Origin of the sequence: Pseudomonas sp. PS01301, assembly GCF_029960215.1 — a bacterium.
Classification (GTDB): Bacteria; Pseudomonadota; Gammaproteobacteria; order Pseudomonadales; family Pseudomonadaceae; genus Aquipseudomonas; species Aquipseudomonas coleopterorum.
Genome location: NZ_JASCPM010000026.1, coordinates 1 through 57,145, shown reverse-complemented (window position 1 = coordinate 57,145; position 57,145 = coordinate 1). Strand labels below are relative to the sequence as shown.

Sequence of the window (57,145 nt, the reverse complement as noted above, 5' to 3'; positions counted from 1 at the left end):
CGGTGACGATGTGCGCAACGTCATGCTCAGCCCCACGGCAGGCATCGACCCTCAACAGGTGGCGGATACACGCCCGTTGGCCGCGAAGATCATCCACAGCTTGGAAACCGAGCCGCGCTTTCATGCGTTGTCGGCCAAGTTCGCCGTGCAACTGCAGGGCGGCGAGCGCCTGGCGATGCTCGATCACCACCATGACCTTTGGCTGTCGGCCTTCGAGCGAGACGGGCAGTGCATGTGGGCGTTCGGACTGGCCGGCTGCCCCGGAAGCGACGCTGCCGTGGGCGCAGTGCCCTTCGACCATGGCCATGCCCTGGTGGTGGCGGTGCTGGAGCAGTTCCTCGAACGGGCGCGCCCAGAGCACACCCGAATGCGTGATCTGCTCGCCGACACGGACGCCCTTTTCGCAGGCAAAGGGCTCAGCCACCAACACAGCGGCAGCAGCGACGCGGAACCTGTGGGAGCGGGGCGGGCGGCTGAGCTCTCTGCCCGCGAAGAGGCCACTACTGACACCACTCAAGCATTCCTCAGCACCCTGGGTCTGCCTGTTTGCCCTGCACCACTGGACAAGCCCATAGCCACCTTCAAACTGGGCATCCAGCCACAGCGCCAACCAGGCCTGAGCTTCATCAGCGCCCTGGCTCCCCTGGGACGGTTGACCCCAGCCATGCTGCGCGGCGCCGCCCAGCTCGCTCGCGACCACGGCAACGGCACCCTGCGCATGACCCCCTGGCAAGGCCTGCTGTTGCCCGATCTACACGATCCCGAGCCGGTGCTGCGAGCCCTGACCGCGTTGGGCTTCATCACCGGTGCGCAGCAGCCACTGGCCGCGATGATCGCCTGCACGGGCGCCAGCGGCTGTGCCAAGGGCCTGGCCGACACCAAGGCTGACGCCGTTCGCCTGGCCGCCCTATTGCCCGGTCAAGCGCCGCTGAGCGTCCATCTGAGTGGCTGTTCTCGCTCATGCGCCGCCGCCCATGTCGCTCCGGCGACCCTGCTGGCCAGCGCCGCCGGCCACTACGACCTGTATCTACGCGCAGCCGGGGTACCCGGATTCGGGACCCTGCTCGCGCGCCATCTTTCACTGGATGCGGCCGCTGCCCTGCTGCGCGACCGCTCACGGAGCGACACCCATGATTGACTACATCCGCGATGGTCAGGAGATCTATCGCAACTCCTTCGCCATCATTCGTGCCGAAGCGAAGCTGGACCAGATCCCCGCCGACCTGGAAAAACTCGCCGTGCGGGTCATTCACGCCTGCGGCATGGTCGATGTCGTCCAGGACCTGCGTTTCTCCCCCGGTGCCGGCAAGGCCGGACGCGATGCTCTGGCAGCCGGTGCACCCATCCTGTGCGACGCGCGCATGGTCGCCGAAGGCATCACCCGCGCCCGCCTGCCCGCCAACAACCCAGTGATCTGCACCCTCAAGGACGACAGCGTGCCCGCCCTGGCCCAGGCCCTGGGCAATACCCGTTCGGCGGCAGCGCTGGAGCTGTGGCGGCCCCATCTGGCCGGCTCGGTGGTGGTCATCGGCAACGCGCCGACCGCGCTGTTCCACCTGCTTGACATGATCGATGCCGGCGCGCCCAAGCCCGCTCTGATCCTGGGCTTTCCGGTCGGCTTCGTCGGCGCTGCCGAGTCCAAGGCTATGCTCGCGGCCGACAGCCGTGGCGTGCCGTTCGTCATCGTCGAAGGTCGCAAGGGCGGTAGCGCCATGGCGGCCGCAGCGGTCAATGCATTGGCCACGGAGGTCGAATGATGCAACCGCGTGGCCGTCTGCTGGGACTGGGCGTGGGCCCGGGCGATCCCGAACTGATCACCGTGAAAGCGCTGCGCCTGTTGCGCGAGGCGCCCGTGGTGGCCTATTTCGTCGCCAAGGGCAAGAAGGGCAACGCCTTCGGCATCATCGAAGGCCATCTGCAGGCGCAGCAGACCTTGCTGCCGCTGGTCTACCCGGTCACCACCGAGGCACTGCCCGCGCCCCTGTCCTATGAACAGGTGATCAGCGATTTTTACGACGCCGCCAGCCTGGACGTCGCCGCGCACCTGGATGCCGGCCGCGACGTGGCGGTGATCTGCGAAGGCGATCCGTTCTTCTACGGCTCCTACATGTACCTGCACGATCGACTCGCCGAGCGCTATGAAGCCCAAGTGATTCCCGGCGTCTGCTCGATGCTCGGCGGCGCCTCGGTGCTGGGTGCGCCGCTGGTGTACCGCAATCAGAGCCTTTCGGTGCTGTCGGGCGTGCTCCCGGCGGATGATCTCAAGCGTCGTCTGGCCGACGCCGACGCCGCAGTCATCATGAAGCTGGGCCGCAACTTTCCCAAGGTTCGCCAGGTGCTGGCCGAACTCGGCTTGGCCGAGCGCGCGCTGTACGTCGAGCGCGCGACCATGGCCAATCAGAAGGTCGTCCCCCTGGCCGAAGTCGATCCGACCTCGTCGCCGTATTTTTCCTTGATCATCGTTCCGGGTGAGAGGTGGCAAGGCTGATGAACGCTCCAGCAATCGTGATTCTCGGCAGTGGCGCACTGGCCACCGCGCGGCGCCTGCAGCAATGCTATCCACAGGCGCTGATCCACGGCCTGGCCGAGCGCGTGACCGATGTCGACCGCAGCTACCAGGACTTCGGTGCCACCTTGCGTCAGCTGTATCAGCAAGACACGCCGATCATCGCCCTGTGCGCGGCAGGTATCGTCATCCGCAGCCTGGCGCCGGTCCTGCTGGAGAAGGGCGCCGAGCCTCCGGTGCTGGCCGTGGCCGAGGACGGCAGCGCCGTCGTGCCGCTGTTAGGAGGCCTGGCCGGGGTCAACGTGCTGGCTCGTGAAATCGCTGCAGGGCTGGGCATCGCCGCCGCGATCACCACCAGCGGCGAATTGCGCTTCGGCACCTGCCTGCTCAATCCGCCCAGTGGCTACGCCCTGGCCGATCTGGAGCTGGGCAAGCGCTTCGTTTCCGACTTGCTGGCCGGTGAAGCCGTGCGTGTCGAAGGCGCAGCGCCGTGGCTGGCCGATGCGCGCCTGCCCGAGGATGCCCAGGCGCGGCTGACCATCCATGTCGGCAGCGAGGCGCGGCAGCCCTCGGCCAACGAGCTGCTCATCCACCCATGCAACGTGCTGGTCGCGGTGAGTGCGGCGCAGCCCGAACTGGCCGAGTCCGTGCGTGACGCGCTGCAGCGCAGCGGCATTGCCCTGCCATCGCTGGCGTGCCTGCTGGCGAACGAGCGCGACATGGCTGATCCGGTACTGCATGAAGCCGCGGCAGCGTTGGCCGTGCCGCTGCGCTTTGCCGCGGCGCAAGGCTCGCTGGCACAACTGGCCCTCCAAGCAGTGCCGCAGTCGTCCCCCATCGCGATCGGCAAGCACGTGGCGATCGCCGTGGCTGATCAGCCGTTGGACATTGCCAGCATCGGCCTGCCGCGCGGACGTCTGGCGGTGATCGGCCTGGGCCCCGGCGCTGCCGACCTCATGGTCCCGGCGGTCAAAGCGGAACTGGCGCGTGCCAACGATGTGCTGGGGTACGAGACCTACGTGCGCATGGCCGGTCCGTTCCGCGCCGATCAGGTGTTGCACTGCACCGACAACCGCGAAGAAATGCAACGTGCCCGCCATGCGTTCGAGTTGGCGGCTCAGGGCCGCTCGGTGGTGGTAGTCTCGTCCGGTGATCCTGGCGTGTTCGCCATGGCGGCCGCCGTGCTGGAGGCGCTGCACGAATCCACCGATCCGCGCTGGCATGCAGTGGAACTGGAGATGCTGCCGGGCGTTTCGGCCTCCCTGGCCACCGCAGCACAGGCCGGCGCGCCGCTGGGCCACGATTTCTGCGTGCTGTCGCTGTCCGACAACCTCAAGCCGTGGGCGATCATCGAGAAGCGTCTGGACCTGGCCTGCGAGGCCGACCTGGCCCTGGCGTTCTACAACCCGATTTCCCGCTCGCGCCCATGGCAATTGGGCAAGGCCCTGGACATCGTTCGCCAGCATCGCGCCCCCACTACCCCCATCGTTCTGGGGCGAGACATCGGCCGGCCCGGCCAGACCCTGCGCGTCATCACCTTGGGCGAGTTGACCCCCGAGCAGGTGGACATGCGCACCATGGTCCTGGTGGGTTCCTCCACCACCTGCACCTTCGCCAAGGCCGCAGGCGGCACCTGGGTCTATACCCCACGCTGGTACGGCAGCAAACCCTGATCTGCAAACGAACATCAACCGCTGCCACACTGCGCATTCCCTGACACACCGCGCACACTGCCGCCGAACGCCCCCCCCCCTGTAGCAGCGGCGCAAGCCGCGTCCGGCCACACCGCGCACTGCCTGACACACCGCGTATACAGCTGACGCGGCTCGCGCCGCTGCTACAGGGGCAGGTGCAGGATCAGAGGGTTTTCAAAGGCGGCACGATGGCCTCGCGCTGGGCCGCCCAATGCTCGACCAATTCGCGCAGCTGCGACATTTCGATCGGCTTGGCCATATGTCCGTCCATGCCGGCCTGGCGCGCCTGATCCTTGTGCTCGCTGAGGATGTGTGCGGTCAGCGCCACCACCGGCGTACGCACGCGCTGGTTGCCCATCTCCCACGCACGCAGCTGACGGGTGGCAGAAAAGCCATCGAGGATCGGCATTTCACAGTCCATCAGCACCAGGTCGTAGCGTTGGGCCTTCATCGCTCGCAAGGCTTCCTCACCATTGCTGGCGGTGTCCGGATGCAGGTTGAGCTTGCCGAGCATGCCGCGGATCACCTTGGTGGAAATGTTGTTGTCCTCGGCCACCAGGATGCGAAAGTCGCTGGGCAGGTCGATCGGCGGCAGGTGGGCAGCGGCAGGTGGCGGTGCCTCGATGTCGCCGCGATGGCTGAGCTCGTCGGCCAGGGTGGTCTTGAGCGTATAGCCGGCCACGGGCTTGGCCAGGATCCGTTTGATCCCGGCATTGCGCGCGACGATCTTGCTCGGCGCGTTGCTGATGCCAGTGAGCATGATCAGCAGAATATCGTGGTTCAGGCTTGGATCTTCCTTGATCTTCGCTGCCAGCTGCATGCCGGTCATGCCGGGCATATTCTGGTCCAGCAGGACCACATCGAAATAGTCACGCAAATGCGCCTTGGTGCGCAGCAGGGCCAAGGCTTCCTTGCCTGACGGCACCGAGCTGACGTTCAGGCCCCAGGCACTGCACTGCTGCACGAGCACCTTGCGGCAGGTTTCGTTGTCGTCGACCACCAGCACCCGTGCGTTCTTGAGCGGCAGATCGAGGTCCGAGCAGGGCTGTTCGAGTCGCTGCGGATCCAGCGGCAGGGTCAGCCACAGGGTACTGCCATGCTCGCTGCCGCTCTTGATGCCGAAATCCCCCTTCATCAACAGCACCAGTTGACGGGCGATCACCAGCCCCAAATGCCCGCTCAGGCGATTGCCGTCGAGCAGGTTGGTGCTGCGCAGCTCGGTGTGCAGCAGCGCTTCGCGTTCGGCGCTCGGCATCGGTTCGCCGCTGTCCTGCACGGCGATGCGCAGGCGCGGTGTGGCACTGCGCTGGTCGAGCGCCACTACCAGCAGGATCTCACCCTGGTCGGTCTTCTTCAGGGCGTTGTCCAACAGGCTCAGCAGCGCTTGGCGCAGGCGTGTAGGGTCACCGCTGATGACCCGCGGCACCTGCGGCTGGGTGAAGCTGATCAGTTCGATGTTCTGCTGCTCAGCCTTGGCGCGGAAGATGTTCAGGCAGTCTTCGATCAACGCGTGCAGGTCGAACTGCACATCGTCGAGCTCGATCTGTCCGGATTCGATCTTGGAAATATCCAGGATCTCGTTGATCAGACCGAGCAGCTCGTTGCCGGCACTGTGGATAGTCTGTACATAGTCGCGTTGCTTGACCGACAGCGGCGTGCCCAGCAACAGCTCGGTCATGCCCAGTACGCCGTTCATGGGTGTACGAATCTCGTGGCTGAGCTTGGCCAGAAATTCTGCCTTGGCGTTGATCTCGGCTGTGCTGGCCGCCAGTTGCCGGCTGGCGCTGTAGCGATCCTCACTGATGCTGCGCAGACGCTGGGTCAGGGCGGCATTGAGGATCACTCCGCCGACCATGGCGAATCCGAGCAAGGTAAAGATCAGCCATTGCGAAGGTGTGCGGGTCAGGCCGAGAAGCGCTGGCAGGACCACCAGGCAGCCCAGGTTGCACACCAGCAGACCCAGGCAGAACGTCCGTGCCGGGCGGTAGCCCTGCAGCCAGTGCCAGGCGCCGATCATCAGCATGGTCAGGCTGGTCAGAGCCAGCAGGCCGTAGGCGAAGAAGTTGAACGGCAGGCCGTCGACGAACAGCAGCAGCAACCCGCACAGGGCAATCAGCGCCACTTCGGCCTTGATGATGGTGTTGGAGCGCTGGTGTTGGCGCACGGCAAAGAAACGCAGGCAGAACAGCAGCCCGGTCACCGATGCCAGCAGCAGCGCACTGTAGGCAGCCGGCGTGCGCGCCCCCGGCCAGAGCGAAACCCAGGGTCCGGTGAAGTTGAACAGGATCAGCGCCGATGCCAGCAGGCATGCCTGGGAGCAGGCCAGCCACAGGCTGCTGCTGGAGCGCCGATGGGCGAAGCACATCAGGTTGTGCAGGATGAGCATGGCGACACAGCCCAACAGCAGACCGAACAGCAATGGCTCACGTTGGTCGGCGGCAGCCGCGGAAGACGATTGCAGCACGATGCTGGGACGAATCTGGTGTTCCGAAGCGATGCGCAGATAGACGTCCAGAGGCTTCTGGCTCACCGGCAGGGTCAGCAGATGATCACTGCTGGCCAGCGGGGCTTCAGTATTGACATCGGTGTCCGAGGAGGCGCGTCTGATGAGCGCGTCGGCATCGAGCACGTAGAAATCCAGCGCCTTGAGATCGGGGCAGAAAATCCGCAGCAACAATTCCTGGTCGCTCGGCGGCAGGCGGTAGTGCAGCCACAGCGCGCCGTTAGGTCCGGCGGCGTTGACCTGGCGCAGTTGCACGGGGGAGAACTGGTTCTGGAAGCGTTCGGAGCGCACGTCGCCCAACTGCAGCCGGCCATCCTCGTCCATCAGCATCGACCAGCCGCCCGCCGACTCTGCGTGAGCACCGAGCATACAGAGCAGGGCCAGCAGGCCCGCGGTGAATCCTATGGCAGTCCTGAGCCAGCGCAAGGCGAAATCCCTTCGTAGATGAATGCCTGATTATAGCCGTGTGCGCTGTGAAACGTGTGTCGAGGGCGTCACGCCCTCGACGTTCACCGTTTACTCGCCGTTTTCGCGAGCAATGGCCCGGTAACCGATGTCACGACGATAGAAGCAGCCAGACCAATCGATCTTGGCTGCCAGCGAATAGGCCTGCCGTTGGGCGGCGCCAACGCTGTCACCCAGTGCCGTGGCGCACAACACGCGGCCACCTGCCGTGACGACTTGGCCATCCTTGAGCGCGGTGCCCGCATGGAACACCTTGCCCGGCTCGTTCGCCGCTGCATCCAGGCCACCGATCACATCGCCTTTGCCGTAGTCGCCTGGGTAGCCACCGGCCGCCAGCACGATGCCGACGCTCGGCCGCGGGTCCCATTGCGCTTCGATCTTGTCCAGCGCCTGAGCGAAGGCCGCTTCGATCAGCAGAATAAGGCTCGACTGCAGGCGCAGCATGACCGGCTGGGTTTCCGGATCACCGAAGCGGCAGTTGAACTCGATGACCTTGGGGTTGCCGGCCTTGTCGATCATCAGACCGGCATACAGGAAGCCGGTGTAGACGTTGCCTTCTTCGGCCATGCCACGCACGGTGGGCCAGATGACTTGATCCATGACCCGCTGGTGAACCTCGGCAGTTACCACCGGGGCAGGGGAGTAGGCACCCATGCCACCGGTGTTCGGGCCGCTGTCGCCGTCGCCGACCCGCTTGTGGTCCTGGCTGGTGGCCATGGGCAGCACGTTCTTGCCGTCGACCATGACGATGAAACTGGCTTCCTCGCCATCGAGAAACTCTTCGATGACCACGCGCGAGCCGGCATCACCGAAGGCATTGCCGGCGAGCATGTCGCGCACGGCGTCTTCGGCTTCTTGCAGGGTCATGGCGACGATCACACCCTTGCCAGCGGCCAGGCCATCGGCCTTGATCACGATCGGCGCGCCTTTTTCACGCAGATAGGCCAGGGCCGGCTCGATCTCGGTGAAGTTCTGGTAGTCGGCGGTGGGAATCTTGTGCCGCGCCAGGAAATCCTTGGTGAACGCCTTCGAGCCTTCGAGCTGGGCTGCGCCTGCGGTCGGACCGAAACAATCCAGGTTGCGCGAGCGGAACAGATCGACGACGCCGGCCACCAGCGGCACTTCCGGGCCGACGATGGTCAGGGACACGTTCTGTTCGGCGAAGTCGGCCAGTTGCTCCAGTGCCAGCATGTCGATAGCGACGTTCTCGCACTTGGCTTCGATAGCGGTACCGGCGTTGCCCGGCGCTACGAAGACTTTCTCGACCCGTGGGTCCTGGGCGACTTTCCAGGCCAGCGCATGTTCGCGCCCGCCGCTGCCAATGATCAATACGTTCATGGTTCAAAACCTCGGTAAAGCGGAATTCTAGGGGTGTTCACGGTATGTCGCGTAACGGCCTGACGCGGCTCGCGCCGCTGCTACAGGGGTGGCGTACCCGTGGAACATCACTGCAGGAGGTCGCAGTGGAGTGGGTAGATGCAAGGCGGAACCGGTGGCGCTGAGCGCAGTTGCCTATTGGCAATGAGCATCAGCGACACCGGTTCCAACGCGGCAGATACCCGCTTCAATGCGGCCGTCGCCAAGTTAGTGGCGGAAGTGGCGCATGCCGGTGAAGACCATCGCGATCCCGGCTTCATCGGCCGCCGCAATCACCTCGGCATCACGCATCGAACCGCCCGGCTGGATCACCGCGGTGATCCCCACCTTGGCCGCGTTGTCCAGGCCATCGCGGAACGGGAAGAACGCGTCCGAGGCCATCACAGAACCCTGTACCTGCAACCCGGCGTGTTCAGCCTTGATCGCCGCGATGCGCGCCGAGTTCACTCGGCTCATCTGACCGGCACCGACACCGATGGTCTGGCGATTCTTGGCGTACACGATCGCGTTGGACTTGACGTACTTGGCCACTTTCCAGGCAAAGATCAGGTCATGGATTTCTTGCTCGCTCGGTGCTCGGCGCGTCACCACCTTCAGATCATCGGCGCTGATCATGCCAATGTCGCGGCTTTGCACCAGCAGGCCGCCGTTCACTCGCTTGTAGTCCCAGGCGTCGGCCCGCTCGGCCGACCACTGTCCACAGGCCAGCAGGCGCACGTTGGCCTTGGCCGCGACGATGACGCGGGCTTCTTCGCTGACGCTCGGGGCAATGATCACTTCGACGAACTGACGCTCGACGATGGCCTTGGCCGTGGCTGCATCCAGTTCACGGTTGAAGGCGATGATGCCGCCGAAGGCCGATTCGGTGTCGGTGGCGTAGGCCAGCTCATAGGCCTGGCGGATACCGCCTTCGGCCTCCGGGCACACGGCCACGCCGCACGGGTTGGCATGCTTGACGATGACGCAGGCCGGCTTGACGAAGCTCTTCACGCATTCCAGCGCGGCGTCGGTATCGGCCACGTTGTTGTAGGACAGTTCCTTGCCTTGCAGCTGGGTCGCGGTGGCGATGCCCACTTCGGCCGGCTGGGCCTCGACGTAGAACGCCGCTTTCTGGTGCGGGTTCTCGCCGTAGCGCATTTCCTGGGCCTTGACGAACTGGCTGTTGAAAGTGCGCGGGAATTCGCCGCGGCCTTCGGTGCTCAGGGTCTCGCTAGCCTGATCGATGGTGCCCATGTAGTTGGCGATCATGCCATCGTACGCGGCGGTATGCTCGAAAGCCTTGAGCATCAGGTCGAAGCGCTGCGCGTAGGTCAGGCCACCGGCTTTCAGGCTTTCCAGCACCTGTGCGTAGTCACTGGCGTTGACCACGATGGCCACGTCCTTGTGGTTTTTCGCGGCCGAACGGACCATGGTCGGTCCGCCGATGTCGATGTTCTCGATGGCGGTGGGCAGGTCGCAGCCGGGCTTGGAAATCGTGGCCTGGAAGGGATAGAGGTTGACCGCGACCAGATCGATCGGCTTGATGCCATGTTCGGCCATGATGGCGTCGTCGGTACCGCGACGGCCGAGGATGCCGCCGTGGATCTTCGGATGCAGGGTTTTCACGCGGCCGTCCATCATCTCGGCGAAGCCGGTGTAGTCGGCCACTTCCACAGCGGCCACGGCGTTGTCGCGCAGCAGCTTGAAGGTACCGCCGGTGGACAGGATCTCGACGCCAAGGGCTTCCAGTTCGCGGGCGAATTCAACGATCCCGGTCTTGTCGGAAACGCTGATCAAGGCGCGGCGGATCGGCAGGCGGGTGGTCTGGTCGGTCATCACGATTTCCATCTTCAAAGCGTAGAAGTCAACAAAAAAGGCGAACCGCTGGGTCGCCTTTTCTGGTTTGAATACTTCGGTTACAGCAGATCGTATTGCTTGAGTTTCTTGCGCAGGGTGCCGCGATTCAGGCCCAGCATCTCACTGGCCTTGGTCTGGTTGCCCTTGACGTGGTTCATGACGCTTTCGAGCAAGGGAGCTTCGACTTCGGACAACACCAGGTTGTACACGTCCGTGACGGAGGCGCCTTCGAGGTGCGCAAAGTAGTTGTGCAACGCCTTCTCGACACTGCCGCGCAGGGTCTGGCCCTCTTCGCTCGGCGTGTTCAGATGCTGCTTCAGGTTTACGTTGTCGCTCACAGGCGTTGTTCCACTCACTAAAGTCTCGCTCATCATCGTCATGCGGCCACCTCTTTCGCGTCCCTTTCACCAAGGCTTCTATGGCGTTCGCCGAAAAACTCGCGAACGTTGGCGCATTGCTCTTGCGTCTCTTGCAGCCCATTGAAATGGCTGCGAAATTCCCGCCCGCCCGGCTGTGTACTCAGGTACCAGCCAACATGCTTGCGTGCGATGCGCACGCCCATGACCTCGCCATAGAAGGCGTGCAGGGCCTGCAAATGTTCCAGCAGAATGCTTTCCACTTCACTCAACTGCGGTGCCGGCAGCAGTTCACCGGTGCGCAGGTAATGCTCGATTTCCCGGAAGATCCACGGCCGACCCTGCGCCGCGCGCCCTATCAGCAGGCCGTCGGCACCGGTCGCCTGCAATACCTGCCGGGCTTTGTGCGGTGAATCGATGTCGCCATTGGCAAAAACCGGGATCGACACCGCCTGCTTGATCGCGGCGATGGTGTCGTATTCGGCTTCGCCGGTGTACAGGTCGGCGCGTGTGCGACCGTGCACCGCCAACGCGGCGATGCCCGATTGCTCGGCAATCTTTGCAACGCTGATGCCATTACGGTTGGAACGGTCCCAACCCGTACGAATCTTCAGGGTGACCGGCACATCCACAGCCCCCACCACCGCCTCCAGAATCTGCGCCACCAGCGCTTCATCCTTGAGCAAGGCAGACCCCGCTGCCTTGTTGCACACCTTTTTCGCCGGACAGCCCATGTTGATGTCGATGATCTGCGCCCCGGCCTCGACGTTGGCCCGTGCCGCCTCGGCCAGCATCTGCGCGTCCCCGCCGGCGATCTGCACCGAGCGCGGCTCGGGATCACCTTCGTGGATCATGCGCAGCCGCGACTTGCGGCTGTTCCACAGGCTCATGTCGCTGGTGACCATCTCCGACACCACCAGGCCTGCGCCCAGGCGCTTGCACAACTGACGAAAGGGCTGATCGGTAACCCCGGCCATGGGGGCCAGGACCAGCGAATTGTTCAAGGTATATGGGCCGATGCGTACCGCCGACATAGGACTTCCCTGTTGTGGGGCCGGATCATGAGAGTTCGAAAAAGGGTTGGCATAATACCCGCTCTCGATGACGGGTTAAAGATCGATTTGGATAAAATCTGAACAGTTATCTGCCCCCGCGGACAGGTTTGGACGGGCGGAGTGCGCCCCTCCACCGAAGCATCCGGCTATTCGGGCGAGCGGAAACTCAGGCTGTAATTGACCGCTGCAGGGCCTGGGTCGAGGATGTCCAGGGCAATGTGGATAGGCGTCTGCGGGGGCATCTCGGCCTTGCCGGCCAACTCGCCGTTGAGGTATTCGCTGGGCTTGAAGCGACGGCTGGCGATCAGTTGGCCGTTGAGGTCGGCGAAGCGCAGTTCAAGCAGGGGAAAGGGCTGCGCAAACGCGGCGCGATTGTAGATGATTGCATCCACCACCAGCGCTCCGGCAAAGTCAGGGTGGCTGCGCACCACCAGGTTGCTGCTTTTTATCAGGGCAATATCGACCTTGGCCGGTACGCTGCAGCCTATTACGGGGCACAGTTCCTGAAACAGGGGGCGATACTGATCCTGTCGAGCCAGCTCGCCGAAGTGGTAGACCACGTATTGCACGCCCAGGCCCAAGGCGGCCACGATCGCCAGGCCCAACCACATCAAGCGTTTGCCCCAGTGCGGGCGAGGCTTCTCCCAGGCCAGTTGCATCGGCTCGTCGAGCAGACCGGCCAGGTCGTCGTCATCACGCACGGCCGGTTCGTTGCGGTCGGCTTGCGCCTTGCGCGGCGAGTTGAAGGCGCTCACGGGTGGCTCGTCCCGGTCGTGTTCGTCCAGCGCCGACAGCCGGCCGTGGCCGTTCAGGGACGGTTCATCGTCGATGTGCGTGTCGTCGAGGTCTGCGCGGCGTGAAAACGACGGTTCGGTGCGGCTCGCAGGCGCTACTGCTTCGTCGTCATCCAGTGCAGGTTGCCGCTCGATGATCGGCGGCAAGGCTGGCGAATCCACCTCGGTATCGTCCCGGCGCGCGCTCAGGCTGTCCACTCGGGGCGCGTCGCCCAGCTCCAGCTGGTCCAGGTCGATGTCACCGTTGCTCCACGGCCGCGGCGCCAGCTCAGGCGGCCTGGGCAGGTTGGCCGGGGTCAGGGTCGCGCTCTGTTCGAGCAACTGCCGGGCGGCGTTGAAGACCTGCAGGCAGGAGCCACAACGAACCACGCCACGTGCCACACTCAGCTGGCTGTGGTTGACGCGGAAGCTGCTCTGGCAATGCGGGCACTGGGTGACGAAACTTTCGCTCATGCGCAGGTCCTGGGAGGGCAGGGGAACATGCTGGTCGGGGCTCAGCGGCGACGGCCGCTGATGCGTACCCAGCCATCACGGTTGGCGATCGGGTCCAGCTCGAAGTCCTGGGCGTAGGCGGCGGCGACTTCCTCACCCTGCTCGGCGAGGATGCCGGACAACGCCAGCAGGCCGCCAGGCCGGACCAGCCCGCTGAGCTGGGGTGCGAGGCTGACCAGCGGCCCGGCAAGGATGTTGGCTACCAGCACGTCCGCCTGCTGCGCAGGCAAGTCGGCAGGCAGATACACCGGGAAGCGGTCGTCGGCAATGCCGTTGCGCTGGGCGTTGTCGCGCGAAGCCTCCAGGGCCTGCACGTCAATGTCGGTGCCGACCGCCTGCTGCGCACCCAGCAGCAGTGCAGCGATCGCCAGGATGCCCGAGCCGCAGCCGAAGTCCAGCACCTGAGTGTCCTGCAATTGCTGACCGTCCAGCCACTCCAGGCACAGGGCCGTGGTGGGGTGGGTGCCGGTGCCGAACGCCAGGCCCGGGTCCAGCAGCAAGTTGACGGCGCCAGGCTCCGGGGCTTCGTGCCAGCTGGGTACGATCCACAAGCGGCGGCCGAAGCGCATGGGCTGGAAATTGTCCATCCAGCTGCGTTCCCAGTCCTGGTCCTCGATCACCTCGGCGTGATGCTCGGGCAGCGTCGTGCCGGTCAGCAACTGCAAGTGGGCAAATACTGCGTCGGCGTCGGTGTCGGCTTCGAACAGCGCCAGCAAGTGGGTGTGCGACCACAGCGGTGTGGTGTTGAGTTCAGGTTCGAAGATCGGCTGGTCTTCGGCGTCCATGAACGTGACGGACACGGCACCGACTTCCAGCAGCGCATCTTCATAGGTTTCGGCTTGTTCTGGGCTGATGGCCAGACGGACTTGCAGCCAAGGCATGGCAGGCACCTTCGATCTAAACGGTGGGCGCAGCAGGGTCGCTGCGACAAGCGCGCCAGTTTACGCGAGGAGGCGCGTCAGGACCAAAAAAAACCCGGCTCGAAAGCCGGGTCCTTTTCACATGACAACGTCACATAGACTACCGAATCACTTCTGGCTGGCCAGTTTGTGTTCCAGGTAGTGAATGTTGATGCCGCCTTTGCAGAAACCTTCATCGCGCACCAGGTCACGGTGCAGTGGGATGTTGGTCTTGATGCCGTCCACGATGATCTCGTCCAGCGCATTGCGCATACGGGCCAGGGCCTCGTCGCGATCCTTGCCCCAGGTGATCAGCTTGCCGATCAGCGAGTCGTAGTTCGGCGGTACCGCATAGCCACTGTACAGGTGCGAGTCGACGCGAACGCCGTTGCCACCCGGCGCGTGGAAATGCTTGACGGTGCCGGGGCTGGGGATGAAGTTCTTCGGGTCTTCGGCGTTGATCCGGCACTCCAGGGAGTGACCGCGAATGACCACGTCATCCTGGGTGAACGACAACTTGTTGCCTGCGGCGATGCTGAGCATCTCCTTGACGATGTCGATACCCGTGACCATCTCCGATACCGGGTGCTCCACCTGAACGCGTGTGTTCATCTCGATGAAATAGAAACGACCGTTCTCGTACAGGAACTCGAAAGTGCCAGCACCGCGGTAGCCGATTTCGATGCACGCCTTGACGCAGCGAGCCAGAACTTCCTCGCGAGCAGCCTCGTCGATGCCCGGTGCCGGTGCTTCTTCCAGTACCTTCTGGTGACGGCGCTGCAGCGAGCAGTCGCGGTCGCCCAGGTGAATTGCCTGGCCCTGGCCGTCGGACAGCACCTGAACTTCCACATGACGTGGATTGGTCAGGAATTTTTCCAGGTACACCATCGGGTTGCCGAACGCGGCACCGGCTTCGGTGCGGGTCAGCTTGGCCGAGGCGATCAGGTCTTCTTCCTTGTGCACCACACGCATGCCGCGACCACCGCCGCCGCCAGCGGCCTTGATGATCACCGGGTAGCCGACTTCACGGCCAATGCGCAGGGCTTCTTCCTCGTCTTCCGGCAGCGGGCCATCGGAGCCGGGTACCGTCGGTACGCCAGCGGCGATCATCGCGTGCTTGGCCGAAACCTTGTCGCCCATCAGGCGGATGGTATCGGCAGTCGGGCCGATGAAGGCAAAACCGGATTTCTCGACTTGCTCGGCAAAGTCCGCGTTCTCGGCGAGAAAGCCATAGCCTGGGTGGATGGCGGTGGCGCCAGTCACTTCGGCAGCGGCGATGATTGCCGGGATGTGCAGATAGGACAGGTTGGCAGGCGCCGGACCGATGCAGACCGACTCGTCAGCCAGGCCGAGGTGCATCAGCTCCTTGTCGGCCTTGGAGTAGACGGCAACGGTCTTGATGCCCAGCTCTTTGCAGGCACGCAGGATCCGCAAGGCGATTTCGCCGCGGTTGGCGATCAGAACTTTTTCCAACATCGCAGGCTCTCCGCTGGTCAAACGATGGTGAACAGCGGCTGGTCGTACTCAACCGGCTGACCGTCTTCTACCAGGATCGATTCGATCACACCGCTGGTTTCAGCTTCGATGTGGTTCATCATTTTCATTGCTTCGACGATGCACAGGGTATCGCCCTTCTTCACGGTCTGGCCCACTTCGACGAATGCCGGCGACGCTGGCGACGCCTTGCGGTAGAAGGTGCCGACCATTGGCGAGCGAGCCACGGTGCCGTTCAACTTGGCAGCAGCGGGTTCGGCGGCTGCGGCAGCAGGTGCGGCGGCCACGGGCGCGGCGGCAGGGGCTGCCATCGGCGCGGGCGCATAGTACTGCTGGGCCGGGGTCTTGCTGTGACGGCTGATCCGTACGGATTCTTCGCCTTCCTTGATTTCCAGCTCGTCGATGCCGGACTCTTCCAGCAGCTCGATCAGTTTCTTGACTTTACGAATATCCATTAATCATCAACTCCCAAGGGTCGGTCAGGGGCGTTCAGTAGGTGTTCTATGCCAAGCGCCTTTCAAAGAAGGCTGCGAACACTCATGTGCCGTTGAAAAGGGCCGAGTGACGGCGAAAATTCTTGAACGTGCCGGTGAAAAATACGCACGTCGAACAGTGGGATGCTCATCGACAGCGGCGCGTCACGTCGGTGGTGACATCCGCCGGCAAAAGCTGTCGGATCATGTCCATTCTCAGTGACCTCTCACCGTCGGGTTCACACGCGGAGCGGGCGAACTATGCCGGAAAGCCCAGGCGTCTGTCCAGTTAAGCGCAATAGCCCGCACGTTGTCCGATGTTTGCGCAAAATTTGTGACTCGCTTGTCGATTTCGGTCACTGCCGACGATCATTCATCGCCTGATGACGGTATTTTCCCGACGAACCCTGCCGCATCGATTTCGCCAACGACCCGCGAGGCGACCTGTTCGATGCCGTTGGCGTCGAAGAACAGCAAGGCCGGTGGCCCGAACAGCTTGAAGCGATCGAGCAGGGCGCGCTGTTCGGCATTGCTCTGGGTGATGTCCAGGCGCACCTTGCGATACCCGGCCAGCCGCACGATGACCTGCGGATCGGTCAGTACTTCATGCTCGATGACCTTGCAGCTGATGCACCAGTCGGCGTACCAGTCCAGTACCAGAGGCTGGCCACTGGCCTTGGCCTGATGCAGGGCCAGTTCGAAACCTTCACGGGTAGTCACCGTCTGCCACGCATCGGCTGCGGCACTCGGCGGGGCAGCACTCGAAGCGCTGACGGTGGGACGTGCCAGCGGCTGGAAAGGATCGGATTGGCCGCTCAGGGCTCCGTGCCAGCAAGCCAGGGCGTAGAACACAAAGCCCAGCCCCAGCACCTGTTGCAAGCGTTGCCGTGCCGGTTTCACCACCCACTCCAGAGCACCCATGAACACACCGACGCCGGCGGCCAGCAGACCGATCAACAGCAGGGTCACACTGCCCGGCAATACCCGGGCGAGCAGGGCGATCGCCAGGCCCAGCAGCAGCACGCCGATGGCATTCTTGACGGTCACCAGCCAAGGGCCGCTCTTGGGCAGCCAGGCCGCGCCGCCGGTGGCGACCAACAGCAGCGGCGCACCCATGCCCAGGCCCAGGGAGAAGAGTTTCAACCCGCCTCCCAAGGCATCGCCGCTGGCGCTGATATAGAGCAGTGCCCCGGCCAGCGGCGCCGATACGCACGGTGACACCAACAGGCTCGACACCACGCCCAGCACCGCGGCGCCCCACAGCGAGCCGCCCTTGGCATTGCCGGCCACGCGATCGAGGCGCTGGCTCACGGCCGCTGGCAGCTTGAGCTCGAACAAACCGAACATGGCCAGGGCGAAAATCACGAAGAACAGGGCGAAGGGCACCAGCACCCAGACCGACTGCAAGCGTGCCTGCAGATTGAGTTCGGCGCCGAACTTGCCCATCAGCGCACCCAGCAAGGCGAAACAGACTGCCATGGGCAGCACATAGGCGAGCGACAGACTGAAGCCGCGCCACCCGCCGACCTGCCCGCGCAGGACCACGCCGGACAGGATCGGCAGCATCGGCAACACGCAGGGTGTGAAGGTCAGGCCGATGCCGGCGAGAAAGAACAACGCCAGTTCATGCCATTGCCAGCCATCCGTGACCGGCGTCTGGCTGACCACCGGCGCAGCCTGACCGATACCCGCCACGGACAGGCGCTGGGTTTCAGGCGGATAGCACAAGCCCTTGTCCGCACAACCCTGGAAGGTCACCGCTAGAGTGAAGGCCCGCTGATCATCGCTGGGGCGAGGAATGTGCACATCGAGAATGCCGTGGTACACCTCGACATCGCCGAAGTACTCGTCATGTTTCGCCTCGCCAGGCGGCAGTTGTACCGTTCCCAACGCGATGTCGGCGGGTTCGGCCTTGAATTCGAAGCGGTGGCGATAGAGGTAGTAGCCTTCGGCGATGATGAAGCGCAGGGTGATGTCTTGCGCCGACGACTGCACTTGTTCGAGCTGGAACGCCTGGCCGACCGGCAGGAAGTCGGCGCTGTTGTTCAGCGATGCGCCTCCCAGGGTGGCGCTGGGCCGTGTGTCGAGCAGGCCGGAAGCCGCGACGGGCAGTGCGAAAACCAACAACAGGAGGCAGAGCAGGCGGCGCATGACGTTTCTCGAACAGCAACTGAGCGCGCATCATACTGGAGCCGTGCGGTACTGCCGAATCGGCAGGGGGCAATTTCATGTAACAGGATGGGTCGCCCGGATAGGGTCGCCTGGACAGGGTCGCCCGCGCTAGACCCTGAACGCCTGCACCGCCGTGCGCAGCTCGCCCCCCAGTTGCAACAGGTGCTCCCCTTGAGCCCGTCCCTGGTCAATGAGTTGCAGGTTGTCTTCACCCAGGCCATGAATGCGCTCGCCGTGCTCGCGAATGTCGCCTACCGCGCCACTTTGCTGTGCAGTCGAGTCGGCGATGCGCACGGCGGTGTCGGAGATGGTCTGGATCGCCGTGACGATCTGCGCCAGCGCGCCGTCCGCCGCCTCGGCCTGACTCGCCGTGGCCTGGGCATGAACCACCTGCGCGCGGATACCCTGCACGGAATCGCGCGCAACCGTCTGCAGGCCGGCAATCAAGGTCTGAATCTGATGGGTCGCCCCGGTGGTGCGCGACGCCAGCGAACGCACCTCTTCGGCCACCACCGCGAAACCGCGACCCATTTCGCCGGCGCGGGCCGCTTCGATCGCGGCATTGAGGGCGAGCAGGTTGGTCTGGTCGGCGATCGAGCGAATCACGGTCAGCACTTCGCCGATGGTGGCCGATTCCTCGGCGAGCTGTTCGATCATCTGCGCGTTGCCCTGCACCTCACCCACCAGCGCATGCAGTCCTCTCAGGCTCTGCCCGATGACCTGCTGACCATGCTCCACCGCATCACCCGCCAGGCGGCTGGCCGCCGCAGCCTGACTGGCGTCACCGGCCACTTGGCCGATGGTCGCTTCCAGCTCGCCCAGTGCATCGCGAATCTGCGCAGTATCGCCAGCCTGGCGCAGCGCCCCTTGATGCAGGCCACCACTGAGCTCGGCCAGTTGATGGCTGCTCCCGGCCACCTGCTCGGCGTTCTGGCGAATGGTGCCGACCAACTCGACCAGATACAGGCGCAGGCGATTGAGGGACGCTTCAATGGCCTGCAATTCATGATTGGTCCGGCCCAGGGCAATGGGCCGGGCAAAGTCACCCTCGGCCCAGGTCGAGAGGGCCGGATCCAGGCGCGTCAGCACGCCGGCGAGGCGCCGCTGCAAGACGTCGATCAGCAGTGCGATCAACAGAATCAGGCCGATCATGGCACCTTGTAGAAGCCGTACTTCGCTCTGGATTCGAGCGTGCTGGCTGCGTACGCCGGGTTCCAGCGCTCCCAGGCCCTGCTGGACCGCGCCGATGCGTTGCTGCGCGGCCTCGGCCAGTTCCGTCCGACGCTGGATCAGTTCACGGGTGCGGCTCAATTCGGCCGGGTACCGCGTCAACAGGCTGGCCAACTCGCGTTTGAGGTCCACGCCGTCGTCCTGAGTAGTCGTGGTGTTCTCATTCTGCAAACCCATCAAAGAAGCGAAATCATCGGCACTCGATGCGCTGGTGCTGGAAACCCCCAGCAGCGGCAAGCCTTGCAAGGTGGTGGCTTGGGTCCTGATGCCGGCCAGTTCGCGCTCCACGTCGGCGGCCAGCTCACTGTGTCCGCTGCTGACCATCTTCTCCCGCGCCAGGGTCAGCTTGGCCAATTGCTGGCTGGCGCTCAGCAGCGCTGCCTGATAAGCGCTGTCACCCTGTGCATACCGGGCCAGCTGTTCCAGCGTGCCGCCCAGTTCGCGTTCGGCCTGCACCAGCAGGGCCTGAGGGTCGCCCGCCAGCTTGCCGGCCGCCAGCAGTTGCTCGGCAGTGAACGTCATCAGCGCATCCACTTCCTGCAGCAGGGGGCCGGTGAGCCCTGCCGGCAGCCCGGTGATGCCCTCGCGCAGCCGGGTCAAGGCTTGGGTGGCTTCGGCATGGCGCAACGCATCGCCGCTGTTCAGGTAATCCTGGACATTGCGCACGACCTCATCCTGAAACTGCCGAGACAGTTGCAGGTAGCGCTCCATTAGCAGGTAAGGCTGTTCCAGCGCCCTTTGCGACCACCACAGGGTCGCCGCCAGTGCAGTGCACACGGCGACCAGCAACAATGTGTTCAGATTGGTGAGCAGTTTCAGGCGCATAGGGCACTACCAACAGCGAAATGGTCAGTGCGTGAAGGTATGGCCGATCTGTTACAGGCTCGTGACGTGGGCGTTAAAAAGATGGCACATGGCTTTCATTGTCGATCGGCACTTGGACCTGGCCTGACACATCCGGATGCCTTTGCCGCGGCTGCAGCCTGCTTGTGCATCCTTTATAGTGCCGTTGCGCTATCTCACCTGGAAAACTTTGCCCGTAGGAGGCACGTTAGGCGGGTGACGAGGTCAGAACCCATGAATTCCGCGATAGAAAGGACATAAGCCATGCTGGACTGGAAGAATCGTGCGGGCACAGGCGATGCGCGCGAGCGTGCCGACACCAGTGGCAGAACACGCAGCTCTGTGAAGAGCCTGTTGCTGAGCAAAGCGCTACTGGGCGCATTGGCTGTCTATCTAGTCGTGACCCTGTTGCTGGGTTGGTACTGGAGTGAAGAGCCCGAACTGTTCCCGGTGCAGCAGAACGCACAGGCCGCAGCGCAGCGTGACGGACGTCAGATAGTAGTGGGCTATACCACGGTGGAAACCCTCAAGACCGTGGCCTCCACATTGCTGAACAAGCCCGGTGGCTACATTTCCAACGACCGTTTTCCACCCGGCCTGTGGATGGACAACATGCCCAGCTGGGAATACGGCGTGCTGGTACAGGTGCGTGACCTGAGCCGCGCCCTGCGCAAGGACTTCGCCCGTTCGCAGTCGCAGTCGGCCGAAGACGGTGATCTGGCGCGTGCCGAGCCACGTTTCAACTTCGACAACAAGAGCTGGGTGCTGCCCTCCAGCGAATCGGAGTTTCAGGAAGGCATCAACCTGCTGACGCGCTACCAGAATCGTCTGTCCGATCCAAGCCAGACCAACGCGCTGTTCTACACCCGCGCCGACAACCTGAACAACTGGCTGGGCGATGTCGGTACCCGTCTGGGTTCGCTGTCGCAACGACTGTCGGCCAGCGTTGGTCGCGTCAAACTGAACACGACCCTCAAGACCGAAAGCGTGATCGCTGGTCAGGCACCGCAGGTGGACGAGGAAATCGTCGAAACCCCGTGGATGCAGATCGATAACGTCTTCTACGAAGCCCGCGGTCAGGCCTGGGCGCTGTCGCACCTGCTGCGCGCCATCGAAGTCGATTTCGCCGACGTGCTGGCCAAGAAGAACGCAACCGTGAGCGTACGCCAGATCATCCGCGAGCTGGAAGCTTCCCAGGCACCGGTCTGGAGCCCGATGATTCTCAACGGCAGCGGTTTCGGCATGTGGGCCAACCACTCGCTGGTCATGGCCAACTACATCTCGCGGGCCAACGCTGCAGTGATCGACCTGCGCCAGCTGCTGTCGCAGGGCTGAGAACATGCCGATCTCGACCCAGGAGGTCGAACATCGCGCAGCGTCCGATGCCGAGTCGATTGCCTGGGTCGATGAGTCCGACCGCCTGTTGGGAACCCTGCCCAGAGCGGAGTTGCGTGACCGTGGGCTGATCGGGCGCGGGACCTATATCCTCTTGTTCAACAGCGAAGGCGAACTCTGTGTTCACCGGCGTACGCTGAGCAAGGCGATCTATCCAGGCTACTGGGACGTGGCTGCCGGTGGCATGGTGCAGGGCGATGAAACCTATGCCGAATCGGCCGCACGCGAGCTCGAAGAGGAACTGGGCGTGAGCGGTGTCGAGTTGACCGCTCACGAGCAGTTTTTCTTCGACCAGCCGGGCAACCGCGTGTGGTGCGCGGTGTTCTCGGCCGTCTGGGATGGACCGCTGGAGCTGCAACCCGAAGAGGTCCTCGAGGCGCGCTTCATGCCTGTGCAGCAGGCCCTCGACGAGAGCGCCACGGAACCGTATTGCCCCGACTCGGTGGCGGCGTTGCTGCGTTACCTGGCTTGCCGCGACAACGCCTGATAGCAGCCGTACCGCACCGAGCCCCGAGCGCGCCTGTTCCACGTAGGAGCGGTCACCGGCCGCGAAAAAACACCGCGCACTCCCTGACACCCCGCACTCTTCCATGAAATCCGCACAACCTCGGCAATTGCTTCCTTCAGGCCCTTAGCACACACCCCGTTTCCCGCTAAACTGCGCGGCCTGATCCACTTCACATGAGGCATGCCGGTGGCCAAGAAAGCCGCATCCTTCGCCGCCCTGGGCGGCCTGGTGTTCTCTACCGACAGCGGTCGGCATTGTCCCGACTGCCGTCAGCCCATCGACGCCTGTACCTGCAAGCAAGCGGCCGTGCCCGAAGGCGACGGCATCGCTCGCGTGCGGCGGGAAAGCAAAGGGCGTGGCGGCAAGACCGTGACCACCATCACCGGCGTGCCGCTGCCAGCCGATGCCCTCAAGGAATTGGCGACCACCCTCAAGCGCCGCTGCGGCACGGGTGGCGCGCTCAAAGAGGGTGTCATCGAGATTCAGGGCGATCACGTCGAGCTGCTGCTTGCCGAGCTGGTCAAGCAGGGCTTCAAGGCCCGCAAATCCGGTGGCTGAGCCACACGCCTTGTAAACTTGAGGTACTCGCCGGGGTCTACCCCTGCAGGCGCAGCAACCGTCATCTTTACCCTCTACACTGCGCAGGGCCTGACGGCCCGTGACAACCGACTTTTTTCATAGGGGACCTCGATGTCCGTACGACGCACACGCAAAGACGATGGCAGCCAATGGACCGTGGCCGACAGCCGCAGCGTTTATGGCATCCGCCACTGGGGCGCGGGCTATTTCGCCATCAACGAGGCCGGCCGTGTCGAGGTTCGTCCCAACGGCCCGGACAGCTCGCCGATCGATCTTTACGAACAGGTCGACCACCTGCGCAAGAGCGGCCTGTCGCTGCCGCTGCTGGTGCGCTTCCCCGACATCCTGCAAGACCGCGTGCGCCAGCTGACTGGGGCCTTCGATGCCAACATCGCCCGCCTGGAATACCAGAATCGCTACACCGCGCTGTATCCGATCAAGGTCAACCAGCAGGAAGCGGTGGTGGAAAACATCATCGCCACCCAGGACGTCTCGATCGGCCTGGAAGCCGGTTCCAAGCCCGAGCTGCTGGCCGTGCTGGCTCTGGCGCCGAAAGGCGGAACCATCGTCTGCAACGGCTACAAGGACCGCGAGTTCATTCGTCTGGCCCTGATCGGCCAGAAGCTGGGCCACAACGTCTTCATCGTCATCGAAAAAGAGTCCGAAGTGGCGCTGGTCATCGAGGAAGCGGCCGACCTCAAGGTCAAGCCACAGATCGGCCTGCGCGTGCGTCTGTCGTCCCTGGCTTCGAGCAAGTGGGCCGATACCGGCGGTGAAAAGTCCAAGTTCGGTCTGTCCGCTGCGCAACTGCTCTCGGTGGTCGAGCGCTTCCGCGAGGCCGGGGTCGATCAAGGCATTCGCCTGCTGCATTTCCACATGGGTTCGCAGATCGCCAACCTGGCGGACTACCAGCATGGCTTCAAGGAAGCGATCCGCTACTACGGCGAGCTGCGCGCGCTCGGCCTGCCGGTCGATCACATCGACGTGGGCGGCGGTCTGGGAGTCGACTACGACGGTACCCATTCGCGCAACGCCAGCTCGATCAACTACGACATGGACGACTACGCCGGTGTCGTGGTGGGCATGCTCAAGGAGTTCTGCGATGCCCAAGGCATGCCGCATCCGCACATCTTCTCGGAAAGCGGCCGCTCACTGACCGCGCACCATGCCATGCTGGTAGTGCAGGTCACCGACGTCGAACGTCACAACGACGAAGTCCCCGAGATCGTCGACAAGCAGAGCCTGCCCGAAACCCTGCAGTGGCTGGTCGACCTGCTCGGCCCGACCGATATCGAGATGGTCACCGAGAACTACTGGCGCGCCACGCACTACATCAGCGACATCGCTGCGCAGTACGCCGACGGCAAGGTGACCCTGGCGCAGAAGGCGCTGGCCGAACAGTGCTACTTCGCCGTGTGCCGTCGCCTCCACAACTCGCTCAAGGCCCGCCAGCGTTCCCATCGCCAGGTACTGGACGAGCTCAACGACAAGCTCGCCGATAAGTACATCTGCAACTTCTCGGTGTTCCAGAGCCTGCCCGATACCTGGGCCATCGGCCAGGTGCTGCCGATCCTGCCGCTGCATCGTCTCGACGAAGAACCGCTGCGTCGCGCCGTGCTGCAGGACCTGACCTGCGACTCCGACGGCAAGATCAAGCAGTACGTGGATGAGCAAAGCATCGAGACCAGCCTGCCGGTACACGCCGTCAACCAGGGTGAGGATTACCTGCTGGGCATCTTCCTGGTCGGCGCATACCAGGAAATCCTTGGCGACATGCACAACCTGTTCGGTGACACCGATTCGGTGAACATCTATCAGCGTCAGGATGGCAGCGTGTACAGCGCCGGTATCGAAACCCATGACACCATCGAAGACATGCTGCGCTATGTGCATCTGTCCCCCGAAGAGCTGATGACCCATTACCGCGACAAGGTCGCCAGTGCCAAGATCACTGCGCGCGAACGCACTCAGTACCTGGACGCCCTGCGCCTGGGCCTGACCCGTTCTTCGTACCTGTCCTCGTAACGCATGGGCCTGGCTGCCCGGTTGCTCGCCCTCGCTGCCCTGCTGGGGCTGCTGGGCGGCTGCTCCGGGTTGCGCAGCCTGGATGTCGTGACGCCGTCCAGTGGCTACCAGCTTACCCAAGGGGTAGCCTACGGCCTCGATCCGCGTCAGAAGCTGGACGTCTATCGTCCCACCCGACCACTGCCGGCTACGCCGGTGGTGGTTTTTTTCTATGGGGGGACCTGGAGCAGCGGCGAGCGAGGCGACTATCGTTTCGTCGCCCAGGCGCTGGCTGCTCGCGGCATTCTGGTGGTGGTCGCCGACTACCGTCTCTACCCGCAGGTGCGCTATCCCAGCTTTATCGAGGACGGCGCCGATGCCGTTGCCTGGACCTATCGAAACATCGATCGGTACGGTGGCGACGTTCGCCGTCTGTTCGTGATGGGCCACAGCTCCGGCGGCTATAACGCGGCCATGCTTGCCCTCGATCCGCAGTGGCTGCGTAAAGCCGGGGTCCCCTCCAATGCGCTGCGCGGCTGGATTGGCCTAGCCGGCCCCTATGATTTCCTGCCGATCGAGAATCCCGAAGCCAGGCCGGTATTCTTCTTCCCCGATTCACCGCCCCAATCGCAACCCATCAACCAGCCTCTGGCAGGCTCGCCTCCGGCGTTGCTCATCGCCGCGACCCATGACTCGACCGTGGACCCGGTACGCAACAGCGAAGGCCTGGCGCACCGACTGCGCGCCGCTGGCGTCCTGGTGCAGGAACGCTATTACCGCCGACTGGACCACCGCACCTTGGTTGCCTCATTCGCCTGGCCCCTGCGCTGGTTGGCACCCGTGCTGGATGACGTTGTGCGGTTCGTCGAGGCCAAGCCTGAAGCAGCGGAAGTCCGTTTGCGCGAATAGATCAATCTTGCCAGTCACCGCAGACACTATTCTTGGATTTTATTTAAGTAGGTGCTGAACGCACTGCGTGCAGAGGTCATCGAAGCAGGTGTTCGACGCGTTTCGGGGTGGGGGTGAAAGTGTACAGTTGCAATAGCTTTGGGAGCAGTATCCAGGCACTCTGCAAGTATCAAGATCCTTGTAGGAAAAAGCCCGCTTAATTGCAGGCCTTTTCTATGAGGTCAAAGGCTCACTGGTATTTATCTTCGATCTTGCGCTTTTCCAGTGTGTAGGTTTTCAAATCGATTTCATTGATGGTGAGTTTGGAATCAAGCTCGTTCATGTCGCGTTTCCTCAAGCTGGCAACATGCTCCTTGCTGGCATGATAGTTCAAAGTTTCGGCAGCGTCGTAGCCGCTGACCGGGTCCCATAGAATGGACGCTGGCCACAGAAGCAGGTTGACGACGCCCCAACCATAGGCGCGGCCATAAAACGACCCGCCGCCAGGCAATAGGCCAAGGCCGGCACCGAGGACGGGTTGTTTGACTTCCACGGCGAGGTTTTTGGCGCGGAGTATGGCAAGTTCGGATTGCTGGGCGGAGTTGAGTCCGCTCGCGCAGCCAGTGGTCAATACAATGAGCGTGGCGGCAAACAAACTGCGAAGTGTAGACATCCCTATTCCTTATTTACGGATTTCCAATCGATAGTGAAGTGGAAGGCGGCGTAGTCTATAGACGGGATATGGATATGTATCGCTTGTTAGCGTGATTTTAACTAATGGTTACATTTGGCTGGAGGCGGAGTCGTGATAGTGCAAAGAAGACCTTGTTACTTCTAGTAATGATCTCGCGAAGTTTTGCTGTGTTCTATACAGGTTGGATGTTGACTCTTCCTGTCACAAGAAAGTGCCCGCGTTAGCTAATAAGGTTTAGCTGATTGATTGTCAGTTTATCGTATTGAAATTCTTGCCGTAGGGATGTATGGGTGCTGTTCGAGGTATAGACGCTGTGAGCGAAGTGTGAAACCTCGTTTACACCCATCCATTACGACACCCACTCATCCCTGCGCTGCAACCGCCATGCAATCCACCCCAGCGTCACCGCCCGCAGCATCATGAACAGCAGGAAACTGATCCACAGGCCATGATTCCCGAACCCGGTGCTCCACCAGCCGATCGGCAACATCACCACCACACTGACCAGCATCGCATTGCGCATCTCCCGCGCCCGCGTTGCACCAATGAACAGGCCGTCCAACAGATAGCTCCCCACCGCAATCAGCGGCAGCACGGCCAGGTAGGGCAGGAACGGATAGGCCGCCTCACGGACAGTGGGAATATCGGTCTGCAAATTGACGAACACATGGCCACCGAGCAGAAACAGCACGGCAAACCCGCTGCTGGCGATCAGCGACCAGCCAAGGGACACCACCAGCGAACGGCGCAGCGTTTGCCGATCACGCGCACCGATGGCGTGCCCGCACAACGCTTCGACCGCATGGGCCAGGCCGTCCAGCGCATAGGCAGTGATGAGCAGGCCGTTGAGCAGCAGCGCATTGGCGGCCACGGTGGCGTCGCCCAAGCGTGCGCCCTGAATGGTGATCAGCAGAAATACCCCGGACAGCGCCAGGCTGCGCAGAAAGATATCGCGGTTGACGCCCAACAGCGGCTGCCAGTTGCGCCACGACTGCAGTGCTGTCCACACCATATGCCCCGGATAGGCGCGCAGGGAGGGACGGGTCAGGGCCAGACCGAGCAGGGCGCCAACCCATTCGGCAATCACTGACGCGCGCGCCGAGCCCAGGACGCCCCAGTCCAGGCCGAGCACGAACCACAGGTTCAGGGCGATGTTGACCACGTTGGTGGTCAACAGCAGTTGCAACGGCGCGCGGGCGTTCTGGGTACCAAGGAACCAGCCGATCAGGGCGTAGCTGGCCAGGGCCGCGGGCAGCCCCAACAGGCGCGTCTGGAAAAAGTCATGGGTGGCTTGCTCCAGTGCCGCGGACGGCGACATGAAGCTCAGGGCGAGGTGGCTGAAGGGCAGGGCCAGCATCGGCAGCAGCAGGGAAAACAGCAGCCCCAAGCTCAGGCCCTGCACGAGGATCTGGCGCAGCGCGTTACCGTCGCGGCGCCCGGCCGCCTGTGCGGCGAAACCGGTGGTGCCCATGCGCACGAAGCTCATCAGTGACACCATGAACGTAAACAGGCTGCCGCCCACGGCCACTGCGCCCAACTGGTGAGCGTGTGGCAGATGGCCGATCACGGCGCTGTCCACCAGCGTCACCAGCGGGACCGACAGGTTGGACAGAATCATCGGTGCAGCCAGGGCCCAGACGTTCTTGTGGGTGAGGCGATGGCGCCAGTCGGTCAGTAGGGTAGACATGCAAGCTCCGCGTTCGGGGCGGGGATTGTAGCCCACACCTGCAACACCACGGCACAGTTGTCTCAACCGGTAACCCTGCCTACGAAAACGTCAATATTGATATATATTCTCAGCCTTGCTTTTCACTGCCCCAGGTACCTCACATTGAACAAAGGACTGTTTCTGGCCTGCGCACTGGCCCTGCTCGGCGGGTGCGATTCATCGACCTCGGAAAAACCCGTCGAACCCGCGCCACCTGTCGCAGCAATGGCTGCGCCCAAACCTGCGGCCAGCGTCGATCTGCCTGCCCTGGCGAAGCGCTACGAAGGCCGTGAGCTGACCGTCGCCGATGCCTCGGAAATTCAGCTTGATGGCGCCAGCACCCTCTCGGTGACCTTCACCGCACCGCTGGATCCCAAGCAGAACTTCGCCGACAAGGTTCACCTGGTCGACAGCACCCGAGGCACACTGGACGGCGCCTGGGAACTGTCCGACAACCTGATGGAGCTGCGCTTCCGCCATCTGGAGCCCAAGCGCAAACTGGCGCTGACGGTCGATGCCGGCCTGCTCTCGGTGAACCAGGGCACCTTGGCCAGTGCGTACAGCAGTCGCCTGGAAACCCGGGACTTGCAGCCCACGGTGGGCTTCGCCAGCCGCGGCTCGCTGTTGCCCGCCCGACTGGCCGAAGGCTTGCCGGTGATTGCGCTGAACGTCGACAAGGTCGATGTCGAATTCTTCCGCATACGGCCCGAGCAACTGCCGGCCTTTCTCAGTCGCTGGGGCCGCTACAGCAGCCTGCAAAGCTATGAATCCCGCGAGCTGTTGCCCATGGCCGAACTGGTCTACGGCGGTCGCTTCAATCTCGATCCGGCGGCCAATACCCGCGAGACCCTGCTGCTGCCCATCGGCGGTATCAAGCCGCTGCAGCAACCAGGCGTCTACCTGGCGGTGATGCGTGCCTCGGGCACCTACGACTATGCCCAGCCGGCGACGCTGTTCACGCTGAGTGACATCGGTCTCTCCGTGCATCGCTACGCCGACCGCCTGGACGTCTTCACCCAAGCCCTGGAAGGCGGTCAGGCGCTGGCCGACGTCAGCCTGCAGTTGCTGGACGCTCAGGGCCGTGTCATCGGCGAGAGCAAGACCGACGCTGCAGGCCATACCGAAATGGCTTCTCCGGTCAAAGCCGAGGTGCTGCTGGCCCATCGCGGCGAGCAGACCAGCCTGCTGCGGCTGAATACTGCTGCCCTGGATCTGGCCGAGTTCGACATCGCCGGTCCCAAGGCACATCCGTTGCAGTTTTTCGTTTTCGGTCCGCGCGACCTGTACCGCCCTGGCGAAACCGTATTGCTCAACGCCTTGCTGCGCGACAACGACGGCCACCTGGTCAAGCCGCAACCGGTGAGCGTCGAGGTCCGCCGCCCGGACGACCAGCTCAGCCGCAAATTCGTCTGGCAACCGGACGATGCGGGCTTCTATCGCTATCAGCTGCCACTGGCGGGCGAAGCCCCAACCGGGCGCTGGCAACTGCTGTTCGACCTGGGCGACGGCAAGCCTCAGGCCTATGAATTCCAGGTGGAAGACTTCCTCCCCGAGCGCCTGGCGCTGGACCTCAAGAGCCAGGACACGCCTATCGCACCTGCCGATACGCTGGATGTCGACGTAACCGGCCGCTATCTGTACGGCGCTCCGGCCTCGGGCAATCGGCTCAGCGGCCAGTTGTACGTGCGTCCGCTGCGCGAGGCGGTGCCTGCGCTGCCGGGTTTCCAGTTCGGCTCTTTGACCGAAGGCGAACTCAGTCAGGATCTGGAGCTTGATGAAACCCCCCTCGATGCGCAGGGCAAGGCCAACCTCGCCATCGACAGCCGCTGGAGTGACGCCAAGTCGCCCCTGCAACTGATGCTGCAAGCCAGCCTGCAGGAGTCCGGTGGTCGTCCCATCACGCGCAGACTGGTGCAGCCGGTCTGGCCCGCTGAACGGCTGCCCGGCGTGCGCGGCATGTTCGACGGCGAGAACGTCGACGGTGACGGGCCGGCCGAGTTCGAGTTGCTGGTCGCCGATGCCCAAGGCCACAAGCTCGCGGCCGATGGGCTCAAGGTACGGCTGGTGCGCGAGCGCCGCGACTATTACTGGAATTACTCCGAGAGCGACGGCTGGAGCTACAACTACAACGAGAAATACCTGAACCTCAGCGAGGAGACTGTCTCGGTCGCCGAAGGCGGTACGACCAAGGTCAGTTTCCCCGTGGAATGGGGGCCCTATCGCGTCGAGGTCGAAGACCCCCAAACCGGCCTGGTCAGCAGCCTGCGTTTCTGGGCTGGCTACAGCTGGCAGGACAATACCGAGGGCGGCGCGGTACGCCCGGATCAGGTCAAGCTGGCGCTGGACAAGCCTCACTACGGCGATGGCGACACCGCCAGGGTGACGGTGACACCACCGGCCGCCGGCAACGGCTATCTGTTGGTGGAATCTGCAGAGGGCCCCTTGTTCTGGCAGGAAATCGACGTGCCCGCCGAGGGCAAGACCTTCGACATCAAGGTCGATCCGAAATGGGCCCGGCATGATCTCTACATCAGCGCGCTGGTGATTCGCCCTGGCGAACGCAAGGCCAACATCACCCCCAAGCGTGCGGTCGGCCTGCTGCACCTGCCGCTCGATCGTGCTGCGCGCAAGTTGGCGCTGACCCTCGACGCGCCCTCGACCATGCGTCCCCAGCAGCCGCTCACGGTCAAGGTGCAGGCACGCAACAGCGACGGCAGTATCCCGCGTCAGGCTCACGTGCTGCTGGCCGCGGTGGACGTGGGTATCCTCAATATCACCCAGTACGCCACGCCGGATCCTTTTGCCGCCTTGTTCGGTCGCAAGGGCTACGGTGCCGACCAGTTGGACGTCTATGGCCAACTGATCGAGGCGGGGCAGGGGCGGCTCGCCAGTCTGGCCTTCGGTGGCGATGCCGCCAACCTGGCCAAGGGCGGCAAGCGTCCACAGACCAGCGTCAACATCGTAGCCCTGCAAAGTGCACCGGTGACGTTGAACGAGCAGGGCGAAGGGCAACTGACCCTCGATATCCCCGACTTCAACGGCGAGCTGCGGGTGATGGCGCAAGCCTGGACCGAAGATCGCTTCGGCATGGCCGAAGCCAAGACCGTTGTCGCCGCGCCCCTGGTCGCAGAACTGTCTGCACCGCGCTTCCTTGCTGGCGGCGACCAGGCGCGCGTTGCACTCGACATCACCAACCTGACCGAACGATCACAGACCCTGACCGTGCAGTTGAACACCGAAGGCCCGTTGACCCTGCTGGACGCCCCCCGCAAGCAGCTGCAGTTGGCCAAGGGCGAGCGGCAGACGCTGTACGTGCCGGTGCAAGCCTCGGGCGGGTTGGGCCAGGGGCACATCAAAGTGCTGATCGAAGGCCTCGACCTGCCCGGTGAAACCTTGCCTCCCATCACTCGGGACTGGACCCTGGGCGTGCGTCCTGCCTATCCCGCCCTGGTCAGGCATCTGCGCAGCGTGCTCAAGGATCAACCCTGGACGCTGCCGGCCGGTGCCCTGTCACCCTTCGAACCCGCAGGACGAGAGGCGCTGCTGACTCTGTCGAGTCGGCCGCCGCTGAACATCGGCGAGCAGATCAAGGCGCTCAGGGCGTATCCCTACGGCTGCCTGGAGCAGACCGTCAGTGGCCTGTATCCGTCGCTGTACTCCGATGCCGCCAGCCTGAAGAAGCTGGGTGTGGAGAGCGATACGGATGCCGAGCGCAAACGCAAGATGGACATCGGCATCGAACGGCTGCTGGGCATGCAGCGCTACAACGGCAGCTTCGGGCTGTGGGGCGCGGATGGCGAGGAGGAGTACTGGCTGACGGCCTATGTGACCGACTTCCTGCTGCGCGCCCGCGATCAAGGCTATGCCGTACCCCCCGAGCCGTTGAAGAAGGCCAATGAGCGACTGCTGCGCTACCTTCAGGAGCGCGACCTGATCGAGGCCGACTACAGCGACAACCTGGAACACACCCGCTTCGCGGTTCAGGCGTATGCCGGTCTGGTGCTCGCGCGCAGCCAACAGGCGCCTTTGGGCGCGCTGCGCAGCCTGTTCGACCGGCGCAGCGATGCACGCTCTGGTTTGCCCCTGGTGCAGTTGGCGATCGCCCTGCAGAAGATGGGCGACCAGCCGCGCGCCGACCAGGCGCTGCAGGCCGGTCTGGCGGCCAGTCGCAGCGATGCTGACTGGCTCGGCGACTACGGTAGCCCGCTGCGCGACCAGGCCCTGGTACTCGCCTTGCTGCAGGAGAATGACCTGAGTAAAGCGACGCTCGAAGAGCGTCTGTTCACTCTTTCTGATCTGCTCGCCAGCAGCAGCTGGCTCTCCACCCAAGAGCGCAACGCCCTGTATCTGGCCGGTCGCACGGCACTGGCTTCGCCTCAGCAACCCTGGGCCGCCCAGCTGCAAAGTGCCGGCACCCGCCACGCGCTGACTGACGCCCAGCCGGCGCTGAAGCTGGCCGACGGCGCGCTGTCCGAGGCGCTCACCGTCACCAGCCAGACGCAACAGCCGCTGTATCAGCAGTTGACCTTGTCGGGCTATCCGGCACAGCCACCGGCGCCCTCTGCAGACAATCTGTCGATCCGTCGCCAATACCTGAGCCTGGACGGCGAGCCGCTCAAGCTCGACGCCCTCAAGAGCGGCGATCTGGTGCTGGTGCATCTGGTCGTGGGCGCCAAGCAGCGTGTAGCGGATGCATTGGTGGTGGATCTGCTGCCTGCCGGCCTGGAAATCGAGAATCAGAATCTGGCGCAAAGTGCCGCCAGCCTGGACGACGCCAGCAGCAACGTCAGGCAGTGGCGCGAATCGATGCAGAACGCCAGCCTGCAGCATCAGGAGTTTCGCGATGACCGCTACGTGGCGGCACTCAAACTCGATGGTTATGGCAGCACGCACCTGCTGTACCTGGCTCGTGCAGTGACCCCCGGTACCTACAAGGTCCCGCCGCCGCAGGTGGAGTCGATGTACCGGCCAGGCTGGCATGCGGTCGGCGCTACGCCAGCGGATCTTACGGTTCGGCCCAAGTAACCATGTGCAAGGGCAGCCGCTGGCTGCCTTTGCCATTCGCCAGAGGGTTTACTGAATGATCCAGCTCAGCAACCAAAGGCCCAGCACGGCCCAGATCACACCCATGATGATCGACGCACGCATGAACGCTCGGACAGCGGAATACAGAAACAGCAGGCCGACGATCAGGGCTGCGATGGTGACGATGTTGGTGTCCATGCCCAAGGTCCGCGACAGGCCGTCGACGAAGTTGCCCCCTGCGTTGCCGAGCAGGCTGAACAGCCAGCTCAGGCTGTCGACCACCCAACGGATGATGGCGCCCAGGGCCTGTCCCAACCACTCGAAAAAGCCTTCTACATGCATAGCTGCGTCCTGATTCGGTTAGTGGCATTCACGCCATTGTGCCCCCTTTGGCCATGCGCCAGCGAACCAAGTTCCCGACAGCGCCAGCAAGGTTGGCGCACTTGATCCGCAGCATTCTCGTTTTTCCAGAGTGGCCTCGACGTAGATTCATTCGCCGTGCGCTGTTGGCGCTTGGTGTGCCGGTAATGCTCCTGTGGCTGGCCGATCGGCTCTGGCCGCTGCCGTTCCCACAGGATGACCTGGCCCGCGTGGTGCTGGCCGAGGACGGTACACCGCTGTGGCGCTTCGCCGATGCCGAGGGCGTGTGGCGCTATCCGACCAGCGTGGAGCAGGTGTCGCCCTATTATCTGGAAGCCTTGCTGACCTACGAAGACCGCTGGTTCTACGAACATCCAGGTATCAATCCGCTGGCGCTGGTTCGCGCGGCCTGGCTCAACCTCAGCGGTGGGCGAGTGCTTTCGGGCGGCAGTACGTTATCGATGCAGGTGGCGCGGCTGCTCGATCCGCATTCGCGGACCTTCTCCGGCAAGCTGCACCAATTATGGCGAACCGCACAATTGGAGTGGCACCTGAGCAAGAGGCAGATCCTGACGCTGTACCTGGATCGCGCACCGTTCGGTGGCACCCTGCAAGGCGTGGCGGCAGCCAGTTGGGCGTATCTGGGCAAGCCGCCCGCGCAGCTCACCCGCAGCGAAGCCGCCTTGCTGGCGGTGCTGCCCCAGGCGCCGAGCCGCCTGCGTCCTGACCGGCATCCGCAGCTGGCGCAGGCCGCTCGCGATAAAGTGCTGCAACGCATGGCCGACCAAGGCGTGTGGCCCGTCGCTCAAGTGCGCGAAGCACAACAGGAGCCCTTGTTGCTGGCCCCTCGGCAGGAGCCGGCATTGGCCCCGTTGCTGGCCCGGCGCCTGAACCGCAGCGACAGCCCGCCGCTCATCCACACCCTGATCGACGCCAGCCTGCAGCGGCGTCTCGAAGACCTGCTGCTGGGCTGGCGTGCGCGCCTGCCGGAGCGTACGTCGGCGGCGATTCTGGTAGTGGATGCCCAGACCATGGCCGTGCGTGCCTACCTGGGCTCGGTGGACCTCGCCGATACCCGGCGCTTTGGCCATGTCGACATGGTCAGCGCCATCCGCTCGCCAGGTTCCACGCTCAAGCCGTTTCTCTATGGCATGGCCCTGGATGCCGGACTGATTCACTCCGAATCGCTGTTGCAGGATGTTCCGCGAAGGTACGGGGACTACCGCCCCGGCAATTTCTCTGCGGGGTTCAGCGGTCCGGTCGCGGCCAGCTCGGCGTTGTCCCTCTCGCTCAACCTGCCCGCCGTGCAATTGCTCGAAGCGTTGGGTCCCAAACGCTTTGCCGCGCAGTTGCGCAACGGTGGCCTGAACCTGAGCTGGCCGCTGGCCGCCGAGCCCAATCTGGCCATGGTCCTGGGCGGCGTGGGCAGTCGGCTCGACGATCTGGTCGCCGCCTACAGTGCCTTCGCGCGTAGCGGCAACAGTGCCGTCCTGCGCTGGCAGCCACAGGATGCATTGCGCGAGCGGCCCATGATGTCGGCAGGTGCCGCCTGGATCGTGCGGCGTATCCTCAGCGGTCAGGCCCGACCGGATCAGGACCGGCACGCCGATCTGGTCCAGCGTCCCGCGCTGGCCTGGAAGACCGGCACCAGCTACGGCTTTCGCGATGCCTGGTCGATCGGCGTCGGGCCGCGCTATCTGATCGGCGTGTGGATCGGTCGGCCCGATGGCACCCCGGTACCCGGTCAGTTCGGTCTGGCCTCGGCCGCGCCATTGATGCTGCAGGTCCACGATGTGCTGAGCAATCGCGATGCACAGCGGGCCATTGCCGCGCCGGTCCAGCCCATGCCCGCCAGCGTCGGCGTCGCCGCGATCTGCTGGCCTCAGGGGCAACCCCTGGATCGAGGCGACCCCAACTGCCGCCGCCAACGCTTTGCCTGGACCCTGAACAACACCGTCCCGCCTACCCTCCAGGCATTGGATCAGCCCCTTGGCACTGGTTTGCTGCAACAGATCTGGCTCTCGCCGCAGGGGCTGCGAACCAGCGCTTCTTGCCCGGATGCCCAGGCGCGATCCATCGCATTGTGGCCTGCAGCTCTCGAACCCTGGTTGCCCAAAGCCGAGCGCCGGGAAATGCGTTTGCCCCAGGAAGACCCGCAATGCCCGGCACCTCCTTTGCCGTCCATGGCATCGCTGTCCATCGTCGGTGCCCGCAACAGCGACCGCCTGCGCCAGCCAACGCCCAGCAGCGGTCCCTTGCGGCTGCAGCTCTCCACGCTCGGCGGGCAGGGGCCGTATTGGTGGTTCATCAATGGCAAGCCCCAAGGGAATGTCGCCGAAGACGGCAGCCTGAACGCCGTGTTCGAGCGGCCGGGTCGGTATCAGGTCAGTGTGCTGGATGAAGCAGGGCAAACGGCCAAGGTCGAACTGACCGTGTCGAACTAACCATATCGGATCAGGGCCTTTGAAAAAGCAATCAGCTCAGCCAGAACAGCGTCATCACGAAACCGGCGAGCAAGAAGGGGGTAAGGGGCAGCACGGTCGCTGCATTGGGGTCCAGATAGACCGCCTTGCGCCGGTAGCGAATGCTCAGGCGCTCCCAGATCAGCGGCGTGACGAACACCCACAGCACCAGGGCCACGATGCCGCCGATGAGGGTTCCGACCAGATGGCTGCTGTCCGAAGCCAGGGCCAGGGCCCAGAGCAGCTTGACCTCACCACAGCTCAGCCGACCGTTGAGGTAGCCGGGCAACGTCAATGCCATGCTCAACACCAGCGCCGCTGCCGCTTCCACCATGCTCGATCCGATCCAGGTGTGCCCGGTGGAAAACAGGCACGCCAGCGCCAGCACCCCCGCACCGACGGTCAACGTATCGGCGATGCGCCTGTGCCGAATATCCTGCTCGGCGCACAGGGTAAACCAGAGGAGAAGAACGAGACTTGGCATGGCAGCACCCGCTTGAGTACGACAGTGGATCACTTCTGAAACAGGCCTTCTGCTTTCAGATTAGACGCCTCGCGCACGACGAAGGGGTGACTGCAGGACTTTTTTTCTCTGGCAGGCTGAGCCGCTCAGCGGGGTGGGTAGGTGGAGAGGATGTCGCTCACCGCTTTCTGAATGACACTGTTGCGTTCACTCGGCGACACCGCACTGTCGTTGACCAGTTGCTCGGTGCTGCCGCGCCACACCAGCTTGCCATCGCGTCCATCGAGCATGTCCAACTGCAAGGTCGCGACCTTGTAATCGATGCTGCGGGTTTCATTCATGGCTGGCGTGGCCCAGTACGGCCCCCAGTAGCCACCGCCCCAGCCACCCCCATAGTTGGTAGTGACCTGCTGCTGACGGTTATCGACGATCAGGTACGCCTGCACGGTCACGTCGGCACGGCCACCGGCGGCGACAGGCCGCAGACCTCGCTGGTCGAGCTGACTGCTGACGGCTTGGCGAATGCGCTGCTCGGTCAGGTCGCTGCGCACCCGCGGATCGTCCGGCCGGTATTGCACGGCCGGCTCTTTCCAGGTCCAGCTGCGGTAGGCCGCAAAGTCGCGGCTGGCATCGAAATCGTGATTGACCCGAGGGGTTTGGCATGCGGCCAGCAACAAGGCCAGGGGTAGAACGGCAAGACGACGCAACATGATGAAATCTCCTGTGGATCAGGAAGGAGGATAAGCCGTGAGCGCCTTTTCTACCGCGTTGCGTAACGCCTCGTTACGATCGCTCAGGCTACCCTGGCTGCTGGTTTCAGCACTCGCGCTCCAGACAGGCTGGCCGCTCTTGCCGTCGAACAGGTCGATGCGCACCACCATGACCTGGATCTGGTAGGTGCGTACCACCGGATAACTGCCGTAACCGCCGAAGCGATCATAGCGATCGTACGGCCCGTAACCACGCCCATACCCGGCGCCGTAGCCAACGTCGTCACGGGTCTGTTGCAGGCGCGTCTCCATGCGCAGGCTGGTGCCGACCCGCAGATCGGCAGTGCCGCCACTGCGTTGCGGGCGCAGGCCGCGCTGGTCGAGCGCATTGCTCACAGCCTCGGCGATCTGCGCCGAATCTGCCCAGCTGGTCCCGGCCGGCAACTGCCCATTGACCCAGGCCCAGTTGCGGTACTGGGCATAGTCGCGCGCAGGCGCGGGATAGGCGCTGGCGTCGAAGGTCTGCGCGGCCTGCGCCGGTGCCGGCGGCAACGGTCTGGAACTGGCCACATAGGGATTGGGGCTCTGGCAGGCCGCCAGGGCCAGGCAAACAGCGCAAAGTGACAGGCGACGCATGGCAGTCTCCGAAATACCGATCAAGCGGGGCGGCAGATCCAGTGCAGGTAACGGCCCAGGCCGGCAAACGCCGGATGCCGCCGATGGGCAAGCTCCATTTCCACCAGTTGTTCCAGGTCACCGCGCTTCTGGAAGTCGATGGGCATGTAGTCGTGAAACACGCGCACACCACTCATGGATTCGACATGCCACGCGCCTCCAAGTTGCGCAGCCAGTTCGCGCGGGTCCAGCGGCTGCTGGGGCGTCAGGCTCTGCTTCTCGCCGGCCATCTCATTGCTGTGCAGCTTGCGGAAATGGCCTTTGAGCAGGTTGCGGTAGACCAGCGCATCGCGGTTGTAGAACGCCAGCGACAGCCAGCCATTAGCGGCTGTCAGAGAATGCAGCACTGGCAGAATGGCGTGCGGCTCGGCCAGCCACTCCAGCACCGCATGGCAGATCACCAGGTCGAAGGCAGGCAGGCCCAGTTCGGACAACTGCTGCCAGGACGCCTGGATGAAGGTGGCGTCCTGGCCTGCCGCAGCGAAGCGCTCGCGGGCGCCATCGAGCATCGGTTCGGCCGGTTCGCTCAGGGTGACCTGGTGACCTTGCTCGGCCAGCCACAACGCCATGTGGCCCAGCCCGCCGCCGACATCCAGCACCCGCAGAGGACGCTGCGGCAAGGCCTCGCGCAGGTCGGCCTGAAGTACGGCGAGTCGGATCGCACCCTTGGCACCGCCATAGATCTTTTCGGCGAAACGGGTCGCCAGTTGATCGAAATGGCGATCGTTCATCGCGCGAACCGCCGCTCGCTGTCGGCCAGCTTGGCGCGCACCACCTGATCCATGTCCAGACCCAGTTCGCTGCACAACAGCAACAGGTACAGCACCACATCGCCGACTTCCTGGCCTGCGTGTTCAAGTTGCTCGGCCGACAGGTGTCGCGACTGGTCTTCGGTCAGCCACTGGAAGATCTCCAGCAGTTCGGACATCTCGACGCTGGCCGCCATGGCCAGGTTTTTCGGGCTGTGAAAACGCCGCCAATCGTTGTTTTCGCGAATCTGGTGCAGGCGTTGGGTAAGTGCGTCTAGGTTCATTGCAAAGCTCCTGAAGGCGCATAGCTTCAAGCCGAACTTTGCCGAACGCAATAGCTACAGGGTCGCCGGGCCCCAGGTTCCGCTCATGTGCAACAGATCGTCGCGACCGTGCAACGCCAGCTCTCCACTCGGGCCCGCCGCGCTGGCACTGAGAATAAGCTCGCTGGGCAGGCGTACCGGCTTGTGAAACGCCACCTCCAGTTGGTAGTTGCTCTGCGGCAAGCGCTCACGCAGCGCGGCCACGCTCTGCGCCAGGCTCCACATGCCATGGGCGATGGCGGTGGGAAAGCCGAACAGGCGTGCGCTCAGCGCACTGAGGTGAATCGGGTTGTAATCCCCCGAGACCCGCGCATAGCGCCGCCCGGTGTCGGCGGCGGCGTACCAGCGATGCACCGCGACCAATGCGGATTGGGGCTCCTGAGCATCCGTCTGCACAGGGTTTGGCAAACCGTCGATCTTTGCCTGGCGACACAGCATCGTGCTGTGTTCCTGCCAGAGCGGGCCCAGGGGGTCATCGACCTGGGTCACCAGATCGAATGTCACGCCTTTCTCGTGGGCCTGCAGATTCTGCGCGTGTACGCTGACCCGCACGCCGGCAACGCCGCCCAGTGGGCGCAACACCTGGATGCGATTGTGCAAATGCACCAGCCCCAGCACTGGAAACGGAAAACGCTTGTCGGTCAGCAGGCGCATCTGCAGGGCGAACGCCAGGACATGCGGGTAAGTGGCGGGGAGCATGCCGCCTTCGCCGAACCCGCACAGCTCGCGATAGGCCGCCAGATGCCTTGGGTCGGCCGATAGATTGCAGCGCAGGCCCAGATCGGGCAGGCGCTCGCCGGTGATCTTGCGATTGAGCGCAGCTTTCAGATAGGCGCGGGGCAGGTCAGCGTTGCGTGGCAAGGTCTGCCAATGGATCGCCATGTCAGGCCCCCAGGATGCTTTGGCCGCATACGCGCAGCACTTGCCCATTCACGGCGCCACTGCCTGGCTGCGCCAGCCAGGCGACGGCTTCGGCGACGTCCTGCGGCTGCCCGCCCTGGCCCAGCGAGCTCATGCGTCGACCCGCCTCGCGCAGGGCGAAGGGCATCTGTGCGGTCATGCCGGTTTCGATGAAGCCGGGCGCCACGGCATTGATGGTCGCACCTCGGGTGGCCAGCTTGGGCGCGAATGCCTCGGCCAGGCCGATCAGCCCGGCCTTGCTTGCCGCGTAGTTGCTTTGCCCGCGGTTGCCGGCAATGCCCGAAGTCGAAGAGAGCAGTATCACTCGACCGTCGTCACGCAACGTGCCGCGATCGAACAGCGCCTGGGTCAGGCGTTGCGGCGCAAGCAGATTGACGGCGAGCACCGAGTCCCAGTACTCGGGCGTCATGTTGACCAAGGTCTTGTCGCGCGTGATGCCCGCGTTATGCACGACGATATCGATCCCTTCCGGCAGCGCCTCGATCAGCCGCTCGGCCGCGTCACTGGCGCAGATGTCCAGATCGATCGTACGGCCTCCCAGTCGCGCCGCCAGCGCTTCCAGATCGGCACGCGCCTGGGGCACGTCGAGCAGGACCACGTCGGCGCCGTCGCGGGCCAGGGTTTCGGCGATCGAAGCACCGATGCCGCGCGCAGCGCCTGTGACCAAGGCCTTGCGGCCTGCCAACGGTCGGGTCCAGTCGCTGACCTGACGCGTGCTGGCCCGCAACGACAGCACCTGGCCCGACACGAACGCACTTTTTGGCGAGAGAAAGAAGCGCAGGGCGCCTTCCAGTTGTTCGTCCGCTTCGGGAGCCACGTGGAGCAACTGCAAGGTGCCGCCGTTGCGCAGTTCCTTGGCCAACGATCGGCTGAAACCTTCCACGGCGCGCTGGGCGATGTGGGCTTCGGGGTCATCCAGATCGCGAGGCTCGCGCCCCAGGATGACGATATGCGCATTGTGGTCCAGGCTCTTGATCAGCGGCTGGAAGAACTCGCGCAAGCGCGCCAGCTGAGTGCTGTCGACGATTCCACTGGCATCGAACACCACCGCTTTGATGCGAGGACCCAACCCTGCAGTCCAGTCCGGCAGGCCGGCGGCACCGAAGGCCGTATCGGTGAGGCGCCGGGCGAAGTCGGCAACCTTGTCGGCCAGCGCCCCGCCGCCCAGCAGCAGGGCGCCTTCCACCGGTCGCAGCCGTCCGCCTTGCCAGCGCTCCAGGCGTGCCGGGGCCGGCAGGCCGACGGCACTCACCAGGCGGCGGCCCAGGTCAGAGTTGACGAAGTCGATATATCGATCGGACATGGAACAGGCTCCGGGTCAAAGAGTTCAAAGTGTGGACCACGGCAAGGCCCGCGTCGTTCGCCTGGGCCCTTTGCAGCACGTTTCTTCCAACCCAGGATGTCCGCCATGAACCTTGACACGAATCCGGTGCGCCGGGTTGCCATCATCGGCAGCAACCGCATTCCTTTCGCGCGAGCCAACGGGCCCTACGCGCGGATCGGCAATCAGGCAATGCTCACGGCTGCGCTCGAAGGCCTGATCGAGCGCTATGCACTGCATGGCCTGCGGCTGGGCGAAGTCGCGGCAGGCGCCGTGCTCAAGCACTCCCGGGATTTCAATCTGGCCCGTGAATGCGTGCTGGGCTCGCGGCTGTCTGCGCAGACTCCGGCCTACGATGTGCAGCAGGCCTGTGGCACAGGCCTTGAGGCTGCGCTGCTGGTGGCCAACAAGATCGCCCTGGGCCAGATCGAATGCGGCATCGCCGGTGGCGTCGACAGTGCTTCCGACGCCCCGATCGCTGTCGATGAAGGGCTGCGTCAGATTCTGTTGCAGACCCACCGCGCCAAATTCCTCGGCGAGCGCGCCAAGGCGTTGCTGCAACTGCGACCTCGGCATTTGAAACCCGAACTGCCGCGCAACGGCGAGCCGAGAACCGGGCTGTCGATGGGGCAGCACTGCGAGCTAATGGCGCAACACTGGAACATTCCCCGCCAGGCGCAGGATGAACTGGCCCTGCGCAGCCATCACAACCTCGCGGCGGCCTATGCCGAGGGATGGCAGGACGATCTCAGCACGCCATTCGGTGGCCTGGTTCGCGACCATAATCTGCGTCCCGACCTGACCCTGGAGAAACTGGCGGCGCTCAAGCCGGTGTTCGAGAAGAGCCCTCAGGGCACGCTGACGGCAGGCAACTCCACGCCGTTGACGGACGGCGCGTCGGTGGTGCTGCTGGCCAGTGAAGCCTGGGCACGGGAGCGCGGACTGCCGGTGCTGGCGTATTGGCGCGACGGCGAGGCGGCAGCGGTCGACTTCGTCGGCGGCCAGGAAGGTCTGTTGATGGCGCCGGTCTACGCCGTGCCGCGCTTGCTCGCCCGCAACGGCCTGAGCCTGCAGGATTTCGACTACTACGAAATCCATGAAGCCTTTGCCGCGCAGGTGCTCTGCACGCTCAAGGCCTGGGAGGAGGCGGACTACTGCCGCACACGTCTGGGCCTGGAGGCGCCGTTGGGGGCGATCGATCGTACTCGCCTCAACGTCAAGGGCAGCTCCCTGGCGGCAGGGCATCCGTTCGCCGCCACCGGTGGCCGCATCCTCGGCAACCTGAGCAAGCTGCTGGACAAGGCCGGCGGCGGCCGCGGGCTGATTTCCATCTGCGCCGCCGGCGGGCAGGGCGTCACCGCAATCATCGAGCGATGACAGGGTCTCCCACGGGTGAGACGGCCGCTTCCAGGCGCAGCTGATTGGCATAGTTTTCCGCCATGATTGAACAGACGATCAACTGCAGCGGGTGGTAGATCATGATCGGCAGCAGGATCAGGCCCAGGCCCGGGTTGCTGCCGAAGATCAACGCGGCCATCGGCGCACCGGCCGCCAGCGATTTCTTGCTGGCGCAGAACACCGCAGCGACCTTGTCGGCGTGGTTGAAGCCCAGCCATTTGGCCGTGCGCGTGGTCAGCAGCAGGATCAGCGCCAGCAGCAGCGCACTGCCGCCCACCGCGATAGCCAGGACCGACGCGCCTTGCTGTTCCCACAGCCCCGACATCATCGAGTTGCAGAAGGCGGCATACACCAGCAGCAGGATGACCGCCTTGTCGATCAGGTTGGTATAGCGCTTGTGCTTCCCGAAGAACTTGCCGAACAGGGGACGCAACAATTGGCCCAGCACCAGCGGCAGCAGCAGCATGGCGCACAGGTCCAGCAGGGTTTCCCCCAGGTCGATGCCGCCCGAACCACCGCCGACCACCAACGCGCAGAGGAACGGCGTGATGAAGATGCCCAGCACACTCGACAGGCTGGCGTTGAGAATTGCCGCCGGCACGTTGCCGCCCGCACTGCCGGTCAAGGCCACCGACGAAGAAATGGTCGACGGCAAAGCGGCCAGGTACAGGAAACCCACCATCAAAGTGCCGGGAATGAACGCACCCAGGGTCTTGTCGCAGGCCAGCCACAGCAGCGGGAACACCACGAAGGTGAAGGCCTGCACCATCACGTGCAGCCGCCAGTTCTTCAAACCGTGGCGGATCTGCTCGCTGGACAGGTTCATGCCATGCAGGAAGAAGACCACAAACACGCCGATATTGGTCACCAGGCCGGCATGCATCGCGCCGCCGGTGGCGCCGAAGCGGGGAAACAGCCAAGCCAGCAGAACGGCCAGCACCATGCCGCAGAGGAACCAGTCGGTTACCACGCGCTTGAGGTGTTTGAAAATGTGCATGAAAGAATCGCCTGTGCGTCGATGGACATTGAGATGAACAGGCTAACTCAGGCACTCTGTTGCCGTCTCGCGATAGAGAGCCAACCAATGCCGACAAACGGACATGCTCCGCCGCCACGCTCCATTCCCGACCTGGCCAGCCTGCCACGACCCTTATACGCCCGTGCCGAAAGTCTGGGTGCAGGTTCGTGGACTCCAGCCCATCGGCACGACTGGGCGCAGTTTTCCTACGCCATCAGCGGCGTGCTTGGTGTTCATACCGACGAAGGCAATTTCTTTGCGCCGCCACAGTGGGGCATCTGGATTCCCGCCGGTGTCGAGCACAAGGTCGTCACCTCGATGCGCGCCGAGATGCGCAGTCTGTACGTGCGCCGCGACGAGTCGCCCTGGCTCACCGAGCACTGCAAGGTGCTCGAAGTCACGCCGCTGGCACGTGAGTTGATCAAGGGCTTCTGCGAGTTGCCCCATGAGTACCCGGCAGGGGACACCACGCAGGCGCGTCTGGTGCAGGTGTTGCTGGACCAGCTTGCAGTATTGCCTGAAGTGGCGTTCTCCTTGCCCCTGCCCAGAGAGCATCGGTTGTTGGCTTTGTGCAATCAGCTGATCGCGGCGCCCGATCAGGCCACCACGCTGAGCCAGTGGGCAAGCCGCCTGGGCACTTCGGAAAAAACCCTGATGCGCCTGTTCCAGCGCGAAACCGGCCTGAGCTTTCGCGCCTGGCGCCAGCGCATGCGGCTGCTGTCGTCGCTGCAGGCCCTGGAGCAGGGTGACAGCGTGACCACGGCGGCGTTGAATCACGGTTATGAATCCACGTCTGCCTTCATCGCCGCTTTCAAGGGTTTGTTCGGTTTCACCCCGGGCGAGCTTTGATGCCCAGGCGCCGCTGTCGCTGCGCCGGGAAAGCGCTATGATCGGCCACCGCTTGGCGAGTAGTTTGCATCCTTTTACAGGCTCGGGTCGGCAAGCCGCGCTCGCTGTGAGAGGATGCCGTCAGAATTCGCGTGTTTGGCTACGAAGGACCCAGAATAAAAGCTGATGAAGACTCCAAAACGCATTGAACCGCTGATCGAGGACGGTCTGGTGGACGAGGTGCTGCGACCGCTCATGAGCGGTAAAGAAGCAGCTGTCTATGTGGTGCGCTGCGGCAAGGAATTGCGCTGCGCCAAGGTCTACAAGGAGGCGAACAAACGAAGCTTCCGCCAGGCGGCCGAATACCAGGAAGGCCGCAAGGTGCGCAACAGCCGACAGGCTCGGGCGATGGCCAAGGGCTCCAAGTTCGGCCGCAAGGAAACCGAGGACGCCTGGCAGAACGCCGAAGTCGCGGCGCTGTTCAAGTTGGCCAGCGCCGGTGTACGTGTGCCCAAGCCGTACGATTTTCTCGAGGGCGTGCTGCTCATGGAGATGATCTGCGACGAGTACGGCGATGCGGCGCCGCGTCTCAATGACGTCGAGCTGGAACCCGATCAGGCGCGCGAATACCACGCGTTCCTCATCCACCAGATCGTGCTGATGCTCTGCACGGGTCTGGTGCACGGTGACCTTTCCGAGTTCAACGTGCTGCTCACGCCCGACGGCCCGGTGATCATCGATCTGCCTCAGGCCGTAGATGCTGCAGGCAACAACCACGCCTTCAGCATGTTGGAACGTGATGTCGGGAACATGGCCAGCTATTTCGGCCGGTTCGCTCCCGAGCTGCGCCAGACCCGCTACGCCAAGGAAATGTGGGCGTTGTACGAGGAAGGCAAACTGCACCCGGCCAGCGTGCTGACGGGCGAGTTCGTCGAAGAGGAAGTGGAGGCCGATGTCGGCGGCGTGATGCGGGAAATCGAGGCCGCGCGCCTGGACGACATTCGTCGACGTGCCGCGCGCGAAGCCGACGAGCAGCCGACCAAGACTACGGAAGAGCCGCCACCGCCCTGGTTGCAGTAGGCACACGGCCATAGGCTACGGGCGCCTTCTCCCGTGTCAGTTGCAACAGCCCCCGGATGCCAGCTCCTGAAGGATCGGGCACTCTGGGCGGTCGTCGCCGTGGCAATGGTCTACCAGATGGACTAGCGTATCGCGCAGCTGGCTCAGCTCACTGATGCGACGGTCCAGCTCGTCGATGTGCTTGCGTGCCAATTGCTTCACATCGGCGCTGGCGCGCTCCCGGTCCTGCCACAGCGTCAGCAGCCGGGCCACTTCTTCCAGTGAAAATCCAAGGTCGCGCGAGCGCTTGATGAAGCCGAGCGTGTGCAGGTCTGCGGCCTGATACAGGCGGTATCCGCTGTCGCTGCGCAGTGCTGGCGCGAGCAGCCCGATAGACTCGTAATAGCGGATCATTTTTGCGCTGAGGCCGCTTTCACGGGCGGCCTGGCCAATGTTCATGGTTGGAATGTCCTCGGTAGCGTTTGCGCCAGTATCAACCCTACCCCTTGGACAAGGTCAATACTCCAGCGGCTCGGGCTTGAGGTACAGGCCGGCACTGCCTGCTGCAATGCGGAATTTCTGGATCTGTCCGGCCTGCAGGGTCACGATTACCGGTTTGTATTCGGTCATGCCTGGCGCGCACCCGGGCGTCTGTCCAGGCAGCTGACGCAGACCCACCGACACGGGGCCGGGCGGCAGGTTGAAGGAGGTGGCCTGTTCTTGAAACAGCCGGCCGACCAGTTGATCCTGCAGGTAGACCCCGATCTCGCAGGACGTGGCGACTTCCAGTCGCTCCCGGGAAACGATCAGAATGCCGTACGGCTGCCCGGTACCCGCACCGGCCCAACAGCTTTGTGCCGCCAGGGCACACATCCCGAACAGCCATGGAATCATCGGGCGCATCGAATCTCTCCTGCCAGTAGGGTCAGCGTCCAGCTTGGACGAGTGATCTGAGGAATTCCAGCCCGGCCGGACCGGCCGAAACTTGACCTTGCCCCGATGGCAAGGTTGAGAATGACTGCAATCCCGTTCAGCGAGGTACCACCCATGCAACAGTTCAACGTGCAAGGCATGACTTGCGGCCATTGCGTACGCGCCGTAACCCAAGCGATCACCGCCCAAGACCCGGCTGCCGAGGTTCAGATAGACCTGGCAGCGGGCAAGGTCGAAACCAACACCCAGCTGCCGCCCGAGCGAATCATCCAGCTGATCGCCGAAGAAGGCTACAGCGCAACCCCCGCATAACCCACCGCACGCACCGCTACTACGGGCGAAACCGTCCCCTGTAGCAGCGGTGCAAGCCGCGTCCGGCCGCAACGCGGCCCCCCTGACCCACCGCAACCGCTGTCGCCCATGTGCAACCTCCCCAGACGGAACCTTCACCCCGATCCCCGCGCAACCCGGTTAGACTAGGTCGCCTGTATTGCCTGGACATAAAGAATACCCGATGAACTTCAAAACCATCCTGATCCTGGGGGCGCTCAGCGCGTTCGGGCCCCTGGCGATCGACTTCTACCTGCCTGGCTTCCCCGCCATGGCGCTGGCCTTCGCCACTGACGAAAAACACATCCAGACCACCCTGGCGGCCTACTTCCTGGGCCTTTCGATCGGCCAATTGATCTATGGCCCCGTAGCCGACCGTTTCGGTCGCCGGGTCCCGTTGCTCGTGGGCGTTTCGCTGTTCACTCTGGCCTCGTTGGCGTGCGCTTTCGCACCTACCCTGGAGTGGCTGATCGCCGCCCGATTCGTCCAGGCCCTGGGCGGTTGCGCTGGCATGGTGCTGGCCCGTGCCATCGTCAGCGACAAATGCGATGCGGTCGGATCGGCCAAGGTCTTCTCGCAACTGATGCTGGTCATGGGTCTGGCGCCCATCCTGGCACCCCTGCTCGGGGGTGTCCTGGTAAACGGTTGGGGCTGGCAGTGGATCTTCATCGTGCTCACCCTGTTCAGCGCCGCCTGCACCCTGGCCGTCGCCCTCGGCCTGCCCGAAAGCATGCCGGCGGACAGGCCGAGACGCCCGCTCAGCGGCGCGCCGAAGCTGTACGGTGGATTGCTCATGGATCCGGTGTTCATGGGCCATGCGCTGACCGGCGGGATCGCCATGGCCGGCATGTTCGCCTACATCGCCGGTTCACCCTTCGTGTTCATCAAGCTCTACGGCGTGCCGGCCGAGCACTACGGCTGGCTGTTTGGCAGTAACGCCGCAGGGTTCATCCTGATGGCGCAGGTCAACGCCCGCCTGCTGTCCCGTCGCGGCCCGGCGTGGCTGCTGTCACGCACCGTGTGGATCTACATGGCAGCGGGCGCCGTGCTTCTCGCCCTCAGCGCGCTGAGGACAACGGCACTATGGCCACTGTTGATTCCGCTGTTCGTCTGTCTGGCGAGCCTGGGCGGGATCATCCCCAATGCCTCCGCCTGCGCCATGAGCGGCCAGGGTTCACGCGCCGGCAGCGCATCGGCCCTGTTGGGCTGCCTGCAGTTCAGCCTTGCTGCCGCCACTGCTTCTTTGGTGGGCGTACTGCACGACGGCACCGCCATGCCAATGGCCTGGGTGATCGCCGGCTGCGGCCTGCTTGCCGTTTGCGCGGCGCTACTGACTCGCCGCTGCCAGCAGCGCTGCGACCAGCAGACAGCCGCCTAGCCGGTACTGGCCTGCCGCACCTGCGGCAGGCCGTGGGGCGCCTGCAGGCGAGCTTCGAGCGTGGCGATGAACGCTCGTGCCTCGGCTTCGCTGCGAAAAGACACCACGTGCTGGTCCATGCTCACTTGCCAGCGGGTGCCACGTGGCTGCTTCAACTCAGAAAGAAGAACGTTCATTGTGATGTCCTCGGGTTCGAGATGAGGGCCCAGTGTAATCCTCATTCGGAGCATGCGAGCATGGCCCGGCTGCCCGTCGGACTGACGGTGGGGCACTCCACCTAAGACAATCATGTAGGTCTGCAAGGACGGACATTGCGGGAAAAGTCCGTGTGGGGTGTGGGGTCTTGCCTGCCCTAAGCCCTGTCTTCGATCGCCGTTTCGGCAAACGAGCGATACGTTGCGGGCACTTGAGCAAATGTCTTGGAAATTGCCGCCGGTAACCACGGTAAATACAAGTACGGGGTATTGCATATCCCTCGCATTCAAGGGTCAGCCTCGACGATTTCACCCAATTCCGTACAACGGAAGGGTGCATATAATCACCCCGGCAACCATTGCCAGATTGACGAACGTTTCCACAGGGAGTGAATACATGCCACCAACACCTTGCATCAGCAGGATCGCCACATTGCTGGCCGACCCCAAACGTAGCGCGATGCTCTGGGCCCTCATCGACGGTACCACGCGGGGCGCCGATGAGCTGGCATCGCTGGCAGGTGTGTCGGCATCTTCGGCCGGCGCGCATCTGGCGCGGCTGTCGGCCGGCGGTCTGCTGACGTTCGAAGCCCGCGGGCGCAAGCGCTTCTTCCGCCTGGCCAAGCCAGAAGTGGGGGCCGCCGTGGAAGCGCTGGCCAGCGTATCCCTGGTGCAGGCCAAGACAGGAACGGCGGCGCCGATCAGCGTACCCAAGCCATGCTCGCCCAGGGCGCTGCATCAAGTACGTCTGTGTGGCGATCATCTGGGGGGCGTGCTGGCGGCCGACCTGTTCCAGCGCATGGTCGAAAACGGCTGGCTCGAGCACTATGAGCAACGCCTGGAAGTCACCGCGCTCGGCAGCAGCCGTTTGGCCAGCCGAGGCATCTACACCCAGGCGCTGGTCAATCGCGAGCGCCAACCACTGAACAGCTGCTGCGACTGGAGCACCCAGCGCCCGCACCTGGGTGGCGCACTGGGTGCAGGACTGCTGACCCTGTTTCTGCAGTCGGGCTGGCTCAAGCTCAATGAAGACAGCCGTTCGTTGCAGGTGACCCGGCTGGGCATGATCGAGATCGGCCGCCTGGGCACCTGACAGGGCATTTGACCGATGACAACGGGCGGCGTTTCGACGCCGCCAGCCTCATTGCTTGATCAGGCGTGCATCCAGGCTGTTCTGCGCCAGGCGCCGGGCCTGGTCCTCGGTCATGCCCAGATGGGTGTGCAGCGCGTGATAGTTCTCGGTGACGTAGCCACCGAAATAGGCCGGATCATCGGAATTGACCGTGACCTTCACGCCACGCTCGAGCATGTCGAGAATGTTGTGCTGGCCCATGTGATCGAACACGCACAGTTTGGTGTTGGAAAGCGGGCACACGGTCAGCGGGATCTGCTCGTCGATGATGCGCTGCATCAGCCGCTCATCCTCGATGGCCCGCACGCCGTGGTCGATGCGCTGGATCTTGAGCAGGTCCAGGGCTTCCCAGATGTACTCCGGTGGACCTTCCTCGCCCGCATGGGCCACGGTCAGGAAGCCCTCGTCGCGGGCACGGTCGAACACACGCTGGAACTTGCTCGGCGGATGGCCCATCTCGGAACTGTCCAGCCCCACGGCCACGAAAGCATCGCGGAAGGGCAGTGCCTGGTCCAGGGTCTTCTGTGCTTCGTCTTCACTCAGGTGGCGCAGGAAGCTCAGGATCAGACCGCTGTCGACGCCTAGTCGGGTACGGCCATCATTGAGTGCAGCGGTGATGCCGCCCAGCACGGTCTCGAAGGCAATGCCACGGTCGGTATGGGTCTGCGGGTCGAAGAACGGTTCGGTGTGCACGACGTTCTGGGCCTGGCAACGCAGCAGGTAGGCCCAGGTCAGGTCGTAAAAATCCTGCTCGGTGCGCAGCACATCGGCACCGCGGTAATACAGGTCGAGAAACTCCTGCAGGTTGTTGAACGCATAGGCTCCGCGCAGCGCCTCTACATCATTCCAGGGCAATGCGATCTTGTTGCGCTCGGCCAGGGCGAACAGCAGCTCGGGTTCCAGCGAGCCTTCCAGGTGCATGTGCAGTTCGGCCTTGGGCAAGGCATTGAGCCAGTCGTACATGGTGTTTTCATTCTCTCATCAGGTGCAATCGTGGCCAATTCTACAGGTATTGACCCTCACCCGCAGCCGCGCAGGGCCGGACGACACCTTCGCGCCGACGCTCGGCCAGGCAGGGTCGGTTCAGGTTGGCGCGCGGGTGCTCTTTTCCACCACACACATCGGCGTGCCCGCCACCGGTTCGCGGATGACCTGCACCCGCACCTCGAACACCCGCTGCATCAACTCGGCATCGACGACCTGCGCAGGCGTGCCATCAGCCACCAGGCGACCTTGATGCATCACCGCCAGATGATCGGCGTAGCGGCACGCCTGGTTGATGTCGTGCAGCACGGTGACCACGGTCTTGCCTTCGGCCGCCAGCTCGCGCATCAGATCGAGCAGCTCGACCTGATGGCTGATGTCCAGATAGGTCGTGGGCTCGTCGAGCAGCACCACCGGGGTATTCTGCGCCAGCACCATGGCCAGCCAGGCCCGTTGCCGCTGGCCACCGGAGAGGTCCGCCAGGGCAGTATCGGCGAGCGCTTCCAGGCCCATGCGCTGCAGGGCCTGATCCACGGCGCCACGGTCCGCGCCGCTCAGGCGTCCCCAGAAGCTGTTGTGCGGGCTGCGTCCATAAGCCACCAATTGGGCCACACTGACCCCTTCGGGGATGGGCAGCACCTGCGGCAGAAACGCGACCTGTCGCGCCAGCGTCCGCGACGACAGTTGCGCGTACGCCTGGCCGTCCAGGCTCACGGTGCCCGACTGCGGCGTGATGATGCGTGCCAGCGCCTTGAGCAAGGTCGATTTGCCGCAGCCGTTGGGGCCGATCAGCGCAGTGACCTGCCCGGCGGGCGGGGTGAACGAGAGGTTGCGAACGATAGGCTTGGCGCCGTAGCCGATGTCGACGCCGTCGGCCTTGATGATGCTCATGATGTCAGCCCTTGAAGCGTGCCAGCAGCCAGAGAAAGTAGGGAGCGCCGATCACCGCGGTCAAGATGCCCGCCGGGATCTCGCTGGGAGCTATCAGCGTGCGTCCCAAAGTGTCGGCCAGCACCAGCAGCAGTGCGCCGACCAGCATGGCAGCCGGCAGCAGGTGCTGATGATGCCCACCCACCAGTCGCCGTGCCATGTGCGGAGCCACCAGCCCTAGAAAACCCACCGGCCCGATGATTCCCACGCCCAGGCTGCTCAACAGCACCGCCATGCCCATCGCCAGCCAGCGCGTACGCGCAAGCGCCGTGCCCAGGCTGTGCGCCGCCTCGTCGCCCAGGCCGATCAGGTTCAGCGGTTTTGCCAGGCCCAGTGCCAACGGCATCAGCAGCAGAAACGGCAGCGCCAGCTCGACGTGATGCCAATTGCGACTCCACAGGCTGCCGGTCAGGGCGAGCAAGGCGGTGTTGATGTCCAGCGGATGGGACAGGATCAGAAACTCGGTGACGCTGGACAAAGTAACGGCGATCGCTACCCCGGACAACGCAAAGCGCACGCCGGAAAAACTCACGCCGCTGTTGTACAGCGCCAGCAGCAGCGCGCCGCCAGCGCCGCCCATCCCTGCAACCAGAGGCAGCCAGGTGAAGGGCAACTGCGGAAAAGCGATGATGGCGATGGTCAGGGCCAGCCCGGCGCCCTGGGTCACCCCCAGAATCTCCGGCGAGGCCAGCGGGTTACGGATCACCCCCTGCACCAGGGCACCGGCCAGGCCCAGGGCGCTGCCGGTGAGGATGGCGATCAGTGCGCGTGGAAGGCGATGGTTCCATACCTCGAAGTCCAGCGCATCGTGGGCCATCAGACGATCGAATACCGTGCCCGGCGCCAGCCAGGACGTGCCGGCGCTCAGGCTCAGCCACAGGGCCGCCAGCACCAGCGCAAGCAGGATCAGCAGGCGAGGGTAGGGCCGAGTCATTGCGTGCGCCTGGCAAGGTACAGGAAGAACGGTGCGCCGATCAGGGCGGTCACCACCCCGGCCGGCGTTTCCGCCGGGAAGGCCACGGCGCGGCTGACAAGGTCGGCCGCCAGCACGATCGCCGCTCCCAGCAGGGCGCTGGCCGGCATCAGCCAGCGATAGTCGTTGCCCAGGTATTGTCGAGCGATGTTCGGCGCGATCAGCCCCACGAAACCGATCGGGCCAACCGCACAAACGCTTGCACCCACCAGCAGCAGGCTGACGAAGAACACCTGCAGGCGCAGGCTGGCGATGCCAACCCCCAGCGAGCGCGCCGCATCCTCGCCCAGGTTCACCAGGTTCAGACGCGGCGCACAGAACATGGCCCACACGGCGCCCACCAAGGTGCAAGGCCAAAGCAACTGCAGTTGCGCGGCACCCACGTTGGCCAGTGACCCGGCCAGCCAGTTGAGCACGCTCTGTGCCTGCGTCTCGACCAGTATCACGGTCAACCGCGTCAGCGCCGCGCACAGTGCCGCCACCGTGACGCCGGCGAGCACCAGTCGGCCTTGCGCGGCCGTCGGCGACCAGGCGCCGCCCAGGCTGAAGACGATCACCCAGGCCAAGGCACCACCCAGGCACGTCATCAGCAGCGCACCACCGGCAAACGGCAGGGCCACCAGCCCCGTGGAGAACAACGCCAGCCCAAGCGCAGCACCGGCCGTGACGCCGAACAGTGACGGCGACGCCAGGCGATTGCGGGTAATGCCCTGCATCAATGCGCCCGCCAGCCCCAGGCAGGCACCGACCAAGGCCGCACACAGTGCTCGCGGCACCCGCAGTTGGGCAACGATATAGGCCATGTTGCCGCCCTCGCGGCCTTGACTGAACAAACCGTTGAACGCATCAGCCTGACTGATCGTGAACGGCGACCAGGCATAAAGAGAGATCCAGAACAGCCCGGCGACGGTCACCACGCCCAGCGCCATCGCCCATCCACGCCTCATTCAGGGCGTCATGGCGGCTTTGCCGCCCTTGAGAATGGCCAATGCATCCTCGGCAATCTGCTCGGACGCCATCACCCCACGGTTGCGTGCCCAGGTGTCACCGTCGACTTCCGCGACCTGGTGATTGCGCACCGCGCCCAGCACTTGCCACAGAGGCTGCTGGCTCCAGGTGTCGACCAGGCTCGGATGCCGGTAGTGGCCGACCAATAGCCAGGCAGGGTCCAGCGCCAGCAATTGCTCCAGGCTGACGAACTCGGTCGGTGCTGCATTGCTGCGCACCGGCGGAACCTGCAAACCGATAGCCGCCAATACGCTGCCCGCATAGGAATGGGGGCCGTGCACGGAAAAGCTGTCTTCCCGAGCCACACCGAACAGCACTTTGGTCCCGGCAGGCACCTTCCCGGCGATGTCGGCGAGGCTGCGACGGTTCTGGGCGATCCGCGCTTGCATCGCCTCGCGCTTGCCCAGCGCCTGGCCGATCAGTTCGGCTGACTTCAGGCTGCCTTCGTAGTCTTCCCCACGCGATGGCAGCAGCAGGGTCGGTGCCAGGCTCGCCAGGTCGTTGTACAGCGCCTGGTGACGGTTGAGGTCGGCGATGACCAGGTCGGGCTTGAGCCGTGCGATCTGCTCGATGCTGGGCTGCGCGCGCAAGCCCACCGACGTCCATTGGCCGATGGCCTTGCGTACTCGTGGCAACACGCGGTTGGCATCGCCGTCATCGGCGGCCCCCACTGGCGTGACACCCACCGCCGCAAGGCTGTCGAGAAAGGAAAACTCCAGCACCACCACACGTTGTGGCGCCTGGGGCAGATGGACGGTGTGCTGACCGTCATCGATATCGATGGGTGCGGCGACGGCCAGCCTGGCGCACAGGGCCAGGGCACCGATGGCGATCATGGAGATGAGGCGGGAACTGCGCATGGACAAATACCTTCGCTGTGAAACCTGCGCGCTGGGCAGGCGCGCAAAAACGGCGGGTACTATTCCATATCAGGCTGTTGCGATCAAAAAACATTCTCTTTTACACAACAGGCAGCTCAACATTCCACCAGATTGACCGCCAAACCCCCGCGCGAGGTTTCCTTGTACTTGTCGTGCATGTCGGCGCCAGTGTCACGCATGGTGCGGATGGCGTGATCCAGGGAGATGAAGTGCTCGCCATCACCGCGCAGCGCCATTTGCGCGGCGTTGATCGCCTTGACCGCGGCAATCGCATTGCGCTCGATGCATGGCACCTGAACCAGGCCGCCGACCGGATCGCAAGTCAGCCCGAGGTTGTGCTCCAGACCGATTTCCGCCGCGTTCTCGACCTGCTCCGGTGTGGCTCCCAGCACTTCGGCCAGGCCTGCGGCGGCCATCGCGCAGGCCGAACCGACCTCGCCCTGGCAGCCCACCTCGGCACCGGAAATCGAAGCGTTCTTCTTGCACAGAATGCCCACCGCAGCGGCGGCCAGGAAGAAGCGCACCACGTCGTCGGCCGACGCTTCAGGGCAGAACTTCATGTAGTAGTGCAGCACCGCCGGAATGATACCGGCCGCGCCATTGGTAGGAGCAGTCACCATGCGCCCGCCGGCGGCATTCTCCTCGTTCACCGCCAGGGCGAAGACGTTCACCCACTCCATGGCACTCAAGGTCGAACCGATGACGTTGGGCTTGCCGATCTCCTGCAGGTTCTGGTGCAACCGATAGGCGCGGCGCCGCACATTCAGCCCACCGGGCAGAATGCCTTGCCCGGTCAGCCCCTTGTCCACGCAGGCCTGCATCGCCTGCCAGATCACCGCCAGCTGTTCGCGGATCTGCTCTTCGGAGCGCCAGGCTTTTTCGTTCTCCATCATCAGCGCCGAGATGCTCAGGCCGGTGCGTTTGCACAAACTCAACAACTGCGCCGCCGACGAGAAATCGTAGGGCAGGGCCGTGGTGTCGTTGTCCAGCACACCGCTGGCAGCCTGCTCGGCATCGATCACGAAACCGCCGCCGACCGAGTAGTAGGTCTGCTCGTGCACCTCGCCGTTCTGCAGATGCGCCAGCAAGGTCATGCCATTGGGGTGGTAGGGCAGGCTCTCATCGAGCAACAGCATGTCGCGTTGCCAGTCGAAGTGGATCGCGTGCTCGCCCAGGTGCAGGCACTGCCGCTGGATCACCTCGTCCACCCGTGGCCCTACGGTTTGCGGGTCGACTCGGTCCGGCCATTCACCCATCAAGCCCATCAGGGTGGCGCGGTCGCTGCCATGGCCCACGCCGGTCGCCGATAGCGAGCCATACAGACGGACTTCGATACGCTCCACCAAAGGCGCCATGCCGTGTTCGTTCAGGTGTTTGGCAAACAGGGCAGCGGCGCGCATCGGACCCACCGTATGGGAACTGGAGGGCCCGATGCCGATCTTGAACATGTCGAATACGCTGATAGCCATGTCTGCCCCATTCTCTCTCTATACACTCGTGCCTTATCTTTGAGCTGACAGACATTTCAGACAAACGATACTTACTAAGTCATTGTTTAGCGGGGCTCACCGATGAGCAAAATCCTCAATGCCCAAATGCACGCCTGGCTGCAAGTGTTCGCCTGCGCCGCGCGGCATTTGTCCTTCACCCGCTGCGCCGATGAACTGCATGTCACCCCCGGTGCCATCAGCCAGCAGATGAAGCAATTGGAAGATCGGCTCGGCTTTCCACTGTTCCACCGCGTGGGTCGCGGTCTGCAACTGACTGCACAGGGCCAGCGGCTTGCCGTGGTTGCCAACGAAGTGCACAGCCGCATCGACGAAGAATTGCGGCTGTTGCATTCCGGAGCGATCGGCGGGGTGTTCAAGCTGCGCAGCATTCCCTCCTTTTTGAGCAAGTGGCTGATGCCACGGCTACCCAGCCTGGAACGGGCATTTCCCGAGCTGCAGTTGCGCGTGATCGCCGAAGACAGCAGCGGCTCCCTGCGCGACGATGACTTCGATCTGGCCATCGACCTCAACGATGGCAGCTACCCCGGCCTGGTCACCACGCCCTTGCTGGAGGAAGAGTTGTTCCCGGTCTGCTCGCCGCTGCTGCTCGAAGGTCGGCCGCCTTTGGACAGCCCAGGCCAACTGGTTCACTTCCCGTTGCTGCACGACATCACCGCCTGGCGTGGCAGCTATGAATACGCGGAGTGGGAGTTCTACCTCTCGGCCATCGGCGCCGAAGGCATCGACGTGCGCCGTGGGCACACCTTCAATCGCAACCACCTGACCATCGACGCCGCGCGCATGGGCATGGGCGTGGCCATCGCGCGCCGGGCACTGATCACCGACGAACTGGAACAAGGCTCGCTGATCGTGCCGTTCGGGTGGCCCATCCAGGCGCGCAAGAAATACGTGCTGGCGTACCGCGAAGGCGCCCTCAATACCCCCACCCGACGCGCCATCCATGACTGGCTGGTGGCCCAGGCACAGGCCCGGCCCTGAACCTTTGCCGTGATCGCACACTCTGATCCGCTGATTCTTGTTACATCCAGTTACTTACCGCGGCACAGGTCGCAGCAATCAGCGAAGGCAGGCCATGATCGCGTTACTCAAGCAGGAAAAATTTCTACTTCTGGCGGTGATCGCCGCATGCGTCGCCTTTCCGGCCGAGCACTACCTGCTCAGCCACGGCCAAGGCGTGGCATTGGGCGCAGGCATCGCCCTGGTCGTGGCGATCATCTTCGCCTCGGTGCGCGTGGCGGGACATGCCGAATTGCTTGCCGAAAAATTCGGCGACCCCTACGGCACCATGATCCTCACCCTCTCGGCGGTACTGGTCGAAGTGGTGGTACTGGGCATCATGATGAGCAACGAGCCGTCACCGACTTTGGTGCGCGACACTATCTATTCGGCGGTGATTTTCTAGACACACCCCTGCTTGGTGTCAAAGCCCACAAGGCTTTGACTGCTCTTGACCTGCTCTTGACCTGCTCTTGACCTGCTCTTGACCTGCTCTAGATCTGGTCTGCTGTTGCTTTTGATTCCAAAGCCCACAAGGCTTTGGTGCTCCTGCTCCTGCTCCTGCTCCTGCTCCTGCACCTGCACCAGATCCAGCTCCACCTCCTCCACCAGCTCCTC

The 57,145-nt window shown here is 63.8% G+C and carries 50 protein-coding genes and 1 pseudogene (1 of these 51 cut by a window edge); 19 read left to right on the top strand and 32 right to left on the bottom strand.

What is annotated here, in order from left to right; translation table 11 throughout:
• The 4 genes in view from cobG to cobJ are tightly spaced (each overlapping or abutting the next) and all read left to right on the top strand, a layout consistent with a single transcriptional unit that may run on beyond the window.
• Positions 1-1,138 carry the 3' portion of a precorrin-3B synthase gene (cobG, locus tag QMX89_RS14790; RefSeq protein WP_282348763.1) on the top strand. Its footprint begins 350 nt before the window's first position, so only the last 1,138 of its 1,488 coding nucleotides appear in the window; its start codon lies off the left edge, out of view; it ends in the stop codon at positions 1,136-1,138.
• Positions 1,131-1,757: a precorrin-8X methylmutase gene (locus tag QMX89_RS14785; RefSeq protein WP_049861983.1), complete on the top strand. Its 627-nt coding sequence runs from the start codon at positions 1,131-1,133 to the stop codon at positions 1,755-1,757. The genes cobG and QMX89_RS14785 overlap by 8 nt, the downstream gene beginning before the upstream one ends.
• Positions 1,757-2,488 carry a precorrin-2 C(20)-methyltransferase gene (locus QMX89_RS14780; RefSeq protein ID WP_122744044.1) on the top strand — a complete coding sequence of 244 codons (732 nt, stop codon included), beginning with the start codon at positions 1,757-1,759 and terminating at the stop codon, positions 2,486-2,488. The genes QMX89_RS14785 and QMX89_RS14780 overlap by 1 nt, the downstream gene beginning before the upstream one ends.
• The gene (gene cobJ, locus QMX89_RS14775; RefSeq protein WP_282348762.1) at positions 2,488-4,179 is read left to right on the top strand and encodes a precorrin-3B C(17)-methyltransferase; all 1,692 of its coding nucleotides are present in this window, start codon (positions 2,488-2,490) and stop codon (positions 4,177-4,179) included. The genes QMX89_RS14780 and cobJ overlap by 1 nt, the downstream gene beginning before the upstream one ends.
• A gap of 184 nt (positions 4,180-4,363) precedes the next feature.
• Here cobJ and QMX89_RS14770 read toward each other — a convergent pair whose 3' ends face one another.
• From QMX89_RS14770 to QMX89_RS14720, 11 genes are all read right to left on the bottom strand, one after another.
• Entirely contained in the window at positions 4,364-7,129 is a 2,766-nt protein-coding gene (locus tag QMX89_RS14770) for a hybrid sensor histidine kinase/response regulator (protein ID WP_056844342.1), read from the bottom strand.
• Between the two features lie 90 nt (positions 7,130-7,219).
• The gene (purD, locus tag QMX89_RS14765; protein WP_282348761.1) at positions 7,220-8,506 is read right to left on the bottom strand and encodes a phosphoribosylamine--glycine ligase; all 1,287 of its coding nucleotides are present in this window, start codon (positions 8,504-8,506) and stop codon (positions 7,220-7,222) included.
• A gap of 246 nt (positions 8,507-8,752) precedes the next feature.
• The gene (gene purH / locus QMX89_RS14760; protein WP_282348760.1) at positions 8,753-10,360 is read right to left on the bottom strand and encodes a bifunctional phosphoribosylaminoimidazolecarboxamide formyltransferase/IMP cyclohydrolase; all 1,608 of its coding nucleotides are present in this window, start codon (positions 10,358-10,360) and stop codon (positions 8,753-8,755) included.
• Between the two features lie 80 nt (positions 10,361-10,440).
• On the bottom strand, positions 10,441-10,761 hold the full coding sequence (gene fis, locus QMX89_RS14755; RefSeq protein WP_049861977.1) for a DNA-binding transcriptional regulator Fis: 321 nt from the start codon (positions 10,759-10,761) through the stop codon (positions 10,441-10,443).
• The gene (gene dusB / locus QMX89_RS14750) at positions 10,758-11,771 is read right to left on the bottom strand and encodes a tRNA dihydrouridine synthase DusB (protein ID WP_049861976.1); all 1,014 of its coding nucleotides are present in this window, start codon (positions 11,769-11,771) and stop codon (positions 10,758-10,760) included. Before dusB ends, fis begins: the two co-directional genes overlap by 4 nt.
• Positions 11,772-11,938: 167 nt before the next feature.
• Positions 11,939-13,039, bottom strand: a complete 1,101-nt coding sequence (locus QMX89_RS14745; RefSeq protein WP_282348758.1) for a DUF3426 domain-containing protein — start codon at positions 13,037-13,039, stop codon at positions 11,939-11,941.
• A gap of 41 nt (positions 13,040-13,080) precedes the next feature.
• Positions 13,081-13,959 (bottom strand): 50S ribosomal protein L11 methyltransferase, encoded by an 879-nt coding sequence (prmA, locus tag QMX89_RS14740; protein ID WP_049861974.1) that lies wholly within the window; start codon positions 13,957-13,959, stop codon positions 13,081-13,083.
• A 147-nt stretch (positions 13,960-14,106) separates the two neighbouring features.
• The gene (gene accC / locus QMX89_RS14735; protein WP_049861973.1) at positions 14,107-15,453 is read right to left on the bottom strand and encodes an acetyl-CoA carboxylase biotin carboxylase subunit; all 1,347 of its coding nucleotides are present in this window, start codon (positions 15,451-15,453) and stop codon (positions 14,107-14,109) included.
• A 17-nt stretch (positions 15,454-15,470) separates the two neighbouring features.
• Complete coding sequence (gene accB, locus QMX89_RS14730; RefSeq protein WP_049861972.1) at positions 15,471-15,926, bottom strand: acetyl-CoA carboxylase biotin carboxyl carrier protein; 456 nt, start codon at positions 15,924-15,926, stop codon at positions 15,471-15,473.
• 387 nt (positions 15,927-16,313) lie between these two features.
• Positions 16,314-18,095: a protein-disulfide reductase DsbD gene (locus QMX89_RS14725; RefSeq protein ID WP_282348757.1), complete on the bottom strand. Its 1,782-nt coding sequence runs from the start codon at positions 18,093-18,095 to the stop codon at positions 16,314-16,316.
• A 129-nt stretch (positions 18,096-18,224) separates the two neighbouring features.
• Positions 18,225-20,171, bottom strand: a complete 1,947-nt coding sequence (locus QMX89_RS14720) for a methyl-accepting chemotaxis protein (protein WP_282348756.1) — start codon at positions 20,169-20,171, stop codon at positions 18,225-18,227.
• Between the two features lie 282 nt (positions 20,172-20,453).
• Between QMX89_RS14720 and QMX89_RS14715 the strand changes: the two genes are divergently transcribed.
• The 5 genes from QMX89_RS14715 (at position 20,454) to QMX89_RS14695 (ending at position 25,584) form a co-directional block, all read left to right on the top strand.
• Positions 20,454-21,524, top strand: a complete 1,071-nt coding sequence (locus QMX89_RS14715) for a DUF2333 family protein (RefSeq protein ID WP_282348755.1) — start codon at positions 20,454-20,456, stop codon at positions 21,522-21,524.
• A 4-nt stretch (positions 21,525-21,528) separates the two neighbouring features.
• Positions 21,529-22,071: an NUDIX hydrolase gene (locus QMX89_RS14710; RefSeq protein WP_049861968.1), complete on the top strand. Its 543-nt coding sequence runs from the start codon at positions 21,529-21,531 to the stop codon at positions 22,069-22,071.
• A 207-nt stretch (positions 22,072-22,278) separates the two neighbouring features.
• Positions 22,279-22,650, top strand: a complete 372-nt coding sequence (locus QMX89_RS14705) for a translation initiation factor Sui1 (protein WP_049862097.1) — start codon at positions 22,279-22,281, stop codon at positions 22,648-22,650.
• A 132-nt stretch (positions 22,651-22,782) separates the two neighbouring features.
• Positions 22,783-24,696: an arginine decarboxylase gene (gene speA, locus QMX89_RS14700; RefSeq protein WP_049861967.1), complete on the top strand. Its 1,914-nt coding sequence runs from the start codon at positions 22,783-22,785 to the stop codon at positions 24,694-24,696.
• 3 nt (positions 24,697-24,699) lie between these two features.
• A complete protein-coding gene (locus QMX89_RS14695) occupies positions 24,700-25,584 on the top strand; it encodes an alpha/beta hydrolase (RefSeq protein ID WP_282348753.1) in 885 nt (294 codons plus the stop codon).
• Positions 25,585-25,813: 229 nt separating this feature from the next.
• Here the strand turns inward: QMX89_RS14695 and QMX89_RS14690 are convergent, their stop codons facing one another.
• Positions 25,814-26,236: a hypothetical protein gene (locus tag QMX89_RS14690; RefSeq protein WP_282348752.1), complete on the bottom strand. Its 423-nt coding sequence runs from the start codon at positions 26,234-26,236 to the stop codon at positions 25,814-25,816.
• Positions 26,237-26,606: 370 nt separating this feature from the next.
• Complete coding sequence (locus tag QMX89_RS14685; RefSeq protein WP_282348751.1) at positions 26,607-27,944, bottom strand: MATE family efflux transporter; 1,338 nt, start codon at positions 27,942-27,944, stop codon at positions 26,607-26,609.
• A 144-nt stretch (positions 27,945-28,088) separates the two neighbouring features.
• Between QMX89_RS14685 and QMX89_RS14680 the strand changes: the two genes are divergently transcribed.
• On the top strand, positions 28,089-32,990 hold the full coding sequence (locus tag QMX89_RS14680) for an alpha-2-macroglobulin (RefSeq protein WP_282348749.1): 4,902 nt from the start codon (positions 28,089-28,091) through the stop codon (positions 32,988-32,990).
• A 48-nt stretch (positions 32,991-33,038) separates the two neighbouring features.
• Here the strand turns inward: QMX89_RS14680 and QMX89_RS14675 are convergent, their stop codons facing one another.
• Positions 33,039-33,332: a hypothetical protein gene (locus QMX89_RS14675; RefSeq protein WP_043190966.1), complete on the bottom strand. Its 294-nt coding sequence runs from the start codon at positions 33,330-33,332 to the stop codon at positions 33,039-33,041.
• Positions 33,333-33,481: 149 nt separating this feature from the next.
• On the opposite strand from QMX89_RS14675, the gene pbpC reads away from it, so the two are divergent.
• Positions 33,482-35,794 carry a peptidoglycan glycosyltransferase PbpC gene (gene pbpC, locus QMX89_RS14670; RefSeq protein ID WP_282348771.1) on the top strand — a complete coding sequence of 771 codons (2,313 nt, stop codon included), beginning with the start codon at positions 33,482-33,484 and terminating at the stop codon, positions 35,792-35,794.
• A gap of 31 nt (positions 35,795-35,825) precedes the next feature.
• On the opposite strand, the gene QMX89_RS14665 is transcribed toward pbpC, so the two are convergent.
• The 7 genes from QMX89_RS14665 to QMX89_RS14635 form a co-directional block, all read right to left on the bottom strand.
• Complete coding sequence (locus QMX89_RS14665; RefSeq protein WP_282348747.1) at positions 35,826-36,296, bottom strand: prepilin peptidase; 471 nt, start codon at positions 36,294-36,296, stop codon at positions 35,826-35,828.
• Positions 36,297-36,421: 125 nt separating this feature from the next.
• Positions 36,422-36,985, bottom strand: coding sequence for a DUF4136 domain-containing protein (locus QMX89_RS14660; RefSeq protein WP_192069156.1), 564 nt, complete (start codon positions 36,983-36,985; stop codon positions 36,422-36,424).
• 18 nt (positions 36,986-37,003) lie between these two features.
• A complete protein-coding gene (locus QMX89_RS14655) occupies positions 37,004-37,621 on the bottom strand; it encodes a DUF4136 domain-containing protein (protein WP_282348745.1) in 618 nt (205 codons plus the stop codon).
• A gap of 20 nt (positions 37,622-37,641) precedes the next feature.
• Complete coding sequence (locus QMX89_RS14650) at positions 37,642-38,391, bottom strand: methyltransferase (protein WP_282348744.1); 750 nt, start codon at positions 38,389-38,391, stop codon at positions 37,642-37,644.
• Positions 38,388-38,693, bottom strand: a complete 306-nt coding sequence (locus QMX89_RS14645; RefSeq protein WP_049861957.1) for a MazG-like family protein — start codon at positions 38,691-38,693, stop codon at positions 38,388-38,390. The genes QMX89_RS14650 and QMX89_RS14645 overlap by 4 nt, the downstream gene beginning before the upstream one ends.
• A gap of 54 nt (positions 38,694-38,747) precedes the next feature.
• The gene (locus QMX89_RS14640) at positions 38,748-39,614 is read right to left on the bottom strand and encodes a MaoC family dehydratase (protein WP_282348743.1); all 867 of its coding nucleotides are present in this window, start codon (positions 39,612-39,614) and stop codon (positions 38,748-38,750) included.
• Between the two features lies 1 nt (position 39,615).
• Positions 39,616-40,956, bottom strand: a complete 1,341-nt coding sequence (locus QMX89_RS14635; protein ID WP_282348742.1) for a 3-oxoacyl-ACP reductase — start codon at positions 40,954-40,956, stop codon at positions 39,616-39,618.
• 105 nt (positions 40,957-41,061) lie between these two features.
• Between QMX89_RS14635 and QMX89_RS14630 the strand changes: the two genes are divergently transcribed.
• Positions 41,062-42,351 (top strand): acetyl-CoA C-acetyltransferase, encoded by a 1,290-nt coding sequence (locus QMX89_RS14630; RefSeq protein ID WP_282348741.1) that lies wholly within the window; start codon positions 41,062-41,064, stop codon positions 42,349-42,351.
• On the opposite strand, the gene QMX89_RS14625 is transcribed toward QMX89_RS14630, so the two are convergent.
• Positions 42,338-43,369, bottom strand: a complete 1,032-nt coding sequence (locus QMX89_RS14625) for a bile acid:sodium symporter family protein (protein ID WP_282348740.1) — start codon at positions 43,367-43,369, stop codon at positions 42,338-42,340. The genes QMX89_RS14630 and QMX89_RS14625 overlap by 14 nt on opposite strands.
• An 87-nt stretch (positions 43,370-43,456) precedes the next feature.
• On the opposite strand from QMX89_RS14625, the gene QMX89_RS14620 reads away from it, so the two are divergent.
• Together QMX89_RS14620 and QMX89_RS14615 are read left to right on the top strand one after the other, a co-directional pair.
• On the top strand, positions 43,457-44,239 hold the full coding sequence (locus QMX89_RS14620) for a helix-turn-helix transcriptional regulator (RefSeq protein WP_282348739.1): 783 nt from the start codon (positions 43,457-43,459) through the stop codon (positions 44,237-44,239).
• Positions 44,240-44,404: 165 nt separating this feature from the next.
• Entirely contained in the window at positions 44,405-45,298 is an 894-nt protein-coding gene (locus tag QMX89_RS14615) for a PA4780 family RIO1-like protein kinase (protein ID WP_049861951.1), read from the top strand.
• Positions 45,299-45,334: 36 nt separating this feature from the next.
• Here QMX89_RS14615 and cueR read toward each other — a convergent pair whose 3' ends face one another.
• Positions 45,335-45,736 carry a Cu(I)-responsive transcriptional regulator gene (cueR, locus tag QMX89_RS14610; RefSeq protein ID WP_282348737.1) on the bottom strand — a complete coding sequence of 134 codons (402 nt, stop codon included), beginning with the start codon at positions 45,734-45,736 and terminating at the stop codon, positions 45,335-45,337.
• Positions 45,737-45,793: 57 nt separating this feature from the next.
• Entirely contained in the window at positions 45,794-46,150 is a 357-nt protein-coding gene (locus tag QMX89_RS14605) for a hypothetical protein (RefSeq protein WP_236690540.1), read from the bottom strand.
• Between the two features lie 174 nt (positions 46,151-46,324).
• Between QMX89_RS14605 and QMX89_RS14600 the strand changes: the two genes are divergently transcribed.
• Together QMX89_RS14600 and QMX89_RS14595 are read left to right on the top strand one after the other, a co-directional pair.
• Complete coding sequence (locus tag QMX89_RS14600) at positions 46,325-46,522, top strand: heavy-metal-associated domain-containing protein (RefSeq protein WP_134723012.1); 198 nt, start codon at positions 46,325-46,327, stop codon at positions 46,520-46,522.
• A 202-nt stretch (positions 46,523-46,724) separates the two neighbouring features.
• Positions 46,725-47,918 (top strand): multidrug effflux MFS transporter, encoded by a 1,194-nt coding sequence (locus QMX89_RS14595; RefSeq protein WP_282348735.1) that lies wholly within the window; start codon positions 46,725-46,727, stop codon positions 47,916-47,918.
• On the opposite strand, the gene QMX89_RS14590 is transcribed toward QMX89_RS14595, so the two are convergent.
• Positions 47,915-48,094 carry a hypothetical protein gene (locus tag QMX89_RS14590; RefSeq protein WP_049861947.1) on the bottom strand — a complete coding sequence of 60 codons (180 nt, stop codon included), beginning with the start codon at positions 48,092-48,094 and terminating at the stop codon, positions 47,915-47,917. The two genes, QMX89_RS14595 and QMX89_RS14590, sit on opposite strands and share 4 nt — an antisense overlap.
• A gap of 415 nt (positions 48,095-48,509) precedes the next feature.
• On the opposite strand from QMX89_RS14590, the gene QMX89_RS14585 reads away from it, so the two are divergent.
• Positions 48,510-49,205 carry a helix-turn-helix transcriptional regulator gene (locus tag QMX89_RS14585; RefSeq protein WP_049861946.1) on the top strand — a complete coding sequence of 232 codons (696 nt, stop codon included), beginning with the start codon at positions 48,510-48,512 and terminating at the stop codon, positions 49,203-49,205.
• Positions 49,206-49,253: 48 nt separating this feature from the next.
• Here QMX89_RS14585 and QMX89_RS14580 read toward each other — a convergent pair whose 3' ends face one another.
• The 6 genes from QMX89_RS14580 to QMX89_RS14555 form a co-directional block, all read right to left on the bottom strand.
• Positions 49,254-50,207: an adenosine deaminase gene (locus QMX89_RS14580; RefSeq protein ID WP_049861945.1), complete on the bottom strand. Its 954-nt coding sequence runs from the start codon at positions 50,205-50,207 to the stop codon at positions 49,254-49,256.
• 120 nt (positions 50,208-50,327) lie between these two features.
• Positions 50,328-51,119 (bottom strand): Fe(3+) dicitrate ABC transporter ATP-binding protein FecE, encoded by a 792-nt coding sequence (gene fecE / locus QMX89_RS14575; RefSeq protein WP_282348733.1) that lies wholly within the window; start codon positions 51,117-51,119, stop codon positions 50,328-50,330.
• A gap of 4 nt (positions 51,120-51,123) precedes the next feature.
• Positions 51,124-52,092 (bottom strand): iron chelate uptake ABC transporter family permease subunit, encoded by a 969-nt coding sequence (locus QMX89_RS14570; protein WP_282348731.1) that lies wholly within the window; start codon positions 52,090-52,092, stop codon positions 51,124-51,126.
• Entirely contained in the window at positions 52,089-53,078 is a 990-nt protein-coding gene (gene fecC, locus QMX89_RS14565) for an iron-dicitrate ABC transporter permease FecC (protein ID WP_049861942.1), read from the bottom strand. The genes QMX89_RS14570 and fecC overlap by 4 nt, the downstream gene beginning before the upstream one ends.
• Entirely contained in the window at positions 53,079-53,999 is a 921-nt protein-coding gene (locus tag QMX89_RS14560) for a Fe(3+) dicitrate ABC transporter substrate-binding protein (protein ID WP_282348730.1), read from the bottom strand. It lies immediately after the preceding gene.
• A gap of 116 nt (positions 54,000-54,115) precedes the next feature.
• The gene (locus QMX89_RS14555) at positions 54,116-55,489 is read right to left on the bottom strand and encodes an L-serine ammonia-lyase (RefSeq protein WP_282348729.1); all 1,374 of its coding nucleotides are present in this window, start codon (positions 55,487-55,489) and stop codon (positions 54,116-54,118) included.
• Positions 55,490-55,591: 102 nt separating this feature from the next.
• Here QMX89_RS14555 and QMX89_RS14550 point away from each other — a divergent pair, with 102 nt between their 5' ends.
• Together QMX89_RS14550 and QMX89_RS14545 are read left to right on the top strand one after the other, a co-directional pair.
• Entirely contained in the window at positions 55,592-56,509 is a 918-nt protein-coding gene (locus QMX89_RS14550) for a LysR substrate-binding domain-containing protein (RefSeq protein WP_056844312.1), read from the top strand.
• Positions 56,510-56,603: 94 nt separating this feature from the next.
• Positions 56,604-56,927: pseudogene (locus QMX89_RS14545) on the top strand (calcium:proton antiporter); the annotation flags it as partial.
• 2 nt (positions 56,928-56,929) lie between these two features.
• On the opposite strand, the gene QMX89_RS14540 reads toward QMX89_RS14545, so the two are convergent.
• Positions 56,930-57,145 (bottom strand): hypothetical protein (locus QMX89_RS14540; RefSeq protein WP_282348726.1); only part of this gene is annotated, 216 nt, incomplete at its 5' end.

Bases quoted from the DNA above. Each gene is read 5' to 3' on its own strand.
- QMX89_RS14780 (WP_122744044.1), top strand. From the start codon at position 1,757: ATGCAACCGCGTGGCCGTCTGCTGGGACTGGGCGTGGGCCCGGGCGAT.
- QMX89_RS14625 (WP_282348740.1), bottom strand. From the start codon at position 43,369: ATGCACATTTTCAAACACCTCAAGCGCGTGGTAACCGACTGGTTCCTC.
- QMX89_RS14620 (WP_282348739.1), top strand. From the start codon at position 43,457: ATGCCGACAAACGGACATGCTCCGCCGCCACGCTCCATTCCCGACCTG.
- fecC (WP_049861942.1), bottom strand. From the start codon at position 53,078: ATGAGGCGTGGATGGGCGATGGCGCTGGGCGTGGTGACCGTCGCCGGG.
- fis (WP_049861977.1), bottom strand. From the start codon at position 10,761: ATGACGATGATGAGCGAGACTTTAGTGAGTGGAACAACGCCTGTGAGC.
- QMX89_RS14635 (WP_282348742.1), bottom strand. From the start codon at position 40,956: ATGTCCGATCGATATATCGACTTCGTCAACTCTGACCTGGGCCGCCGC.
- QMX89_RS14690 (WP_282348752.1), bottom strand. From the start codon at position 26,236: ATGTCTACACTTCGCAGTTTGTTTGCCGCCACGCTCATTGTATTGACC.
- QMX89_RS14715 (WP_282348755.1), top strand. From the start codon at position 20,454: ATGCTGGACTGGAAGAATCGTGCGGGCACAGGCGATGCGCGCGAGCGT.
- dusB (WP_049861976.1), bottom strand. From the start codon at position 11,771: ATGTCGGCGGTACGCATCGGCCCATATACCTTGAACAATTCGCTGGTC.
- QMX89_RS14580 (WP_049861945.1), bottom strand. From the start codon at position 50,207: ATGTACGACTGGCTCAATGCCTTGCCCAAGGCCGAACTGCACATGCAC.
- QMX89_RS14595 (WP_282348735.1), top strand. From the start codon at position 46,725: ATGAACTTCAAAACCATCCTGATCCTGGGGGCGCTCAGCGCGTTCGGG.
- QMX89_RS14605 (WP_236690540.1), bottom strand. From the start codon at position 46,150: ATGTGTGCCCTGGCGGCACAAAGCTGTTGGGCCGGTGCGGGTACCGGG.
- accB (WP_049861972.1), bottom strand. From the start codon at position 15,926: ATGGATATTCGTAAAGTCAAGAAACTGATCGAGCTGCTGGAAGAGTCC.
- prmA (WP_049861974.1), bottom strand. From the start codon at position 13,959: ATGCCTTGGCTGCAAGTCCGTCTGGCCATCAGCCCAGAACAAGCCGAA.
- QMX89_RS14600 (WP_134723012.1), top strand. From the start codon at position 46,325: ATGCAACAGTTCAACGTGCAAGGCATGACTTGCGGCCATTGCGTACGC.
- cobJ (WP_282348762.1), top strand. From the start codon at position 2,488: ATGAACGCTCCAGCAATCGTGATTCTCGGCAGTGGCGCACTGGCCACC.
- QMX89_RS14585 (WP_049861946.1), top strand. From the start codon at position 48,510: ATGCCACCAACACCTTGCATCAGCAGGATCGCCACATTGCTGGCCGAC.
- QMX89_RS14665 (WP_282348747.1), bottom strand. From the start codon at position 36,296: ATGCCAAGTCTCGTTCTTCTCCTCTGGTTTACCCTGTGCGCCGAGCAG.
- QMX89_RS14725 (WP_282348757.1), bottom strand. From the start codon at position 18,095: ATGCGCCGCCTGCTCTGCCTCCTGTTGTTGGTTTTCGCACTGCCCGTC.
- QMX89_RS14695 (WP_282348753.1), top strand. From the start codon at position 24,700: ATGGGCCTGGCTGCCCGGTTGCTCGCCCTCGCTGCCCTGCTGGGGCTG.
- QMX89_RS14785 (WP_049861983.1), top strand. From the start codon at position 1,131: ATGATTGACTACATCCGCGATGGTCAGGAGATCTATCGCAACTCCTTC.
- cueR (WP_282348737.1), bottom strand. From the start codon at position 45,736: ATGAACATTGGCCAGGCCGCCCGTGAAAGCGGCCTCAGCGCAAAAATG.
- purH (WP_282348760.1), bottom strand. From the start codon at position 10,360: ATGACCGACCAGACCACCCGCCTGCCGATCCGCCGCGCCTTGATCAGC.
- QMX89_RS14645 (WP_049861957.1), bottom strand. From the start codon at position 38,693: ATGAACCTAGACGCACTTACCCAACGCCTGCACCAGATTCGCGAAAAC.
- QMX89_RS14560 (WP_282348730.1), bottom strand. From the start codon at position 53,999: ATGCGCAGTTCCCGCCTCATCTCCATGATCGCCATCGGTGCCCTGGCC.
- QMX89_RS14655 (WP_282348745.1), bottom strand. From the start codon at position 37,621: ATGCGTCGCCTGTCACTTTGCGCTGTTTGCCTGGCCCTGGCGGCCTGC.
- QMX89_RS14720 (WP_282348756.1), bottom strand. From the start codon at position 20,171: ATGCGCCTGAAACTGCTCACCAATCTGAACACATTGTTGCTGGTCGCC.
- QMX89_RS14745 (WP_282348758.1), bottom strand. From the start codon at position 13,039: ATGAGCGAAAGTTTCGTCACCCAGTGCCCGCATTGCCAGAGCAGCTTC.
- QMX89_RS14710 (WP_049861968.1), top strand. From the start codon at position 21,529: ATGCCGATCTCGACCCAGGAGGTCGAACATCGCGCAGCGTCCGATGCC.
- QMX89_RS14640 (WP_282348743.1), bottom strand. From the start codon at position 39,614: ATGGCGATCCATTGGCAGACCTTGCCACGCAACGCTGACCTGCCCCGC.
- QMX89_RS14675 (WP_043190966.1), bottom strand. From the start codon at position 33,332: ATGCATGTAGAAGGCTTTTTCGAGTGGTTGGGACAGGCCCTGGGCGCC.
- purD (WP_282348761.1), bottom strand. From the start codon at position 8,506: ATGAACGTATTGATCATTGGCAGCGGCGGGCGCGAACATGCGCTGGCC.
- accC (WP_049861973.1), bottom strand. From the start codon at position 15,453: ATGTTGGAAAAAGTTCTGATCGCCAACCGCGGCGAAATCGCCTTGCGG.
- speA (WP_049861967.1), top strand. From the start codon at position 22,783: ATGTCCGTACGACGCACACGCAAAGACGATGGCAGCCAATGGACCGTG.
- QMX89_RS14685 (WP_282348751.1), bottom strand. From the start codon at position 27,944: ATGTCTACCCTACTGACCGACTGGCGCCATCGCCTCACCCACAAGAAC.
- QMX89_RS14590 (WP_049861947.1), bottom strand. From the start codon at position 48,094: ATGAACGTTCTTCTTTCTGAGTTGAAGCAGCCACGTGGCACCCGCTGG.
- fecE (WP_282348733.1), bottom strand. From the start codon at position 51,119: ATGAGCATCATCAAGGCCGACGGCGTCGACATCGGCTACGGCGCCAAG.
- QMX89_RS14555 (WP_282348729.1), bottom strand. From the start codon at position 55,489: ATGGCTATCAGCGTATTCGACATGTTCAAGATCGGCATCGGGCCCTCC.
- QMX89_RS14615 (WP_049861951.1), top strand. From the start codon at position 44,405: ATGAAGACTCCAAAACGCATTGAACCGCTGATCGAGGACGGTCTGGTG.
- QMX89_RS14660 (WP_192069156.1), bottom strand. From the start codon at position 36,985: ATGTTGCGTCGTCTTGCCGTTCTACCCCTGGCCTTGTTGCTGGCCGCA.
- QMX89_RS14650 (WP_282348744.1), bottom strand. From the start codon at position 38,391: ATGAACGATCGCCATTTCGATCAACTGGCGACCCGTTTCGCCGAAAAG.
- QMX89_RS14570 (WP_282348731.1), bottom strand. From the start codon at position 52,092: ATGACTCGGCCCTACCCTCGCCTGCTGATCCTGCTTGCGCTGGTGCTG.
- QMX89_RS14630 (WP_282348741.1), top strand. From the start codon at position 41,062: ATGAACCTTGACACGAATCCGGTGCGCCGGGTTGCCATCATCGGCAGC.
- QMX89_RS14550 (WP_056844312.1), top strand. From the start codon at position 55,592: ATGAGCAAAATCCTCAATGCCCAAATGCACGCCTGGCTGCAAGTGTTC.